Raw genomic sequence first — 43571 nt, 5'->3', positions numbered from 1 at the left:
TCTCAACACAAAACGCCGCTTCCCTCCCGGGAGGCGGCGTTTTGCGTTTGGGTGCTCTCTGAACTGCATCTCCAATACGACTGATCCGTCTGGAAAATATTACCGCTATCGCTGAACGATCTTGTCGATCGAGCGACTTACCGAGGACACCTACCAACAGGACCTCGGCATGTATCTGACCTTTCGTTACGCTATCGCTCTGACATTCACCGCGACGGCCCTTTGCGTCTCGTTGCCCGCCAGTGAGGTTGCCCTCGCGCAGGCGTCCAGGCAGCAGGCACCCGCTGCGAAGCAGTTGGCGCTGACTGAAAAGCAGATCGTGGCGCTACTGGCGGCCCAGAAAGATCTCGATGGATTCGTTGCCGCTGCCGGATCGAACGCTGCGGTTCTCGCGCAGGTCAACGACGTCGCGAAGAAACACGGCTTCGCAGACTATGGCGACTACACGATCGTGCTCGACAATATCGGTCTCGTCATGGCGGGAATCGATCCGGCGACGAAGACCTATGTAGGTCCCGCTGCCGTGATCAAGCAGAAGATTGCCGCCGTTCAGGCGGACAAGAGCCTGTCGGCAGAAGACAAAAAGGAAGCCTTGGAGGAACTCAATGCCCGGATGGCATCGCCGCTGCCGGCGGTCGAGAACAAGGGCAATATCGACCTCGCCATCAAGCATTACGACAAGCTCGCCGTGGCGCTGAAAGACGAATGACCCGGCGCGGAACGCCGCGGGCTGAAGGGTCCGTGCATTTTCGCCGCTGCCATGTGTCGAGCCTGACGGACGGTTGGTTTCGCCGGCGCCAGGCCCAATCGGGCGTTGCGATCATTCAGCCACGATTCACCTGCAGCATTCCACCCTCTGCCAACCGGGCTCGTTGAACCGGACCCGTTCCGCGATCGACATTCGCCGGTCGCACCAATTTGCCGAGGAGATTTTCATGCGTTCTATCCTTCGCCCAGCCGTCGCTGCTCTGGCTATCGCAGGCCTTGCGGCGATTCCCGTTACCGGCGCCGCATATGCGCAGGCGCAGAAACAGCCCGCCGCGAAACAGACGCCACCCACGCCCGCACCCACTGCAGCCCCCGCGCAAAATGCGCCGGCGCCAAAGCAGATTGCGCTGACGGACAAGCAGATCGAGCAGGTACTGGCCGCGCAGAAGGATCTCGATGCGGTCACCGCCAAGCTGCCGCAGCAGGCGCCCGACAAACCCGATCCCAAGGTGATCGCGCAGCTCGATGACGTCGCCAAGAAAAACGGCTTCGCGAATTACGGCGACTACAACGACGTCGTCGAAAATATCATGCTGGTGCTGGGCGGCTTCGATCCGCAGACCAAGCAATATGTCGGCCCCGAAGCAGTGTTCAAGAAGCAGATCGCGGCCGTGCAGGCCGACAAGAAGATGCCGGCCAAGGACAAGCAGGCCGCGCTCGCCGATCTCAATGCTGCGCTCAAATCGCCTCCGCCCGCGATCGAGAACAAGGGTAATATCGATCTGGTCGGCAAATATTACGACAAGCTCGCTGCAGCGATGCAGGACGACGAGTAAGTCCGCCATTGCCATCGCGTGGCCTGGATTTCCGAAGATCGGGGCCGCCGGCGCGGCTCCGATTGTCGTTGGAAGAGCCGGACCAGAGCTACGAAATAACGCCTTGGCGTCCCCTGAATTGTTGTCTAAGCCCTCGTTATTCCGGCTTTCACGAGCCTTTCACTGACGCGGGAGACCGACATGTCGAATCCGAAAGAAGTTCCGGCCCTCCCGCTGAAGGGCTACAGCCTGTTGGACTTCCAGCCTGATCCGACCGTGGTCGGCATCTCCTTCGACACCGAGGCGGGTGTCTTCATGTTCGTGGCCACCAAGGAAATCCTCGACATGCTCGGCCAGGCCTTCATCCACAAGGCGGCCGCCATGCCGTCACGCGAGCAGAGCTGAGACAAAGCTGTTTGCCACTCCGGAATCGGGTGGCGAATGGCTGAAGATCGTCGCACACTCCGGACCTCACCACATCGGATGCTGATGCGATCGATGGAGGCTCATATGACCGACGTTCAGTTCACTCTCTTCGACACCGCCCTCGGCCGTTGCGGCATCGCATGGGCCGATCGCGGCATCGTTGCCGTGCAATTGCCGCAGCCGGACGAAAAACAGACCCGCGTGCGCATCAAGCAGCGCCACGCGGATATCGTCGAAGCCGCACCGCCGCCGGCGGTGCAGGCAGCCATCGACGGTATCGTCGAACTGATGACCGGCACGCCGGTCGATCTTCTCGATATCGATCTCGATCTCACCGACGTCCCCGAATTCAATCGCAACGTCTATGCGATTGCCCGACAGATCCCGCCGGGCGCGACGCTGACTTATGGCGATATCGCCAAGAAGCTCGGCGGCGTCGAACTGTCACGCAATGTCGGGCAGGCGATGGGGCAAAATCCGTGTCCGGTGATCGTGCCGTGTCATCGGGTGCTGGCGGCCGGCGGCAAGCCGGGCGGATTTTCGGCCAATGGCGGCGTCGAGACCAAGCTCAAGATGCTCGCCATCGAGGGCGCGTATGTGAATCACACGCCCTCGCTGTTCGATTAGGCCTGCCGCAAGATTGCCGCAGCCGCTGCAATATCGCCGCAAGTTCGGTGCTGGATTTCCTCATCCAGCATTCTCGCTCTAACCCTTTGGCGGAACGGAGATCTTGATCGATTCCCGCTGCAGCATCCTGTCGTGGAAGGCGTCGAGTTTCGGAAACGCCTTGTGCCATCCGCAATCCGGGAAGCGGAAGTCGGCATAACCGAGCACGCAGACGAGCGCGATCTGCGCCGCATCCATCGGACGCGTCAGAATGTCGGGATGATTCTCGAAACGCGTGAGGCCCTCCCAGGCGCGATCCCACTGATCATCATACCAGGCCTGCCACAGCAGCTCCTTGGGACGCACGCCGACCTCGTAGCGGCACAGCAGCATCGCATCCGTCATGCCCTGCAGCATCGCATGCTCGCTCTTCACCTTCCAGCGCGCCGGACCCGAGGCCGGGATTAGCTTGCCGCCGCCGGCGAGCTCGTCGAGATATTCGGTGATGACATAGGAATCGACGATGACATTGCCGTCGTCGAGGATCAGTGCCGGCAACTTCCTGACCGGGCTGATGTCGTGCGAATAGGCCTCATTCTTCTGCGTCGGTGCGACCGAAGCCGCCACCAGTTCGATCTTGTCGATCAGTCCGAGTTCGATCGCCGCGATGCGCACCTTGCGTGCGAAAGGCGAGCCCGGAGAAAAAGTCAACTTCATGATTAGTATCTTTCATAGATTGAAAAAGCGCGGACACGCCTCTGCATGTCCGCGCGAAATGAAGGGCGCTTAAGCCGCAATCACTTTCTGCTTCTGCTCGCCGAGCTTCTCGATGCCGAGCGTCATGACATCGCCGACTTCGAGGAATTTCGGCGGTTTCATGCCGAGGCCGACGCCGGGCGGCGTGCCCGTGGTGATGATGTCGCCGGGCATCAGCGTCATCATGCCGGACAGATACGAGACGATCTGCGGCACATTGAAGATCATGGTCGCAGTCGAGCCGGTCTGGCAGCGCTTGCCGTTGACGTCGAGATACATGCTGAGTTTGTGCACGTCGCCGACTTCGTCTGGTGTCACCAGCCACGGGCCGAGTGGGCCGAAGGTGTCATGGGACTTGCCCTTGGTCCATTGGCCGCCGCGCTCGATCTGGAAGAAGCGCTCGGACACGTCGTTGCAGACGCTGTAGCCGGCGACATGCTTCAGCGCATCGGCTTCGGTCACGTATTTTGCCTTCGTGCCGATGACGATGGCGAGTTCGACCTCCCAGTCGAGCTTGGTCGAGCCGCGGGGCTTTTCGACATCGTCATTGGGGCCGCACAGGCTGTTGAGGGCCTTCATGAAGACGATGGGCTCCGATGGAATCGGCATGTTCGATTCAGCGGCGTGATCGGCATAGTTCAGGCCGATGGCAATGAATTTCGGCTTGCCGCCGACGGGCGAGCCGATGCGCGGCGAGCCGCCTACCGCAGGCAGCGATGTAGGGTCGAGCGCGGCGAGCTTGGCAAGATTGGCGGGTGCGAACGCATCGTCAGCCAGATCCTTGATCTGCCCGGAGAGGTCGCGCAGCTTGCCGTCCTTGTCGATCAGTCCCGGCTTTTCGCTGCCGAACGCGCCGTATCTTACGAGCTTCATTGTCGTCTCCCTTGGGGCTTGTCTGAAAGGTTGTGGAACAGGGCGCGGGGAAATTCAACCGCGCGACTGAGAGGTCAGGGCCGCAAAAACTGGTGCTGCAGCGCGGAAAATCTGAAGGCGTCACCCTTGCGCGCGATGCGCCCGGCGCCGAAGTGACCGCCGATCACCAGCGTCGGCGTATCGGCGAAGCGCGAGAACAATGCACGCCGCGATACGGCGGCTTGCAGCGGATCTGCATCCGCCGTGGACGACCACTCAAGATGCGCCATCTGCACCGGATGATGCGCGGCATCGCCCGTGAGCAACGCTTCCTCGCCTGCGGATGTGATGTGTACGCTCATATGGCCGGGGCTGTGACCGGGTGTCGGAATGAGCGTGATCTCGTCCGAGAGTTGCGCGTCGCTGGCGACGAGATCGGCCAGTCCGGCATCCACGATCGGCTTCACGGAATCGTTGAACACCGCGAGATGCGACGCTGTATCGCTATGCGTCTTCCAGTAATCATATTCCTGCCGGCCGAACACATAGCGTGCGTTCGCGAATGTCGGCACCCATCGGCCATCAACCAGTTTCGTATTCCAGCCGACATGATCGACATGCAGATGCGTGCACAGCACCGTGTCGATACTCTCTGGTGCGAAGCCAGCCGCCGTCATGTTCTCGAGAAAAGGCGTGTGCAGGTTATTCCAGGTCGGGACCGAACGGCCCTGCTTGTCGTTGCCCAGACAGGTATCGACCACGATCCTTTGCGTCGGCGTTTCCAAGACCAGTGCATGGATCGACATTTTCAGCCGGCCTTCCGGAGTTGCAAATTCCGGCATCAGCCATGGCAGCGCATGGACTTCATCGGGGCCGACCTGTGGGAGAATGAAGCGTGTGCCGCCGATCGTTTCGCTTTCGATGATCTGCGTGATCCTGACCTTGCCGACCGTCCATTGCATCAGGCGTTCGCTCCATTGTTCTTTTTGGGCTGGAAAGATGCGGGTTTCCGGCGTTGCGTGCAATGGATCATCTTGCGGCTCTGCGCTCCGTCCGGATGGAACATAAAGAAGAGGCGACCGGCCAGAAGCCGATCGCCTTTTTTACGTTTCGAGATATCGCCGATTTACATCGTGCCGGGGAAAGCACCGCCGTCGAGGACGATGTTCTGGCCGGTGATGAAGCCGGACTTCGCGCTGCACAGCCAGGCGCAGGCCTGACCGAATTCATCGGCATCGCCAAAACGGCCAGCGGGGTTTTCCGCGGCGCGCTTGGCCAGGATTTCGTCGACCGACAGGCCGGTCGCCTTGACCTGACCGGCGGCAACGCCCTTCAGGCGATCGGTGTTGAACGGGCCAGGCAGCAGGCCGTTGATGGTGACATTCGCCCGCACTGTCTTGCGCGACAGGCCGGCGATGAAGCCGGTGAGGCCGCTGCGCGCGCCGTTGGACAGGCCGAGCACATCGATCGGCGCCTTTACGGCGGCTGAGGTGATGTTGACGATACGGCCGAACTTGCGCTCCATCATGCCGTCTACCGTCGCCTTGATCAGCTCGATCGGCGTCAGCATGTTGGCGTCGATGGCCTTGATCCAGTCGTCGCGGGTCCAGTTGCGGAAGTCGCCGGGCGGCGGGCCGCCGGCATTGTTGACGAGGATGTCAATCTGGCCGGCTGCCTTCAGCGCGGCTTCACGACCTTCTACGGTCGTGATGTCGCCGACAACCTCGGTGACCTCAATGTCCGGATAGGCCTTGCGGATATCGGCAGCGGCTGCTGCCAGCACGTCGCCGCCGCGTGCAGTCATCGTGACATGCACGCCTTCTGCGGCCAGCGCTTCGGCGCAGCCACGGCCGAGCCCCTTGCTGGATGCGCAGACAAGCGCGCGACGGCCTTTGATTCCAAGATCCACGATATCACTCCTGACGTTGTCGAGATGGCGAAGAGAAGAAGATGTGGCCAGTCTAGCCGCTCCGGCGCGGCCTGATAAGGGCGCCGATGTCAGAGCCGGTGCGCGCGTTTCCATTGCTCGATGGTGGCGGTCACGTCCGGCGGCAGCGATTTGACGCCCTTCTGCCCGGCCAGCGACAACAGCGGGCGCAAATGCGAGCCGGTCATATAGGCCGGCTGCATATTGGCAGGGATCAACTGATCGAAGACCAGTACCAGCGTCACCGCTATCAGGCCGACCCGGATGGCGCCGAGCAAAGCGCCGCCAAGACTGTCACCGATGCCGATCTCATGGCCGATCATGTCGTTGATGGCCATGCGTAACAGCGAGCCCAGCACGATGCCGGACACCAGAAAGATCGCGAAGAACAGCAGTGAGTTCTGCGTGGTCGGAGCGGCGGCGTTGCCGGACAGTTGCGGCGCGATCAGCCCGGTGATCCAGACGGCCATCGGCATCGCGATCAGATAGCCCAGGATGGTGACCGCACTGCGCAACAACCCGGCGCGAAAGCCGATGACCATGGCGACGATCAGGCCGACATAAACGACGACATCGAAACTGTTCATCGTGTCCTCGTCCATTGCAGGCAATTCCGCGTCAAAGAAATTGGTGGAGCGCGGCGGTTTGCGATCGCGGCAAGGCCGGGTATCACTAGGGCAAAATCAAAGGGAAATGCCATGTCCGGGATATTCGACGTCAGTAAAGAAATCATCCTCATCACGGGGGCCTCGCAGGGCCTCGGGCGGCAATTCGCGCGCGTTCTGGCCGCCCATGGCGCGGCCGTGGCGCTGGCGGCGCGGCAGACCGACAAGCTGAAGAGCCTGCAGGACGAGATCACCGGCAAGGGTGGCCGCGCCGTCGCCGTGCAGATGGACGTCACCGACACCGCGTCGATCGGCCAGGCGTTCGATGCCGCCGAAGCGGCGCTCGGGCCGATCAGCGTGCTCATCAACAATGCCGGCATCGCCGTCGAGAAACTCGCGGTCGACCAGACCGAAGCCGATTGGGATTCGGTCATCGGCGCCAATCTCAAGGGCGCCTATTTCGCAGCGACCGAAATCGCGCGGCGGATGATTGCCCGGAAGCAGGAGGGCAATATCGTCAACATCGCCTCGGTGCTGGGTTTCGGCGTCACCAAATTCGTCTCGCCCTATACCATCTCCAAGGCCGGCATCGTGCAGGCCACCAAGGCGCTGGCGCTGGAACTCGCCGGCAACCGGATTCGCGTCAATGCGATCGCGCCGGGCTATATCGACACGGATATGAACCACAAATTCTGGGAAACCCCGGCGGGCGAGAAGCTCGCCAAGCGAATCCCGCAGCGCCGGGTCGGCCACGAGACCGATCTGGACGGTGCGATCCTGCTGCTGGCCTCGCAGGCGTCGCGCTACATGACCGGCAGCACGGTGACCGTGGATGGTGGCTTCCTGCTGAATTAAGCCGCTACAGCACCAGTTTGGGCCTTGGAAGGTGGTTCTGGACAATGCGGCCCGTATCCGGCCGCATTGTACCGAGGCACGGCAGATCGCCATTTTCCCGCACCGTCATAAAAGCGCAAAAAGATCGTCTCTGCCCCTTTCCAAAGCAGGCCGGCATTGGTACATACCCCTCGCACCGAGGGCTTTGCCCCGGTTGCCTTCTCAGGAAGCCTCCGGACTGGGATCGATCGACGCCTTGGCGTTGGCCGACTTCGTTTCGTTCTCCGGTTTTCCGAAAGGTTTGGCGCGGGGTGGAGCAGCCCGGTAGCTCGTCAGGCTCATAACCTGAAGGTCATAGGTTCAAATCCTATCCCCGCAACCAAACATCTGAAACGATTTCAATGATTTAGCCCGCTTCGAGCGGGCTTTTTCATGTGCGGACGGTTATTGTACGGACCCCTTCCTGATTTCTGCACGAGGCCCGCTTCTGCAGGCGGGCCTTGCAATGTTCGGGCATTCTGCCGCGCGTCACACGCGCCAGTCACAGCAAACGACGAGCTTTACCGGCCCCAGAACGACGGCGTCGCCTTGAACCGCCGCCATCTCTTACGCAGCGTTTTCGCTACCGCAATCTGGTCGCGCGCCTGCCAGCCGGTGACTGTGCCGATGGCGAGATGAAGCGCGGTCTCATCATCCTGCCTGATGGAGCCGAGCAATGAGCGGCTGCTTGCGATGTCACATGCGCGTCCCAGACTGTTCTGGAGTCTGGCGAGCCGTGCCACGTAGCGCTTGACGGGCGCATGGGTCGCGTAAAGTGACAAGAAGAATTCCGCCGCATAGCGCAGCTTCTTGAGACCAATCCTGAGATCGTGCTGCGCATCGGCGTCGAGATGTCTGAAATGCGCGCCACGCTTCAGCGCCTTCCGGTGTAGTCGCGCTAAAATCCTGTCGGCAAGCGTCAGCATTGGCTGCGGCAGGACAGCCAGCGCGTCGCTGTCGATCTCGTTGCGCCAGCCACGGCGCTCGACCCAGTGCCCGAGCGAGAGCAGAAAGCGATTGCAGCGCGGATCGGTCAGAACCACCTGCAGGGCGCCGCAGCTCGACTTGCGCCGCCGTTCGACCGCTTCGCGTAAGCCGCCGAGATCGACTTCCGGTGTCGTTGTTACCAAGCGAGGGAGAAGGGTGGTCGCGAAAACATCCCAATCGCGGGTCTGGCCGAGCTGTCGCATCAGCCATCTCGCTTCGCTGTTGATCGCTTCAAACGACGGCGATGGGATCTCCCGCTGGAACAGCGCACAGATTGTGCGCAGACGGCGCAAAGCGATGCGCATCTGATGCACGCCTTCGGGGTCGGATCCTTCCTTCGCCACTGCGTAGTTATCGAGAAGATGATGCCAGCAGGCACCCACCAGGAGCGCAATGACATCATCAACCGCGTGCTCGGCCGTGATGCTGACAGGTTTGGCTTTCGTCGCCGGCTGCGCGACGTCGAACGCCAGCGCGTAGCCGCGTTCCGCCTTGCTCCGTGTGCCGATCTGCAGCGGTGCGGCGTCGAGCAATTGAGTTCCGAGATCAAACAGCACGCCGGTATTGCCGCGCTTCAATTCAAGCTCGATCTCGGACAGAATTTCCTGGCGCGTACCCGCCTCGATGGTCCCCTCGTCGAACACGATTTCAACTAACGCATCAGGTAGATTGAGCTGTCGTGCATGACGTCGAACGTTTGTCGCAAATACTCGCGCCAGCGTGTCGGGGGCAAGCGTCATCACCGGATCGCCGATCTCGGCGATGGGCAGCCGCGTAAGATCAGGGGTCATGCTGTCAACCGGCGTTTCCCATTGTCGTCGCGCCAACGGTCGCGTGGCGTCGGGGAGAAGCTTCAGCGTTTGAATGAAATGCTTGCCGCTGCGTCGCACGCGCAACGACATGCCGCTTTGAAACAGCGCCCGTTCCGGTGTGTCGTAATAAACCGTTTCCAGCCGGCGGATCACTCCGCGATTGCGCGCGTACTGTACGATGACGGGCATCTCGCGCAGTTTCTCGAGGATGCCTTGCGGCACCAGCAGCTTAAGTTCGATTTCCGTCTGCTCACCAGGTCGCACGGCGATCGCCGCGACGGAATGGGGCGCGATTGGCTGCGGGGCGTTCAACGGTCGCTCCATCGGAAAAGAGTATGAATATCTTATGACAATGAAGAGGCGCATCCAAGTTGGCGCTGGGGATGGCCCTGCAAATTACAATGGCAACGCTGGACCGCCCACTCGCAGCCTTCTGTCGTCCTATGGTGTGATGGCACAGGAGAATGGGGGCTGAGGGGGAGATGGGAGGAGCGGGACTCGGCGCTGCTCCGATGATGCGAATGCCCACATTCATCGAAACCAAAGGCGGTCTCAGCTGGTCGCCTTAACTTGCTTTCTGTTCGGCAATTTGATCGGGATATGTGGCGCGCGGCTGCTTACGACCAGACATGATCCATTATCGGAAGCGTGACTTAAGAGTGTCTCCAGCACCAGAAAGAACTTTTCGGCAAGCATGGCACTAACCTCGCTGGCGAATTGATCTCTGTCATAGTAGTTGCGACTAATCGCTAGAGATTCAATCACTCATACTGCGTTGCAGCAATCAAATTCGCGCGCGGGAGTATCGCAAGCGAGGCAACGACATTCGCCCAGTTTACCTCGTCAGAACCTCATCGTCGGGGCCGCATCCGAATAATCAAAACTGCAGCCATATGGTCGCGAACGTGTGCCCCCGGTCTTTGGTCTCGACCTACGGCTTATCACGGCCCCACGGGAGGAGAGAGACTGGAAAATCGGCCGCGTAGCGCCGTCCTTTCGGCGGACGGGGAGGGTCTTGCCGAGGATTCGGGTCTGGTTCGAGCACCTTGCGATAAAGATGCCAGGTGGCATGACCGAGTAGGGGCAGAACGACGGCGAGACCGACGAATAACGGCAGCGAACCGGCCACCAGCAGCGCGGCAACAATCAGGCCCCATGCCGCCATCGTCACGGGATTTTTCATGACGACTCGCAGCGAGGTCTGAACTGCATCGGTCACATTGGCATGTCGGTCGAGCATCAGCGGAAACGCCACGACGCTCACGCATAGGGCTATGATAGCGAACAATAGTCCGACGCCGCAGCCCTGGACGATCAATTGGTGTCCTTCTGTCGTTGTGAAGATGCGCGATGCGAAATCGGGAATGCTGGCCGCGGGAGCATTACCGAACTTGGAGACGTAAATCGCATTCGCAGTGGTCACCCAGACCACGAACAGAATGAGCAGGAGCGTACCGAGGCCAAGCATGGCCCCAAAGGACGGCGAGCGCAGCACGTCGATCGCATGCCACGCGGACGCCTCTTCGCCACGTTCGCGGCGGCGGCTGAGTTCATAGAGACCGAGGGCCGCAAAAGGACCAATCAATGCAAAGCCGGCGGCCAGCGGGAAAAGCAGTGGTAACACCGAATAGCCAAGGGTCATCCTGGCGAGCACAAGCCCGAGAACAGGATAGATGACGCACAGAATAATGGCGTGACTCGGAACCGCCTTGAAATCCTCCCAGCCCAGCCGCAACGCGTCATGCAGATCGGACAATCCGATCTTCCGAATGACGGGCGCGGCGACGCTATCGGAAGCGCCAGGTGCTGTCTGCGAGATCTTGTCAGAATACGGAGTAGCCATGGTCACGATCTCCCATGCGTTCGCACCGGCGAAATCGGGTCATTCTCAAATGACGGGTATTCGCCTTCGTGCGCAGAAATCGCGACTGGTTCTGGAAGACGGCCAAGTTCAACGAAGAGAGCTTTGCCGAGCAAAACCTGTCGCAACCTGTACAGCAAGTTTAGCGCAATCCGGAAAGAATAGCACGCACTGTTCGGTGAAATTTTCTTTGTAAAGTTTGTGTTTCACCGCGTGGCTGATGGCAATTGACGCATCCCTTTGTTCGGCGTGCCGACACGGCGTCGTGTATTGCGATGCGATATGGGAATGCGCGTGCCGTTGCTCGACGGTTCTGTCGTGATGCTATCGTCGTCGTGAGGAATGAGCCGGTCTATTGACAATCAAGCCTGCCGGGGAACATCCTATGGTGGCAAGTGCCCGTAGTTCGACGACACCAGCGATCGCAATTTTTCGAATTCGATGTTGCGACCGGTTAGAGGGCAAAGCGGCCAGCATTGTGATGGCGAGCTCGAGATCAGCCATCGGTGCAGACATGAACTGAGCCCTATTCTAAGTCTTGTCCGTAGCCTCTAGAGGCAAGGATGAACAAGGGATGGCTGTAGCATTCATATTGCTGTTGGTCGCGATCGCTTCCGTGCTGTTTCATCTCCTGAGCCCGTGGTGGTGGACGCCGATCGCGTCGAACTGGAGTTACATCGACGACACGATCACCATGACGTTCTGGATCACCGGAGCGGTCTTCTTCGCAATCGTCGCGTTTGTCGCCTATTGCATCTTCCGCTTCCATCACAAGGAAGGAAGACAAGCGGCGTACGAGCCCGAAAACAAGAAGCTTGAATGGTGGCTCACCGTCGGGACCGCGGTCGGTGTAGGAGCGATGTTGGCCCCCGGTTTGTTTGTCTGGCATCAGTTCGTGACGGTGCCGGCGGATGCGACAGAGATCGAGGTCATGGGTCAGCAGTGGCGCTGGAGTTACCGGCTGCCCGGCAAAGACGGTCGGCTTGGTACGACCGATGCCCGCAACGTCAGCGCCGAGAATCCATTAGGCTTGAATCCGAACGATCCTAACGGTCAGGACGACGTCGTGATCGAGAACGATGATCTGCATCTCCCGATCGGGAAGCCAGTCAAGGTATTGCTCCGCTCAATCGACGTCCTGCACGATTTCTATGTGCCTGAGTTCCGGGCAAAGATGGACATGGTGCCGGGCTCAGTCACCTATTTCTGGTTCACTCCCACGCGCACGGGAACATTCGAGGTTCTCTGCGCGGAATTGTGCGGCGTCGCGCACGCGCAAATGCGGAGCAACGTCATCGTCCAGGAGGAGAGCGAGTATCATGCGTGGCTGGAGAAGCAGCAGACATTCGCAACGTTATCTGGTCAGCGCAATCTCATGAGAGCGACTTACAAGACAGGTGGCAAATAACAAGAATGGCGCGGGGCCGTTGCACGTCGTGACGCTCATGCTTCGCGATGATCAGAGAATAAGTCCGGGAGGACATTTTAATGGTTGATGTCCCGTCTGACGTACTCGCAGGAATCCCGTTGGCTGAAGTGGGTGAGGTCGATCTCTACCACCCGAGAAGCTGGTGGACCCGATACGTATTCTCGCAAGATGCCAAGGTCATCGCGGTCCAGTATGCGATCACGGCGATGGCTGTCGGCATGGTCGCTCTGGTGCTGTCGTGGCTGATGCGGCTGCAACTCGGTTTCCCCGGAACGTTTTCGTTTATCGATCCAAGTCAGTATCTCCAGTTCATCACCATGCATGGTATGATCATGGTGATCTATCTTCTCACGGCGCTGTTTCTCGGAGGCTTCGGAAATTATCTCATTCCGCTGATGGTCGGCGCTCGCGACATGGTCTTTCCGTACGCGAACATGCTGAGTTACTGGATTTACCTGCTTGCCGTGCTGGTACTGGTTTCGACCTTCTTTGTGCCGGGCGGCCCAACAGGCGCGGGATGGACGCTGTATCCGCCACAGGCCATTCTTTCCGGAAGCCCCGGGCAGGAAGCAGGCATCATCCTGATGCTGGTATCGCTGATCCTGTTCATTATCGGCTTCACCATGGGTGGCCTGAATTACGTCGTGACGGTGCTCCAGGGACGCACGCGTGGGATGACGCTGATGCGATTGCCTCTGACGGTATGGGGCATTTTCACCGCGACCGTGATGGCATTGCTCGCATTTCCAGCCTTGTTCGTCGCCTCGGTGATGATGCTATTCGATCGACTTCTTGGCACCAGCTTCTTCATGCCAATGCTCGTGGAGATGGGACAGCAGACCAAGTACGGCGGTGGCAGTCCATTGCTGTTCCAGCACCTGTTCTGGTTTTTCGGCCATCCCGAAGTCTATATCGTCGCGTTGCCTGCTTTCGGCATTGTCTCTGACCTCATCAGCACTCATGCGCGAAAGAACATTTTCGGCTATCGCATGATGGTGTGGGCCATTGTCGGTATCGGAGCGATGAGCTTCGTGGTTTGGGCGCACCACATGTATGTCAGCGGGATGAATCCGAAGTTTGGCTTTTTCTTTGCGACAACGACTCTCATCATCGCGATTCCCACGGCGATCAAGGTTTACAACTGGATCCTGACCCTGTGGCGCGGCAATATTCACCTCACGATTCCGATGCTATTCGCGCTCGCATTCATCGTCACCTTTGTCAACGGTGGCCTGACCGGCCTATTCCTCGGCAACGTGGTCGTGGACGTTCCGTTGTCCGACACCATGTTCGTGGTCGCCCACTTCCATATGGTCATGGGTGTTGCGCCGATCTTGGTCGTGTTTGGCGCAATCTATCACTGGTATCCGAAAGTGACGGGACGGATGTTGAACGAGGCGCTGGGGCGATTCCATTTCTGGGTCACGTTCCTCGGGGCTTACGCGATCTTCTTCCCCATGCACTATCTCGGGCTGCTGGGTATGCCGCGCCGCTATCACGACATCGGCGAGACGGCGTTCGTGCCGGCCTCGGCTCATGACCTGAATGCGTTCATGAGTATCGCTGCGCTTATCGTCGGCTTTGCCCAGCTCGTCTTCGTGTTCAACATGGTCCGGAGCCTGTTCAAGGGCAAGGAGGCTGGCGGCAATCCATGGAACGCGACCACGCTTGAATGGCAAACGCCGCAGACGCCGCCCGCGCATGGCAACTGGGGCAAGGAACTCCCGATCGTCTATCGCTGGGCTTATGACTATAGCGTGCCCGGCGCTGCACGGGATTTCATCCCCCAGAATGAACCACCGGCCCGCTTGACGCCGAAGGGAGCGCATCCATGACGGCCATTGTCCTGTTCATGGCTGGAATAGCGGCCGTTGCGGGATGGTGGCTTTCGCAGCAGCGCCTCGCGGCCAAACCCTGGCTGGAGGAGGGCGTGATCGGTGAGTTTGCCGGAGGCGGCGCGTTGCCGTTGCCGGCGGCGAAAATTGGACTGGGTGTTTTTCTCGCGGTCGTGGGCTCGTTATTCGCGCTCTTCATCAGCGCTTACTCCATGCGCATGGCATTGATCGATTGGCGATCGCTGCCGGTGCCGAAGCTGCTGTGGTTCAATACCGGCGTTCTGATCGTGAGCAGCGCTGCGCTGCAATGGGCCCAGGTTTCGGCACGCCGCGATGACAGCGATAACGTGCTCCTCGGCCTGCTTGCAGGAGGTGTCTCGGCTGTTGTTTTCGTGATCGGCCAGTTGCTGGCGTGGCAGCAGCTCAACGCCGCAGGCTATTTTCTGACGGCCAATCCGGCCAATGCCTTCTTCTATCTCATTACCGCAGTTCACGGGTTGCATGTGCTCGGCGGCCTCGCAGCGCTGGGCAAAACCAGCGCCAGGGCGTGGCGTGGTGTCGAGATTCCGCGACTGCGCCTGAGCCTGAGCGTGGAGCTGTGCGCGATGTACTGGCACTTCCTGCTCCTGGTCTGGTTGATCCTGTTTGCGTTGCTGACGGGTTGGGCGGACGATCTCGCCACGATCTGCCGTCAGTTGCTGACCTAGGGAAGGCGTCGATGCCATGGCAGAGACCGTACTGACGAACGTCGAAAAACGCCGAATACCGACTGCAGGCTGGCGAGGCATTGCCGCCGACTGGTCCTCGGATCAGCGAGCGTTCAAGAATGTCTCGTGGGGAAAGGCCATGATGTGGATCTTTCTCCTCAGCGATACTTTCATCTTCGGTTGCTTCCTGCTGTCGTACATGACGGCGCGCATGTCCACGACGGTGCCCTGGCCGAATCCCAGCGAAGTCTTCGCTCTCACGATTGCAGGACGGCAGATCCCGCTCATTCTGATCGCCATCATGACCTTCGTGCTCATCAGCAGCAGCGGGACCATGGCCATGGCTGTCAATTTCGGCTACCGCCACGATCGCCGCAAAACGGCGATACTAATGCTGGTGACCGCCGCGTTCGGTGCGACATTTGTCGGAATGCAGGCTTTCGAGTGGACCAAGCTGATCATGGAGGGGGTGAGGCCCTGGGGAAACCCGTGGGGCGCGGCGCAATTCGGCTCCTGCTTTTTCATGATCACTGGATTCCACGGCACGCATGTCACGATTGGCGTGATTTTCCTGATCATCATTGCGCGAAAGGTCTGGCGTGGGGATTTCGAGATTGAACGCCGGGGGTTTTTCACAAGCAGGAAGGGGAATTATGAGATCGTCGAGATTACGGGCCTGTACTGGCACTTCGTCGATCTCGTGTGGGTATTCATCTTTGCCTTCTTCTATCTTTGGTGAGGGACGAACATGGCTGAAGTCACGCTAGATGCCACACATCCTGCAGCGCCAGCGGCACATGCGCCGGCCGCGTTGCATGCCGAGGGACATCAGCACCCGATCAAGCTTTATCTGGTGGTCTGGGGATGGCTGTTTGTCTTGAGTACATGCTCTTACCTCGTCGACTACTTCAATCTGCAGGGACATCTGAGGTGGTCCCTGATAGTGCTGTTCATGGTGCTGAAGGCGGGCTTGATTGTCGCGTTCTTCATGCACATGGCATGGGAACGTCTGGCTCTGGCCTATGCCATTCTGCTCCCGCCGTTGCTGTTGCTGGTTTTTGTCGGGATCATGGTGTTTGAGTCGGACTACACGCTGTTGAGCCGGGTCATATTCTTCAAGGCGGGGGTGTAAAGATCGGCGGGGGCCTCACACGCAAGGAGGACTGCTATGACGACATATATCATGCTTGCAACCTGGACCGATCAAGGTGTGCAACACGTAAAAGATTCGCCGCGTCGTCTCGATCTGGCGAAGAAAGCTCTCAAGGATATGGACGGAGAGTTCAAGTCGTTTTTCCTGACCATGGGCGACTATGATATCGTTGCGGTTTACGAAGCGCCGGATGATGCCATCGCCGCACGATTCAACTTGCAGCTGGGTATGCTGGGAAACATTCGAACGCACACGTTGAAAGCGTTTCCCGAGGCGGCCTACCGGGAGATCATCAGGTCGCTGGACTAATTGCGAACCGCGTGTTCGCGAGGAGCCGCGCGGTGGTCAGCGGTGGTCAAATAACGTGCCCCTCTATCCGTGTTGCTAGCCTTCTGAGTTGCCAGACATGGAGTGGTCGTATGCGAATTTTCGCTTTCGTGCTCGGAGCGGGCATTCTGTCAACCGTTCCTGCATTCGCGCAGGACGCGGCATCGGGAGAGAAAATATTCACCCAATGCAGGGCATGTCACCAAATCGGGGAGAGCGCCAAGAATGCAGTCGGGCCCGAGCTCAACGGGCTTTTCGGGCGTAAGGCCGGGACGGTTCCGGGTTACAGCTATTCGCCTGCAAACAAGAATTCCGGGATCACCTGGGACGAAGCAACCTTCCGCGAATATATCAAGGATCCGAAGGCCAAGGTCCCCGGCACCAAAATGACGTTTCCGGGGCTCAAGGTTCCGAAGCAGATTGACGATGTTGTCGCTTATCTCAAACAGTTCGACGCGACGGGAAAGAAGGCGGAGACGACGCCCGCTGGAGGAAAGTAGGCTGGGGCACAATTGCAGTGAAGACGAGGTGGTGTGCAGATGCAATTTACCGTTGGGTTCAAGTTAAAGGGCAAGGCGGGCCATGTCGTCGTGGACGCTGAGGACGCGCTTGTCGCCGCTCTGAAGGTCAAGGCGGAACTCCCGGACGCGATCACGATGTATGTGCGCCCACAAAACCGGCGCGGCGACGCACGTCACCCGTCACATGTGCCTGCCGACGAGGGCGCCGAGGATACTCATTGAAGATCGGTCGGGAGTGTCGAGCAAGCCGATGCTTGTCACGGCTTCTTCCGTCCGTGACAAGCTGAAGCGGGTGCCGGATCACAACGTGACAGTCACGGTGCTCCGGTTGGTTGCTGTGTTAGATGGCTGAGCAGATCCATCGGTAGCGGAAAGACGACGGTCGAGGATCGCTCGCCTGCAATGTCGTGCAGCGCCGCGAAATAGCGTAGCTGCATCGCCTGCGGTTCCCGGGCGAGTATTCGTCCTGCCTCGACGAGTTTCTCGGCAGCTTGTTGTTCACCCATCGCGTTGATCACCTTCGCGCGTCGCAGTCGCTCCGCTTCGGCCTGTTTAGCTATGGCGCGCACCATGGTTTCATTGAGATCGATATCCTTGATCTCAATGGTGGTCACCTTGATTCCCCAGGCGTCGGTTTGCTGATCGAGGATCTCCTGGATGTCGGTATTGAGTTTGTCTCGTTCCGCCAACATTTCATCCAGTTCGTGTTTTCCGAGCACCGAGCGCAGCGTCGTCTGCGCCAGCTGGCTGGTTGCGGTCATGAAATTTCCGACCTTGATGATCGCTCGCTCGGGATCGATGATGCGGTAATAGAGAACGGCATTCACCTTGACCGAGACATTGTCGCGCGAAATCACGTCTTGTGGCGGCACTTCCTGTACCATCACTCTGAGATCGGCCTTCACCATCTGTTGCACGACCGGAACGAGCAGGATGAGACCCGGACCTTTCACGCCAGTGAAACGGCCAAGCGTAAACACGACACCACGCTCATATTCCCGCAGGATGCGAATAGCTGACGAGAGAAACATGATCACGATGATCACGAACAGAAGATAGGTCGCATATTCCAACATCATCGCACACCTCACTCTCCGGCGTTCGGTTTCGGGCGGCGGCGCACCACCAGCGTCAGGTCCGTGATGCTGTCCACCTCGGCTGTCTCACCGGGCGTGAAGGCTTCCGCGCCCCGGGCTTGCCAGCGCTCACCCTGCATGAAGACATGGCCTTTGCCGTCGGACCAGTCGATGACCTCGGCGGGCAGGCCGTGCATGGCCCGCCGGCCAACCCGTGCAGGATTTGTGCGGGCACGTCGAAGCGCGCCTAGGACGAAGAGAAACAGGCCGATGAACATGGTCGCTGTGATGCCGATGACCATCCATGACAGCCGGTATCCAGGAGCTTCGACTTTGAACAGCATAACTGCTCCGAATACGAAGGCGATGACACCGCCGAGGCCGAGAACCACGGTCGGGTTGAAAGCCTCGATTGTCAGAAGCGCGATTCCCAGCAGCATCAACCCAAGGCCAGTGTAGTTGATCGGCAGCAGATTGAGAGCGTAGAGGCCTAGCAACAGGCAGATCGTGCCGATCACGCCCGGCGCGACGGCGCCAGGGGATGTGAATTCAAAAATCAGGCCGTAGATGCCGACCAGCAGAAGAATGAAGGCGACGTTGGGGGTGATAATAATCGACAGAAATTGCGAAATCCATCCGGGATCGATCGTCTCGATTGTTGCGTCCCTCGTCGCCAGACGCCGGGTCTCGCCACCGGCAATTTCCACGACGCGACCATCGACTTGCCGGAGCAGTTCAACCGGGCTGCGTGCGATGAGGTCGATAACCTTCGCTTGCAAGGCTGCACCGGCGGAAAGGCTGGCTGCTTCGCGGACGGCCTGCTCGGCCCAATCGGCATTACGCCCGCGCAATTCGGCAAGGCTGCGAATCAAAGCGACGGCGTCGTTCGTCACCTTCGCTGTCATTGCATCCTTTGGCTCCGTCTGGGGGGCGTCTTTCTTGTCCTTGCCGTCCTTGTCAGGGAGTCTGCCCGGCAGACCCGGCACCGGATTGCCCATCTGTACCGGCGTTGCGGCGCCGAGATTGGTGCCCGGCGCCATTCCTGCGATGTGCGTTGCGTAGAGGATATAGGTGCCGGCGCTCGCGGCATGGGCACCGGACGGAGCCACGTAACCAATGACGGGAACAGGAGATGCCAGTACGTCGGCGATGATCTCGCGCATGCTAGTGACGAGACCGCCCGGTGTATTCAGGCGCAGAATAACAGCCTCGGCGCGTCGTTCGTTTGCTTTGGCGAGAGCGTCTTTCACATAACCGGCGGTCGCCGGTCCGATCGCTCCGTCGATGGCGATCGTCAGCACAAACTTGTCGTTCCCCTCTGCCGAGGCAGAAATGGGGAAGACTATCAGCGCGACAGTCACAATTGCCGCAACAAGAGTAGCCTGTACGGTCTGCACAGCCTGGACTCCCTTATCAGGACGATATGGGGATATCCCTGCAGAATCTCAATACGATTGGGGTTGGCGGTCCGTCGCCGTTGCCGAAGCGACTATAAATGTGACGCAAGACGAGCAGTGCCTTTTGATATTATATAACAATTTCAATGGTATAAATTTCCAATTGTCGTGGGCCGCCGAGGAAACGTGGGATTCTTCGAGGAATTGCTATTGGAGACATAGATGGCAACGGCTTGGCTACTGTTGAAGTCGAAGCCGGCCTGCAGTGTTCGTGGTCGCTTATATGCTTTGGGATTGTCGGCGGAGAACCGCAGATGAGCCCGCTGTTGCTTCAATCGATGCAAGTCGAAGGACGCTATATCGTTTCGGAGCTGGTGAGTCCGAAGCTCTTATGCGCAAGGGGGCAGGGCCTGGCAGTCAGGTAGTTTGTCGCGAAGCATGGGCGACTCCGGACCTTAAAGAGGCAGTTCAAGTTGCTTTCCGGCGGCGCGAGTCGTCGTTGGCTAACCCAACATCTGGGTATCGCCGCAGATGGAAATGGCTTGTCCAGAGATCGTGCGACCACGCGGGCTGGCCAGTAGCAGGATCTGGTCTGCTATCTGGTCCGGCGTGACGTAGTCCTTGATGGACGTGTAGGAGAAGGCGGTCTTCTCCATCTCTGCGAACGAAATCCCGCGCTGCTGGGCCTTGGCTTCCAACACGCGCCTTTGGCGATCGCCGGCGACTAGGCCGGGCAGGATCGCATTGACACGGATCTTGTCCGGCCCGAGCTCAATGGAGAGCGATTTCGTGAAGCCGATGACGCCCCACTTTGCCGCAGCATAAGGCGAGCGCATGGCGAAGCCCACGCGACCAGCCGCAGAAGACAAGTTGACGATGGAGGCGTTGGTACTTTGCCGTAGCAGCGGAACGGCCAGACGCGTGCAATTGAACTGTCCAGTGAGGCAGATGTTGAGGCAACGATCCCAGTCATCGGGGTGCATCTCCTCGACTTTCGCAGTCGGGCCTGCGATGCCGGCATTGTTGACCAGGACATCGAGGCCACCGAGTTTGGCCGCCGCCTCGTCGAACAGTTTTTGAACGGACGCCCGGTCAGCGACGTCGCAATGGGTCTGTGTGATGGCGGGATCGCTTGCTGCGAGCGCCGACAGGGCAGCCTGATCCACATCGCAGACATGAACGCGCGCGCCTTCGCCGGCAAAGGCGCGTGCGATGGCGAGGCCAATTCCGTTGGCCCCGGCGGTAACGATGACCCGCAAACCCTTGATGTTGAGATCCATGATGGCTCCAGAGACCCTGTGAGAACTAGGCGGTGAGGCCGCCGCGCGAGAGGATGAAGTTGGCTGCGCTGGTGATGTCGGCGGCGATCGCCGTCTTGGCGGCATCTGCATCACCAGTCTCGATGGCCTTGCGGGCGTCGGCGTGAAAGCGGATCGCTTCGCCCTTCGCCAGACGATCGGGATTGCCGCGCAAATCGAGATTGATGACGGGGCCCGCCTTCAGCCAGAGCGCACGGATGATCTCGACCAGGATCGGCGATTGCGCGGCCTCGTAGACGGCAAAGTGAAACGTCTTGTTGAGTTCGACGGCGCGCGGCAAATCGGGCGTCCTCACTTCGCTTTCTGCGCGCATGGCCGCTTCGGCGGTAGCGATGGACGCGAGGTTTCTGTCGCTACGTAGGCGCGCCGCCTCCGCTGCGGCATGACCCTCGATGGCGATCCGAACCTTGGTGAGGTCGCGAAACTGCGTTGCCGACATCACGGGCACGCGCACGGTGCGGTTCGCTGCGACTTCCAGCGCCTTGTCGGCGACGAGGCGGGACACCGCTTCGCGCACCGGCATGATGGAGACGCCAAGCACTTCGGCGGCCGTACGTAGCGACAGTTTTTCACCCGGCGCGAGCCGTCCCGAGATGAGCAGATCCGCCAGTTGCGCATAAGCGCGCGCGCCAAGCGTCTGGCGGTCGAGCGGCTCCACGAGGGTCAGCGCAGTCGGGAGGTTCAACGCGATCTCCGGGCATCGTCGCGAAATTGCAGGGAGGGACTCGACAAAGCCCCCGTCTTTTGCAAGTCTAACTGTGATCACAGATCACGGCAAGCGGACAAAGCTCTCTCGACAGAAGAGTGCAGCGCCTGCCGGCGGGGAAACAGCCGCGCCGCGCGGCCGTATCAGGGAGACGAATCTGATGTCGAACACCAATCAATTCACGCGCCGCAGTCTGCTGAAGACCGCGGGCGGTCTCGCGCTTGCATCCGGCCTGTCTGCGCCCTCGATTCTGAGTGCGCAGACCTCCGATGTCATCCGCATCGGCCACCTCACGCCGCGTACCGGCTTTCTCGGCCCGCTCGGCGAATATGGCGTGATGGCCATCGACCTCGCCGTCGAGGAGATCAATGCTGCCGGCGGCATGATGGGGCGCAAAGTCGAACTGCTCAAGGAGGACTCGGTCAATCCGCAGACGGCCTCGACCAAGGCGGAGCGCATGATCGAGCGCGACAAGGTGGCGTGTATCATCGGCGAAATTTCTTCTGCGTCATGTCTGACCATCGCGCAGGTGGCCACCCGCAACAAGACGCTGTTCATCAACACCGGCGGCAACTCCGATGCGCTGCGCGGCAAGGACTGCCAGCGCTACATGTTCCATGTCGAGTCGCAGAACTCGATGTATGTGAAGACGGTCGGTCGCTCTTTTCTGCGCGACGGTCTGGTGAAGGGCAAGAAGTGGTATTCGCTCACGGCTGACTATGCCTTCGGCCATGACCTGTTGAGCGTCTCGAAGCGCTTCATGCAGGCCAATGGCGGCAACTTCGCCGGCGACGATCTGGTACCGACCGATGCTACGGACTTCTCCGCCTATCTCCTCAAGATCCGCGAGGCCAAGCCTGATCTCGTGGTGATCAATCTTGCCGGCAACCAGATCACCAACTTTCTCAAGCAATATGCCGAATTCGGTCTGACTTTCCCGGTCGGCGGTTTCGGCTTCGACACAGCCCTGGCCTGGGCTGCAGGCAAGGGCAATTTCGTCGGCACCTGGCCTGTGGTCTGGCATCATCTGCTTGATACGCCCGGCAGCAAGGCCTTCGTGGCGGCCTTCACCAAGAAGTATAACAAGCCGCCGGAGAACCAGGCCTGGGGCGACTACATCGCCACCAAGATCGTGGCGCAGAGTATCAACGAACTGAAGTCAGCTGAATCGCCGAAGATCATCGAGCATTTCGAAAAGGGTGCGAAGTTCGATCTGCTGAAGACACGTCCCGGCTACTTCCGCGCATCGGATCATCAGTTGATGCACGAAATGTATGCGGTGACGGCCCTGCCTGCGGACAAGATCAAGAACCAGTGGGACATCTTCTCATCGAGCCCAGCCGTCCCGGGGCCGGAAGAACCGCTCGAAGTAATTGCGTCCACCGCGGAAGAGAACGTCTGCAAGTTCCCGAGCTAGCCACAATGTCGGCGTTTCGCCTTCGGGGGCGAAGCGCCGACATGCAGCTCGCGAAGTTGCTTTCGTCTCGTCCTTCCGACCCCTGCCAGATGCGTGTCAGCGCACGGCTGCGGAGCCCATATCATGTCCGCCATGTTGCTCACCCAGCAGATCCTCAACGGGCTGCTTGATGGTGTCTATTATCTTCTGATTGCGCTCGGCCTGTCGCTGATCTTCTCGCTCGGCGGTATCGTGAATCTAGCGCATGGCGCGTTCTATGCGATCGGCGCCTATCTTACCCTTGTCATTTCGCCCTATCTCGGCTTCGGCGGTGCATTCGTTGTGGCCCCCGTTGTCGTTGCGTTGTTTGGTGTTGTCATCGAACGGACCCTGTTCCGGCGCTTCTATCGGTCCGATCCCATTCTCTCGCTGCTGCTGACTTTCGGACTCGCGATGGTCGCCGAACAGGCCTTGCGCATGATCTTCGGCGCGCCGCCTTTGTCCTATTCGATCCCGCCGGGGCTGCGCGGCCAGGTGGCGATTGGAAGCTTCATCTATTCGTTCTATCGTGTGGTGTTGCTCGGCATTGCCGTGGCCTGCGTGGTCGGGCTCTGGGTGTTGCTGCAGAAGACCTCATTTGGCCGGGTCGTCCGGGCCGGCGTGCAAAATCCGGACATGGTTGGAGCGCTCGGCATCTCGCTACAACCTTACATGTCGGTGGTGGCTGCGCTGGGTATCGGTCTTGCGGGACTCGCGGGCGTGTTGCTGGCACCGATCTATTCGATCCATCCGGCGATGGGGCAGGAGATCATCACGCCCGCCTTCGTGGTGGTTGTGATTGGTGGCCTCGGCTCGTTCTGGGGCGTGGTGATCGCTGCGCTGTTGGTCGGATTGGTCAAGGGCGTCATGGTCGGCATCGGTTATTCGGCGGCGTCCACTGCGGCGATCTATCTGCTGATGCTTCTGGTGCTGCTGTTCCGGCCGCGCGGCTTGTTCGGCGAACGCATCATGCGGTTCGAGTAAGGCGATGCCAATGTTGAATCGTCTTCCCGTTTCGTTGCTGATCGCTGGCGTCGGCTTGCTCGTCCTGCCGCCGATCCTGCTGGCGCTCGGATTGACCATGACGTCGGCGACGGAGATCGTCGTCTTCGCACTGGCCTGCATGGCTCTGAATATCCTCGTGGGGCACACCGGTCTCGTCTCGTTCGGTCATGGAGCCTGGTTCGGCCTCGCGGCCTATGCTGCAGCGCTAATTCAACGCAACTGGATGCCGAATTCATTCGTCGGGCCGACGCTGCTCGCGCTTGTCGTGGTGGCCATCACGGCGGCTGCCTTCGGCTATCTGATCTTGCGCCGCCGCGGCGTGTATTTCTCACTGCTGACGCTGGCGCTCGCGGCGATGCTCTACAGCGTCTCGTTCCGCTGGACCGACGTCACCGGTGGCGAGAACGGCCTCGGCGGCATCACCCGGCCGGCACTGCTCGGCTTCGACCTCGACGCCGGTGCGACCTATTACTGGTTCGTGGCGCTGATCGCATACGTGGTGCTCATCCTGCTCTGGCGCTTCCACAATTCGACGGTCGGTTCGGTGCTGGTGGCGATCCGCGAAAACGAACAGCGCGCACGCTTCCTCGGCTATCCCACCAACCGCTACAAGCTGATGGCCTTTGTGCTGTCCGCCACCATCACCGGGCTTGCCGGCGTGCTGCTGCTGTACAAGAATCGCATGACCTCGGCGGATCCAATATCGGTGGCCTTCTCCGGCGAATTGCTGGCCATGGTCGTGATCGGCGGCATGCGCAGCTTCCTTGGGCCGGCGTTGGGCGCACTGTTCTTCATCCTGTTTCGAGAGTTCTTGGGCATCTACTCCGAGAACTGGCTGTTCTGGTTTGGCCTTGTCTTCGTCGGCTTTATCATTTTCTCGCCCACCGGTCTGATCGGCATGGGTGAGCGGTTGATCGCACCGTTCCGCAAGCAGGTCGAGGAAGATGCCGCGATGTCGGCGCGGCGCATCGAAGTGCTGCCGTTGCCGGAATTCCTGAAGCCGAAATCGTCCGTCGATGGGGCTGTGCTTGCCGCCAGCCATATCGTGAAGAGTTTCGGTGGCATCAAGGCCGTGCAGGGCGTCGATATCGCAATCGCCGATCGTACGCTGCATGCGCTAATCGGGCCGAACGGTGCCGGCAAGACGACCGCGTTCAATCTCCTGTCGGGCATGTACAAACCCGATCAAGGCAGCGTGTCGCTGATGGGCGAGCCGATCGCGGGCCACACGCCGGAATCGATCGCCCGTGCCGGAATTGGGCGCTCGTTCCAGATCACCAACCTGTTTCCCGCTTTGAGCGTCGGTGAGAATATTCGCCTGGCCGTGCAGGCGCGGCATCCCCGGCGTTTCGACCCTGTGACCAATGCGCTATCGATTAGCGCAATCAACGTGGAGACCGATGCGGTGGTCCGCTATCTCGGTCTCGCCGGAATTGAGAAGGCAGAGGCGGGTATGCTGTCTTACGGCGGCCAACGCCTGCTTGACATGGGCGTCGCGCTGGCCACGGCGCCGCGGGTGCTGCTGCTCGATGAGCCGCTGGCCGGACTTGCTGCTGCCGAACGTGAACGTATCGGCGCGATCATCAAGCGCATCTCGGCGGATCTGCCGGTTCTGCTGGTCGAGCATGATATCGATCGGGTGTTCCAGTTGGCCGACCACGTCACCGTCATGAATGAGGGGCGCGTATTGCTGGATGGCTCCGTCGAAGAGGCTCGGTCAAGCCCGAAGGTGCAGGAAGTCTATATCGGGTCGGGTACAACGGCTGTGGCTGCGCGTCCGCGCGAGACCGCGGCGGGGGCAAAGCCGCTGCTAACGGTGAAGAATGTCGATACTTTCTATGGCAAGAGCCATATTCTCAACGACGTCAATTTCACCCTGCATGAGAACGAGATCATCGCGCTGCTCGGGCGCAATGGTGCTGGTAAGTCGACCTTGCTCAAGTCGTTGATCGGGATCGCGCCGGCGTCGAATGGCTCTATTCAACTGGCGGGCAGCGAGTTGATCGGCCTGTCGTCTGCGGAAGCCGCACGGCTCGGCATCGGTTATGTACCGCAGGGACGCGCCTTGTTCGCAGGCATGACCGTCGAGCAGAATCTCGAACTTGGTGGTCTCAAGCGGCAGACTGGCAATGGCGTGCATTGGACCCGCGAGCGCATCTACGACTACTTCCCGCGCATTCGTGAGCGTCTCGACAGCCCCGCCGATTATCTGTCAGGCGGCGAGCAGCAGATGGTGGCCGTTGCGCGTGCACTGTCGGGCGATGTCCGCGTCTTGTTGCTGGATGAGCCGTTCGAAGGATTGGCGCCTGCGGTCGTGGAACAGTTGTTCGAAACCTTCGACCGGCTCCGCAAGGAAATTGCCATCATCATCGTCGACCATAATCTCGATCTGGCGCTGGCCCTGTCCGATTCGACGGTGGCGCTGGAGCGAGGCAAGGTAATTCATCAGGGGCCGTCGAAGGCCCTGCGTGACGATCTTGATCTGCGCCGCAAGGTGCTGTGGCTGTGAGAACATCAATGACACTGAACAATCGACATGTAGGGATCGTCGGCGTTGGCTTGATCGGACGCGCCTGGGCCGCGATTTTCGCGCGCGCAGGATGGACCGTGCGGCTGACGGATCCTCATCGTCCGACGCTGGATGCTGCGCCCGGGCTCATTCGCGATGAACTGCATTCGCTCGCCCGCCACGGACTGGCCAGTGATCCCGACGGAGCTGCTGGACGGATCTCGATTGCAGGTAGCTTGGCCGACGCCGTGAAGGACGTTGCCTTCGTGCAGGAGAACGGCCCCGAAAATGTCGAACAGAAGATCGCCATTTTCGCTGAGCTTGATCGTCTTGCGCCTCCGGATGCACTGCTTGCATCCTCCACCTCGGCCATCGTCGCCTCTCGCTTCACGGAAGCGCTTCCGGGCCGCGCGCGCTGCCTCGTCGGCCATCCCGTCAACCCGCCGCATCTGGTGCCGCTGGTCGAACTGTGCGGCGCATCCTGGACCTCGCAGGAGGCCATCGACCGCGCACGCGAGATCTATCGCGAGATCGGGCAGGTGCCGATCACCGTCAACCGCGAGATCAACGGTTTCATCCTCAATCGCCTGCAGGGCGCCTTGCTGGCGGAAGCGTTTCGCCTGGTCGGTGAAGGCTACGTCTCTGCAGAGGATCTCGATCACACTGTGAAAGACGGCCTCGGCCTGCGCTGGTCGTTCCTCGGGCCGCTGGAGACCATCGAGCTCAATGCGCCCGGCGGTATCCCCGATTACTGCGCGCGCTATACCGGCTTCTACAAGGAACTGGCAGCAACCGCGGCGGGGCCGGACGTCTATGAGAGTCCCAACGTCGACCGGGTGATCGCGGCCTGGCCGCATCAGCCCTCGCCGGACAGAATTGCTGCGCTGACGCAGCAACGTAACGAACGCCTCGCGGCACTGGCAGCCCATAAGGCCGCGCAGGGCGGCAAATCCTGACCACACGATCTCTCAACAGCAAGACGGAGACTGACATGAGCCGCAAAGTCATTATCACCTGTGCCGTAACGGGCGCCATTCATACACCCTCGATGTCCAAGGCGCTCCCGGTGACGCCGCAGGAAATCGCCGATGCTGCCGTGGATGCGGCGGAAGCGGGCGCCGCCATCGTGCATCTGCACGCACGCAACCCGAAGACCGGGCAACCCGATCAAAGTCCAGAGGCCTTTGCGCCATTCCTGAAGATCATCAAGCAGCGCACCAATGCGGTGATCAATCTGACCACCGGTGGCGCTCCGACCATGACGGTGGACGAGCGTGTACGGCCTGCTGCGGTCTACAAGCCGGAAGTCGCGTCGCTCAACATGGGCTCGATGAATTTCGGCTTCTTCGGGATGCTGAACCGCTTCAAGAAATTCGATCATGACTGGGAATTGAAGCACCTGCAGAACAAGGACATCGTGTTCCGCAACACGTTTCAGGACATCGAATATGTGCTGAAGACGCTGGCCGAGACCGGCACGCGCTTCGAGTTCGAATGCTACGACACCGCGCATCTCTATAACCTGGCCTACTTCCTCGACCAGGGGCTGGTGAAGCCGCCATTGTTTATCCAGACGGTGTTCGGCCTGCAGGGCGGCACCGGTGCGCACCCGGAGGATGTGCTGCACATGAAGCGAACGGCGGATCGCCTGTTCGGTGACAAATACGTATGGTCAGTGCTCGGTGCCGGCCGCAATCAGCTGCCGATCGCAGCGATGGCCGCGGCCATGGGCGGAAATATCCGCGTCGGCCTGGAAGACTCGCTGTGGGCGGCGCCCGGCCGCATGGCTTCGTCCAATGCCGAGCAGGTCACGCTTGCCCGCAAGATCGTCGAAGGGCTGGGCCTCGAGATTGCCACCCCTGACGAGGCGCGTGAGATTCTCGATCTGAAGGGTGGAGACAAGCTGGAGGTTTAATCTCCACCGAGAGTAATGGCGGTGACCATTCGATGGCTGCCGCCATCGCTACCTTCTGGCGCGGCAAGTGGAGAGGGACCTGCCGGGCTTTTCTGGAACAAGCTTCGACGTGTTGACGCCGCAATGTAAGGCAACGCCTGTCGCGCAGTGGGTATTTCGCCGCCTACCCGGTCGATCAGCAACGGAACACGGCGCTCTAACCATATCGACTGGCTCGCTGGCGAAGTCGTGAACAGGCTGCACTTTTCGATCAGGGCAGGATCTACGACCTTGGAGCCGTGAAAAGGTCATTTGTCCTTCGTTGTCTGCTCGCGCTGCTCGTCGTGGTGGTAAGCTGGTCGCTCTCCGTATTCGGCCGGTCACGGCGACGCAGCACGTAGAGCGTACCGAGGGCAGGGCGCCCGGCTTCCAGACGCAGCTCGGAATTCTCCTTGCGCACGATCTCGAAGGGCTTTGCGGCGCAGGCTTCGAAATATGTTTCACTATGTGCGAACCTGCCTGACGAGAGCAATGTGAAGTCGCCGTGGCCCGCGCGCTCGATGCTCGCTGCGAACAGGCCGCCCGCAGGCAGCACCTGCGCAATCAGGCCGATGAGTTCGTCCAGCCGGCCGAGATAGATCAGAAGATCGGCAGCGAAGACCAGATCGAAGCTTCGCGGGCTATCCGCGAGATAGCTCATGACATCGGCCTTGATAAGATCGTGATAGGCGTTCCGCCGAGCGGCGACGGCGAGCATCTTCTCCGACAGGTCGATGCCGGTCAGCCGTGCGCCGAATCGCCCGAGTGGCTCTGCAGCCAGCCCCGTTCCGCAGCCGAGATCGAGGATGGTCGCAAGTGTCGGCTGGCAGGAGGCAATCATGTCGGCGAGTTGCTGCGGCACCTTGTAGCCGAGAACGTCCACAAGCTTGCTGTCGAAGCCCTCGGCGAATTCGTCGAAATGCGCTTCGACATAGGATGCCGGTGCGCGGTCATGTGTTTGTCCACCGACGGCATCCAGCAAGTAGCGCTGCACGGGATCGTCCGGCTGGCTTTCCAGTCGCATGCGTCCGACCGTGGCAGCGGCTTCGTGCATGCCGTAGGCGCTGAACAACGCGAACGCGGTGCGCAAGACCTCGTCCAGCGGTTCGGTCTCCGGTCCCGCAAGCGTCGGGTAGCGGACGATAGCGCCCTGAATGTCGCCCTCCAGCATCGAAGCAAAGGTACGCGCACGGGCGTAGAGACGCAGCGTCACGCCTTCCAGCGGCACAAAACGGTTTGCCATTGCCAAGGCATCGGCGCTCTCGCCGAACCGGCCGGCCATGTAGAAGGCCTGTCCGAGGCAAAGATGCGTGACCCCCTCGATGCCGCCCCAGGATAGCGCGTGTTGCAGATGGGTGATGGCGTGCTCGGGACGGCGGGAGCCGAGATATAGCACGCCCAGGCCGAGATGAGCGTCGCCCAGCGTGGCATCGCCCGACAGGGCGCGCAGATAGGCGGCTTCAGCATCGTCGATACGCTGCAGCCGGTAGGCGAGGCTCGCATATTGCAGCCATGTCGTCGCGTGGTCCGGATCGATGGCGAGTGCCCGCCGCGCGCATGCTTCAGCCAGTTCGTCGCGCCCGCTCAACTGGTAGTCCGACGCAAGCTCACGCCAGGCGACAATATCGGTCGGCATCAGGACAAGCGCGGCAAGCAGCGCTTCGATGGCGATGTCGTTCTGGCCATGCATGCGGCTAATCGCTGCAAACTGCTGCAGCGCAGAGCTTGCGCTGTCGGCCTGCTCGATCAGCAGTGCAAATGCGGCGTACTCCCGCGTCCAGCGATTGATCTGATCGGCGGCGTGCTGGGTGTCGGGGAGTGCGAGCGTGGTTGAGTTCATCGAGTCGGTCGGGAAATTCTGATGCGGAGTCGTGCGCCATGTTGCTTTTGCTCAATGTGCGCCGCGAAAACAAGGTGGCAATTTTTACCGCAGAGGTTGTATTTCGGTCATAAGGTTGCGCGATGCATACTCGTCTAAGGTCGGATCATCTGATCTGTTGCCGCCAGTTCCAATCCGTATAAGCTGTCTCGAAAGTAAAGCGACCACTGGGCGGAAATGGAGAAGGCGCGGTGAAATCACCCGTCGTAAAGCGATCGATAGTTGTCGCCGGACACAAGACGAGCGTCAGCCTCGAAGAGGCATTCTGGACGGCCCTGAAGGAGATCGCCGGGATACGCCGGATGACGATGTCGCAGCTCGTGGGGGAGATCGACAAGAACCGCCAACAGAACAACCTGTCCTCGGCAATCAGGCTTTACGCGCTGGCCCATTACCGGGCCCTCGTTCCGCAGTCCGCGCCGTCATAGGCGCCGGCAAGTCCTGTAGCGGACCGGCTGGCGGCAAGGCGCATCTGCGCCTACATTCGGTCCAGCGACTTCCACACCAGTCAGGGCCTCTGCATGACCGTTCATCAGCGCAATCTGTCCACTCCTATCGATCCCGTGAAGCTCGACCGTCTGGCCGAAGTCGCCGTGAAAGTCGGGCTGCAACTGGCGCCCGGGCAGGATCTGCTGCTGACCGGCCCCGCCGCCGCACTGCCGCTGGTACGCAAGATTGCCGAGCACGCCTACAAGGCCGGTGCAGGTCTGGTGACGCCGTTTTTCTCCGATGAAGAGATGACGCTGGCGCGCTATCGCTACGGCCATGATCTGTCGTTCGACCGCGCCGCCGGCTGGCTTTATGAGGGCATGGCCAAGGCCCTCGGCAACAACACCGCGCGCCTCGCCATCGTCGGCGACAATCCGATGCTGCTGTCCAACGAAGACCCCGCCAAGGTCTCGCGTGCCAGCAAGGCCAATTCCATCGCCTATCAGCCCGCGCTGCAGAAGATCGCAGGCTTCGACACCAACTGGAACATCATTGCCTATCCCACGCTGTCCTGGGCCAAGCAGGTGTTTCCCGGTGATGAGGACGACGTTGCGGTGCAGAAGCTTGCGGATGCGATCTTCGCTGCATCCCGCGTCGACAACGCCGATCCCATTGCCGCCTGGGCGAGCCACAATGCCGCGCTGCGCAGCCGCACCGCATGGCTGAACGGCCAGCGATTCCATGCGCTGCATTTCACCGGACCGGGCACCGATCTCGTGGTGGGTCTTGCCGATGGTCACGAGTGGGAAGGCGGCGCATCGACCGCCAAGAATGGCATCATCTGCAATGCCAATATTCCGACCGAGGAAGTCTTCACCACGCCGCATGCCGCGCGCGTCAATGGCCATGTGCGTTCGACCAAGCCGCTATCCTATCAGGGCACGCTGATCGACGACATTGCGGTGCGCTTCGAGGACGGCAAGATCGTCGAGGCCAAGGCCTCACGCGGCGAGGAAGTACTCAACAAGGTGCTCGACACCGACGAAGGCGCGCGCCGGCTCGGCGAAGTGGCGCTGGTGCCGCATTCGTCGCCGATCTCGGCCAGCGGATTGCTGTTCTACAACACGCTGTTCGACGAGAATGCCGCCTGCCACATCGCACTCGGCCAGTGCTATTCGAAGTGCTTCGTCAATGGCGACGACCTCACGCCCGAGCAGATCGCGGCGCAGGGTGGCAACAAGAGCTTCATCCATATTGACTGGATGATCGGCTCCGGCGAGATCGACATCGACGGCGTCCACAGCGATGGCCGCCGCGTGCCTGTGTTCCGCAAGGGCGAGTGGGCCTAACGCCCAAGCCTTCATGATCTGAACCGGCGCGGATGCGGATATTGAGTCCCAGAACTTATGGCCCAGCCTCACCGTGTCGGTTTCCTCCTGATCGACGGCTTCGCGCTGATGTCCTTTGCGTCGGCGATCGAGCCGCTGCGCGCGGCCAATGTCCTGGCGGGCAAGAAACTCTATCAGTGGCTGCATATTTCCACCGGCGCGGATGCGGTCCTGGCGTCGAGCGGACTGTCCGTGGCGTCGGACCACACCATCGCTGACAACGTGCGTTACGACACGGTGCTGGTGTGCGCCGGGGGCAATCCCGCGAGTTTCGATGATGCCAAGACGCTGGCGTGGCTGCGCCGCCTCGCGCGCTCGGGCTGCGCGATTGGCGGCGTGTCAGGTGGGCCGTTCATTCTGGCCAAGGCCGGCATTCTTGATGGCATGCGCTGCACGATCCACTGGGAACATCTCGACGCCTTCATCGAAGCGTTTCCGGATATCGAGCCGACACGCACTTTGTTCGAGATCGACCGCAACCGGCTGACCTGCGCCGGCGGCGTTGCGGCGCTGGACATGATGCACGCGATCATTCGGCGGGATCACGGTCAGGCGCTCGCGGCGAAAGTCAGCGACTGGTTCCTGCAGACGGCCGTACGGCTCGGCGACGACAGCCAGCGCATTTCCCTGCGCGAACGTCTAGGCACCAGCAATCGCGCCGTGCTGTCGGCCATCACGGTGATGGAGCGTCGGCTGGCCAGTCCCGCGCCGCGCGATGAACTCGCTAAAGCTGCGGGCGTCTCCGTGCGCCAGCTCGAGCGGCTGTTCACCACGCATCTCGGTGTCACCATCGAGCAGCATTACCTGACGCTGCGCCTCGCCAAGGCGCGGGCACTGTTGCGTCAGACCGGCATGCCGGTGGTCGAGGTCGGTGCGGAATGCGGCTTCGCCAGCGCCAGCCACTTCGCGCGGGTGTATCGGCGAGCGTTCGACGTGGCGCCGTCGCAGGATCGGATGGCGAAGACGGAGCGCAAACGCTAGCTCCGATCTTAACCTCTCCCCGCATGCGGGGAGAGGTCGAAGCCGAAGCGTTAGCGAGGCTTCGGGTGAGGGGGAGTTAGCGAGTGAAACACTAGCTCCCCCTCACCCGTTTTTCTCGCTTCGCTCGCAAACCGACCTCTCCCCGCGAGCGGGGCGAGGTTAAGAGAGAGCGGCTCTCGATCGCTCAACTTCTCCGCGGATAAATGATCACCGACAAATAAGTCATCGGCGCCTTCACCAGTTCTTCCGGCCCGTGCCGCGCGGCAGCGTCGAAGAATAGCGTGTCGCCGGGCTCCATCAGATAGGTCTGGTCGGCATGGCGATAACGCACCTTGCCTGTCAGCATGTAGATCATCTCGACCCCCGCATGGCGGAAGTTACTATAGGCTTCGGCGTCCTCGTTGAGCGTGATCAGATAGGGCTCGACGCCGAGGTCGCCGATCGAATGTCCCAGCAGTTGATAGTTGTGGCCGGACTTGGTGCCGCGGCGTTCGATCTTCACGCCGGCACCTGCCTTCACGAAGGAGCAGTCGCGCTGCTCTTCGGTCTCGCGGAAAAAACGACTGATTGGAACGTTCAACGCCTTTGACAATGCGTTCAGCGTTCCCAGCGATGCCGAGATGCTGCCGGTCTCGATCTTCGACAGCATGCCGGTGGAGATGCCCGCCGACGTGCTGAGTTCGGCCACCGTCAGCTCCAGATCTTTGCGGAGCTGGCGCACCTCGTTGCCGATCTTGGATTCCAGCGAGCCACCGGCTTCCAGCGGCGCATTCGAGCCGGTGCGCAAGTCCTCCGGCTTTGGCCGCGCGGTCGATGATTTTGGCTTTGTCGGATATTTGGCTTTCGCTTTCACGGGGGCGTTTCCTGCATGCGTTGATTTCCCGACAATAGCGATATTTCCTGTCAGGAAAACTATTTTCTCTGTGGTTGACATGACGGTTTTGTTTCGGGCAAGCTTTGCTCCGAGTTCAACACGCGAGACGCGAGCCATGTGCGGCATAGCCGGTTTGTTTCTGAAAGATACCAAGCTCGCACCGGAGCTCGGCGGCCTGCTGTCCGGCATGCTCGAAGCGCTGAGCGATCGCGGTCCGGATTCCGCGGGCTTCGCGGTTTATGGCGATGGCGAAGCCGGCCAGATCAAGTTGACGCTGCGCGCCGCGCCATCATTCGATTTCGCCGGCCTGATGGCGACACTCAGCAAAGGTGCCGGTGCGCCACTGTCCTATCAGGTGCATGACACGCATGCTGTCGTCAGCATTCCGGTTGCGAAAGAGGCTGCGGTGGTCGCCGCGCTTGTGGGCACCAAGGATGTCGATATGGTCGCGCGCGGCAAGCGCATGGCCGTGTTCAAGGAAGTCGGGCTGCCCGCCGACGTTGCCAGACGTTTCGGCCTGGACTCGATGGCTGGCACCCATGCCGTCGGCCACACCCGCATGGCGACGGAGTCGGCGGTGACCACCAATGGCGCGCATCCCTTCACCACGGGCACCGATCAATGCCTCGTGCATAACGGCTCGCTGTCGAACCACAACGATGTCCGCCGCGAACTGATCCGACAGGGCATGACGTTCCGCACCGAAAACGATTCCGAAGTTGCCGCCGGCTATATCTCGTCGCAGATGGCCGCCGGTGCGTCGCTGCAGGATGCCATGACCTCGTCGCTGTCCGCGCTGGACGGCTTCTATACATTCGTGATCGGCACAGAGACCGGCTTCGGCGTGTTGCGCGATCCCATCGCCTGCAAGCCAGCCGTAATGGCCGAGACGGATCGCTGGGTTGCGTTCGGTACCGAGTATCGGGCGCTTGTCGATCTGCCGGGCATCGATGGTGCAAAAGTCTGGGAGCCTGAGCCGGCCCGCGTCTATCTGTGGGAGCGGCACTGATGCCCGCGGTCGATCTCGCTTCGTCGCCGCTGCGCGACCTCAACAGCGCGCTGCATGCGCTGACGCCCAACACCAACGAGACGCATTGGACCGTCAGCAACCCGCGCGGCCAGCATAATATCGCCGTGGGTCTCGATTTCCCGGTCGAGATCGATATCGATGGACATGTCGGTTATTACTGTGCCGGCATGAATAAGCAGGCGCGCGTCACCGTGCGCGGCAATGCCGGGCAGGGCGTTGCCGAGAACATGATGTCCGGGCGGGTCCATGTCACCGGCGATGCCTCGCAGGCGGCGGGCGCCAGCGGCAATGGTGGTCTGCTGGTGATCGACGGCAATGCATCCGCGCGCTGCGGCATTTCGATGAAGGGGATCGATATCGTCGTGAAGGGCTCGGTCGGCCATCTCTCCGCCTTCATGGCGCAGGCCGGCAAGCTCGTGGTGCTCGGCGATGCCGGCGAGGCGCTCGGCGACTCCATTTATGAAGCGCAGCTCTTCGTGCGCGGCACGGTCACGAGCCTTGGTGCGGATTGCATCGAGAAACCGCTCAGGGACGAACACAAGGTTGAGCTGAAGAAGCTGCTGGATGAGGCGGGCGTCGAAGGCGTCAGCCCCGACGAGTTCAAGCGCTACGGCTCGGCGCGCAAGCTCTATCACTTCCACATCGACAACGTCGGATCATACTGATGAGCGCGCAAGACCGCTGGATCCACACGCCGCCGCGCAAGTCCGCGACCTTCGATGACGCTGCGATTGCGGAAATCCGCCGTGCCGCGGCGACCGGCATTTATGACATTCGCGGCGCCGGCGCGAAGCGCAAGCTGCCGCATTTCGACGACCTCTTGTTTCTCGGCGCCTCGATCAGCCGCTATCCGCTGGAAGGCTACCGCGAGAAATGCGCCACGGATGTCGTGATCGGCGCACGCTTCGCCAAGAAGCCGATTCATCTGAAGATTCCGATCACCATCGCCGGCATGAGCTTTGGTGCGCTGTCGGGGCCCGCTAAGGAAGCGCTCGGCCGTGGGGCATCGGCGGTTGGCACCTCAACCACCACGGGCGACGGCGGCATGACGCCGGAAGAACGTGGTCATTCCGATCTGCTGGTCTATCAGGTGCTGCCGTCGCGTTACGGCATGAACCCGGACGACCTGCGCAAGGCCGATGCGATCGAAGTTGTGGTCGGCCAGGGCGCCAAGCCCGGCGGCGGCGGCATGCTGCTCGGCCAGAAGATTACCGAGCGCGTTGCTGGCATGCGCCGTTTGCCGGTCGGGATCGACCAGCGCTCGGCGTGCCGGCACCCGGACTGGACCGGCCCTGACGATCTGGAGATCAAGATCCAGGAATTGCGCGAGATCACCGACTGGCAGATCCCGATCTATGTGAAGGTCGGTGCATCTCGCCCGTATTACGACATCGCGCTTGCGGTGAAGTCCGGCGCCGACGCCATCGTGCTCGACGGCATGCAGGGCGGCACGGCTGCGACGCAGGATGTGTTTATCGAGAATGTCGGGCTTCCCACTATGTGCGCGATCCCGCCGGCCGTGAAGGCGCTGCAGGATCTGGGCATGCATCGCAAGGTGCAGCTCATCGTCTCCGGCGGCGTCCGCAACGGTGCCGATGTGGCCAAGTGTCTTGCGCTTGGTGCCGACGCCGTGGCGATCGGCACGGCGGCATTGATCGCACTCGGCGATAACGATCCGGCGCTCGAAGCTGAATACCAGAAGCTTGGCACCACGGCAGGCGCCTATGACGACTGGCATGAAGGGCGCGATCCTGCCGGCATCACCACGCAGGACCCGCTGCTCGCAGCGCGCCTCGATCCCGTCATCGCGGGCCGCAAGCTCGCCAACTATCTCTCGGTGATGACGCTGGAAGCGCAGACCATCGCACGCGCCTGCGGCAAGAGCCACGTCCACAATCTCGAACCGGAAGATCTGGTGGCGCTGACAATGGAGTCGGCGGCTATGGCGAGGGTCCCTCTCGCCGGAACGAACTGGATTCCCGGCAGCAATATCTAACAGGCCGTAATGGCTGGTTTACTTTCGGAGATGTCAATGACGACCTGGACCGAACTAGCCAAACAACACGACCTCAAATACTTCCTCGTCGCCTTCGTCGACCTGTTCGGCGGCATGCGCGCCAAGCTGGTGCCGGCGACAGCGATGGATAGTGTCGCGAAATCCGGCGCGGGCTTTGCCGGTTTCGCCGCGTGGTTCGACATGACGCCGGCCGATCCGGATGTCCTCGTCATGCCGGATAAGGAGACGCTGACGCTGCTGCCGTGGAAGCCCGGCGTCGCCTGGGTCACCGGCGATCTCTATATGGGCGGCAAGCCGGTCGCGCAGAACCCGCGCCAGGTTTTGAAGGGCCTGATAGCCAAGGCCGCCGAGCAGGGCGTCGAACTCAAGACCGGCGTCGAATGTGAATACTTCCTGATCTCGCCGGATGGCAGCGCGATTTCCGATCCCGCCGATCAGCAGGCCAAGCCGTGTTACGACCAGCAGGCGCTGATGCGCCGCTACGAGATCGTCGCCGAGATCTGCGACGCGATGATTTCGCTGGGCTGGAAGCCCTATCAAAACGACCACGAAGACGCCAACGGCCAGTTCGAGATGAACTGGGAATTCGACACCGCGCTCAAGACCGCCGATCGGCACGCCTTCTTCAAATTCATGGTGAAGTCGATTGCAGAGAAGCACGGCTACAAGGCCACCTTCATGCCGAAGCCCTTCGCCAATCTCACCGGTAATGGCTGTCACGTCCACGCGTCGCTGTGGTCGACCAAGGATGGTTCGAATGTCTTCGAGGATGAGAACGGCGAGCTGGGCTTGTCGAAGACCGCCTATCACTTCATCGGCGGTCTCGTGCACTCAGCCGAAGCTGTCTGCGCCATTACCAATCCCACGGTGAATTCCTACAAGCGCATTAATGCGCCGCGTACATTGTCCGGCGCGACCTGGTCGCCGAACACCGTGACCCATGGTGGCAACAATCGCACGCATATGATCCGCATTCCCGATGCCGGGCGTTTTGAATTCCGGCTGCCCGATGGTGCCGTGAATCCGTATCTCCTGCCGGCCGCTCTACTTGCCGCCGGTCTCGACGGCATGGCCAACAGCCGCGATCCCGGTCCGCGGCTCGACATCAACATGTATACCGAGCGCGACGCGACCACGAAGGTGAAGCAACTGCCGCTGAACCTGCTCGACGCGCTCCGCGCGCTCGAAGCATCCGAGGTGTTGAAGGCGCAGCTCGGCGCGGTCGTGGTCGGGTCATACCTCAAGCTCAAGCATAGCGACTGGAATGAGCACTGCCGTCAGCTCACCGAGTGGGAGCGGCAGACGACGTTGGACTGCTGATATCGCGCGTCCGTCGAAATTGCGTGCTATGAGTCCGGCTTCAGGAGCGTCATTTGATTGACGCAACGTTGCCGCAGGATCATTCTCACACCATGGCGACCGGCGTCAGCGCGTTTTACGACGGCATTTCAATATTTTACGATTTCGACCGGGTGATGGATCCGGCGCTCTACGCGGCTTTGCCGGATGACTGGATCATCGGCGTTGCCGATATTGTCGAATCGACCAAAGCCATTGCCGAGCAACGCTACAAGGCCGTCAACATGGCTGGCGCCGCCGTCATCGCGGCCGTGACCAATGCGCTGGACGGCCGCGAATTCCCCTTCGTGTTCGGTGGCGATGGCGCGAGCTTCGCGGTCTCGCCGGACGACCTCGATCGCGCCAGTGGAGCATTGGCGGCGACGGCCACCTGGGTGAAGCAAGATCTCGATCTCGTGATGCGCGTGGCCCTGGTCCCGATCAAGGACATCCGTGCGCAGGGGCTGGATGTGCGCGTGGCGCGCTTCGGTCCATCGAAGAACGTGTCCTATGCGATGTTTTCCGGTGGCGGATTGGGCTGGGCGGAGGCTGCGATGAAGCGCGGTGAATTCGCGGTGACGCCGGCACCTGTCGGGACCTATCCCGATCTCTCCGGGCTCTCGTGCCGCTTCGAGGAAATTCCATCGGCGCACGGTTTGATCCTGTCGGTGCTGGTAACGGCTGCAGCGGGCGCCGACACATCCGCATTTCGTCGCGTTATCGAAGACATCATCGCTCTGGTCGAACGCAGTCCAGATGCGGCCCGTCCCGTGCCTGCCGGTGGCCCAGCGCTGAGGTGGCCGCCCGCCGGGTTGGGCTATGAAATTCGGGCCGGCCGCGGTGCGAAATCGCTGGCACGCTATCGTATCTGGGTGACGGCGCGAACGCTGTTTGCCTTTGTGTTGATGCGTTTTGGTATCAGCGTCGGCGGCTTCGTGCCCAAGACCTATGTGCAGCAGTTGGTCGAGAACTCGGATTTCCGCAAATACGACGATAGCCTGCGCATGATCCTGGACTGCGCGCCCGATCTCGAACGCGCGCTGGAGCAGCGTCTTGTAGCGGCCGCCTCGGAAGGAACCGCGCGCTATGGTTTGCACCGGCAGGATGCTGCGATGATGACGTGTTTCACACCGTCAGCGATTCGCAGCGATCACGTACATTTCATCGATGGAGCGCGCGGTGGTTATGCCTCGGCGGCCAGTGCGTTGAAGGCCATGTCGGTATAGAAGACAGCCTGATCAGCGGCCGACGCGGGTCCAGTTCTCGCTACCGCAGAATGCGCCGACGCAGCCTTCGACCTTCAGCGTGTTCGGGCCGGTCAGTGCGACATTGCTGGTATAGATCTTCCCGTCATCGGCATTGTAGATCCGGCCCGACCACGTGTTCGCTCCGGTGGGGCGCATGTCGTAGAACAGGTGAATACCGATCATCGAGCGCTTGGCCAGCGCGGGATCGGGATTCTTGTCGTCGATCGGCGGCTTGCCGGTCTGCGGATCGATCTTGTCGCGCAGCGAGACGATGATGCCGCACAGGATGGTGCCGCATTTGCTGACGCGTACTTGCGCATCGCCGGCCTGGGTCTGCCAGACGCCCGTCGCTTCGCCACCCGATTGGGCTTGGGCAGCAGAACCTGCAAAAACTGCACCCAGCAATGCGATCATGACGGTGAATCTGGCAGGCATGCGTGTCTCCTCGGATGAAGCGGCCTGCATAACAAGAAATGGGATTTGTGCAATGCCGCGGCGCTGCGTTTGAGACTACTCAGCGTCTCAAATGATCATGATCGATTCAATTTGACGCAGTTCGCTCAGGCCGACCGGCGCGGTCACCATGGCAATCCACAGAGGTCCATCTCGCCTTCATGCGGCGCACGCTTCAGATAGGAAACCAGTGGTGTCATGATATCGAAACGCACGCGTTCGCCGTGCTGTTCAGCATAGACCTCGCCGATGAACGGCTTCCAGTTGCGGCGTGTGTAAAAATCCACATTGTGCGGTTCGCAGAACAGCAGCGCAAAATCTGTGGCGCGTTCGTCCTTTAGCGTATGCAGTGCTGCGGTCAGGGCCACACTTGCGAGGCCACGCTGGCGATAGTCGGGGTGGGTGATGAGGCCGCCGATGCCGCCAATCCGGGTCTTGCGGCCCTTCCACATGCCTTCGCGTCGGTGCAGGCCGACATGACAGACCGGCTTTCCGTCGTCCTCCACGATGACCCGCAATTCGGGATAGGCGAAGACGGCATTCCGCCAGGACAGCTTTTCGACGGCCTCGGGCGGCCAGACCAGGTCGAACAGCGGCTTCACGCTCGGCCATGAGGCATCGCCGGTTACGATCTCGATTTCGATGCTCATTTCGGTTGTCACCTCTGCGCTTTGTGCAGCCCTTATAGGTCGGTCCGAGGGTAGTAAACCTGTCGAATCCGGTGCTTATGTGGGAATAATATTCTAAGGACTGGGGAAACATTGGAATGACCGAGGCGGAGCTCACCAAATACCAGCGCTGGGCGATTTTGGCCGGCGCGGCGACGCTGCTCAGCCTGGCCATGGGCATGCGCCAGAGCTTCGGGCTGTTTCAGCCCTCGATCCTGCGCGATACCGCCATCACCACGGCGGATTTCTCCCTCGCAACCGCCCTGCAGAACGTCATCTGGGGCATCTCGCAACCTTTCGTCGGCGCCATTGCCGATCGCTTCGGCACCCGTCATGTGATGATCACCGGCGTTTTGATCTATGCCGCCGGTCTCGTGTTGATGATGTTTGCCACCACGCCGCTGGTGTTCACCCTTGGCGCCGGCCTTTGCGTCGGACTCGCGCTGTCCTGCACGGCATCGAGTATGACCATGACAGTGGCCTCGCGCTCGGTGTCCGCTGCCAAGCGCAGCGTCACCATGGGTGCAGTTTCCGCCGCCGGTTCGCTCGGGCTCGTCATCGCCTCGCCGCTGGCGCAGACGCTGATCTCGACCGCCGGCTGGCAGGTCGCGCTGATCGGCTTCCTCGGTCTGGCTGCGGTGATGGTGCCGGCCGCATTGTTTGCCGGTCAGTCCGACAAGATCGAGCGCGCATCCGCGGATGAGCCGGAGCAATCGTTGAGCGAAGTGGTTCAATCCGCACTCGGCCATTCCGGCTATATCGTGCTGGCGCTGTCGTTTTTCGTCTGCGGTCTGCAGCTGGTCTTCATCACCACGCATTTGCCGAATTATCTGGCTATCTGCGGCCTCGACGCGTCGCTTGGCGCCACTGCGCTGGCGCTGGTCGGTTTGTTCAACGTGTTCGGTTCCTATGCCTTCGGCTGGCTCGGCGGCCGTTATCCGAAGCAGATTTTGCTTGGCGGAATTTACATTGCACGTTCGCTGGCACTGGCGACCTACTTCTATTTCCCGGCAACCCCGACCACGACCATGGTCTTCGCCGCCGTGCTGGGATCGTTGTGGCTTGGCGTGGTGCCGCTGGTGAACGGCCTCGTCGCGCAGCTGTTCGGCCTGCGCTTCATGGCCACACTCACCGGCATCGCCTTCCTAAGCCATCAGGCAGGATCTTTCCTCGGCGCCTGGGGCGGTGGCATGATCTTCGCGCATCTCGGCAATTATGACCGCGCCTGGCAATTCGCCGTCGTGATCGGGATGATCGCGGGATGTTTCCAGATGCTCATGAATGTGAAGCCGCCGGTGTGGCGCGATGCGATTCCCACCGCGATGCCGAGTGCGGCCTGATCGCGCAGCGATCGGGATCGCAAAGCGAAGCGATCGAGATCGCGAAGATGGGAGTGTCGGAGCCGCACGGAACCTTCTATAAGGGTTCCCGTTAAGCCAACTCTCCCATTATTGCGGATCTTGACCCATGACCTTCACCCTTCCCAATCTGCCTTACGCCTATGACGCGCTCGCGCCGCATATGTCGAAGGAAACGCTGGAATTCCATCACGATAAGCACCATCAGGCTTACGTGACCAACGGCAATAACCTGCTGAAGGGCACCGAATTCGAAGGCAAATCGCTTGAAGAAATCGTGAAGGGCTCGTTCGGCAAGAATGCCGCGCTCTTCAACAATGCCGGTCAGCACTACAACCATCTCCATTTCTGGAACTGGATGAAGCCGAACGGCGGCGGCGACAAGCTCCCCGGCCGTCTGGAGAAGAAGATCACCGAGGATCTCGGTGGTCTCGAAAAGTTCAAGACCGATTTCGCCGCTGCAGGCGTCGGCCAGTTCGGCTCCGGCTGGGCCTGGCTCTCGGTCAAGAACGGCAAGCTCGAAATCTCCAAGACCGCAAACGGCGAAAGCCCGCTGGTCCATGGCGCGACCCCGATCCTCGGCGTCGACGTCTGGGAGCACTCCTACTACATCGACTACCGCAACCGTCGTCCCGACTATCTCAAGGCGTTCGTCGATCATCTCGTGAACTGGGAATATGTCGACGAGCAGTTCGGCAAGGCGATCTGATCGGTTTCGATTTGCGTTGAATGACGCGCGGGGAGGGGCGGTGGCAGCAAGCTGCCGCCCCTTTTTTGTTGTCGTGATGTTTCGTGTCCTGGTCGGCCCGCTGCGACTTGCCGCCGCAGACACGCTGCGGCAGAACGGAATGACGTGAGCCACCAAGCAGCGGACGTTCAATGAATTACGTTTTGGTTTTTGTCGGCGGCGGCCTTGGCGCCACCTTGCGGCATGTCGTCAACGTGACCTGCGCCCGTTGCATGGGGACGGCGTTCCCGTGGGGTACCTTCATCATCAACATCACCGGCTCCACGGTGATGGGCCTGATCGCCGGCTATCTCGCTTACAAGGGCGAGGCCTCGCAGCCATGGCGGTTGTTCCTGATGACCGGCATTCTCGGTGGCTACACGACCTTTTCGGCCTTCTCGCTGGATACGGTACTGTTTTACGAGCGCGGCGAACTGGGTCTGGCTCTGGCCTATGTGTTGGGGTCGGTGGTGCTGTCGATTGCCGGGCTTTTTGCCGGCTTGGCGCTGGTCCGCCACTTCGCCTGATCCCTGCCGGGCTTGCGGTATGTTATAATATAACATAAATGACAGTCAGGCGCTTTGGCGCCGGATTTCCATTGG

44 protein-coding genes and 1 tRNA gene are annotated in these 43571 nt (G+C 60.6%); 30 read left to right on the top strand and 15 right to left on the bottom strand.

Translation table 11 applies throughout. From position 1 onward, the window contains the following. Positions 1 to 121: 121 nt before the first annotated feature. The 4 genes from ACEK02_RS02420 (at position 122) to ACEK02_RS02405 (ending at position 2576) form a co-directional block, all read left to right on the top strand. A complete protein-coding gene (locus ACEK02_RS02420) occupies positions 122 to 709 on the top strand; it encodes a hypothetical protein (protein ID WP_371420208.1) in 588 nt (195 codons plus the stop codon). Between the two features lie 226 nt (positions 710 to 935). Then, positions 936 to 1544, top strand: a complete 609-nt coding sequence (locus tag ACEK02_RS02415; RefSeq protein ID WP_371420207.1) for a hypothetical protein — start codon at positions 936 to 938, stop codon at positions 1542 to 1544. A gap of 180 nt (positions 1545 to 1724) precedes the next feature. Continuing rightward, the gene (locus ACEK02_RS02410; protein WP_371420206.1) at positions 1725 to 1928 is read left to right on the top strand and encodes a hypothetical protein; all 204 of its coding nucleotides are present in this window, start codon (positions 1725 to 1727) and stop codon (positions 1926 to 1928) included. Positions 1929 to 2033: 105 nt separating this feature from the next. Continuing rightward, positions 2034 to 2576: a methylated-DNA--[protein]-cysteine S-methyltransferase gene (locus ACEK02_RS02405; protein ID WP_371420205.1), complete on the top strand. Its 543-nt coding sequence runs from the start codon at positions 2034 to 2036 to the stop codon at positions 2574 to 2576. A 78-nt stretch (positions 2577 to 2654) separates the two neighbouring features. On the opposite strand, the gene ACEK02_RS02400 is transcribed toward ACEK02_RS02405, so the two are convergent. From ACEK02_RS02400 to ACEK02_RS02380, 5 genes are all read right to left on the bottom strand, one after another. Then, positions 2655 to 3272: a glutathione S-transferase family protein gene (locus ACEK02_RS02400; RefSeq protein WP_371420204.1), complete on the bottom strand. Its 618-nt coding sequence runs from the start codon at positions 3270 to 3272 to the stop codon at positions 2655 to 2657. 69 nt (positions 3273 to 3341) lie between these two features. Further along, entirely contained in the window at positions 3342 to 4184 is an 843-nt protein-coding gene (locus ACEK02_RS02395; protein ID WP_371420203.1) for a fumarylacetoacetate hydrolase family protein, read from the bottom strand. 74 nt (positions 4185 to 4258) lie between these two features. Next, positions 4259 to 5125, bottom strand: a complete 867-nt coding sequence (locus ACEK02_RS02390) for an MBL fold metallo-hydrolase (protein WP_371420202.1) — start codon at positions 5123 to 5125, stop codon at positions 4259 to 4261. 164 nt (positions 5126 to 5289) lie between these two features. Further along, entirely contained in the window at positions 5290 to 6072 is a 783-nt protein-coding gene (locus ACEK02_RS02385; RefSeq protein WP_371420201.1) for an SDR family oxidoreductase, read from the bottom strand. An 89-nt stretch (positions 6073 to 6161) separates the two neighbouring features. Beyond that, entirely contained in the window at positions 6162 to 6677 is a 516-nt protein-coding gene (locus ACEK02_RS02380; protein ID WP_371420217.1) for a CvpA family protein, read from the bottom strand. A gap of 111 nt (positions 6678 to 6788) precedes the next feature. Between ACEK02_RS02380 and ACEK02_RS02375 the strand changes: the two genes are divergently transcribed. Beyond that, positions 6789 to 7550, top strand: a complete 762-nt coding sequence (locus tag ACEK02_RS02375; RefSeq protein ID WP_371420200.1) for an SDR family oxidoreductase — start codon at positions 6789 to 6791, stop codon at positions 7548 to 7550. A 284-nt stretch (positions 7551 to 7834) separates the two neighbouring features. After that, positions 7835 to 7911 (top strand) — tRNA-Met (locus ACEK02_RS02370). 178 nt (positions 7912 to 8089) lie between these two features. Here ACEK02_RS02370 and ACEK02_RS02365 read toward each other — a convergent pair. Together ACEK02_RS02365 and ACEK02_RS02360 are read right to left on the bottom strand one after the other, a co-directional pair. Then, positions 8090 to 9679: a CHAD domain-containing protein gene (locus tag ACEK02_RS02365; protein WP_371420199.1), complete on the bottom strand. Its 1590-nt coding sequence runs from the start codon at positions 9677 to 9679 to the stop codon at positions 8090 to 8092. A gap of 619 nt (positions 9680 to 10298) precedes the next feature. Then, positions 10299 to 11210 (bottom strand): DUF2189 domain-containing protein, encoded by a 912-nt coding sequence (locus ACEK02_RS02360; protein WP_371420198.1) that lies wholly within the window; start codon positions 11208 to 11210, stop codon positions 10299 to 10301. Between the two features lie 592 nt (positions 11211 to 11802). Between ACEK02_RS02360 and ACEK02_RS02355 the strand changes: the two genes are divergently transcribed. The 8 genes from ACEK02_RS02355 to ACEK02_RS02320 all read left to right on the top strand — a co-directional run bounded on the left by ACEK02_RS02355 (position 11803) and on the right by ACEK02_RS02320 (position 17422). Then, positions 11803 to 12636, top strand: coding sequence for a cytochrome c oxidase subunit II (locus ACEK02_RS02355; protein WP_371420216.1), 834 nt, complete (start codon positions 11803 to 11805; stop codon positions 12634 to 12636). 80 nt (positions 12637 to 12716) lie between these two features. Further along, a complete protein-coding gene (locus tag ACEK02_RS02350) occupies positions 12717 to 14492 on the top strand; it encodes a cbb3-type cytochrome c oxidase subunit I (protein WP_371420197.1) in 1776 nt (591 codons plus the stop codon). Then, entirely contained in the window at positions 14489 to 15199 is a 711-nt protein-coding gene (locus tag ACEK02_RS02345) for a cytochrome c oxidase subunit 3 (protein ID WP_371420196.1), read from the top strand. Before ACEK02_RS02350 ends, ACEK02_RS02345 begins: the two co-directional genes overlap by 4 nt. A 16-nt stretch (positions 15200 to 15215) precedes the next feature. Then, positions 15216 to 15938 carry a heme-copper oxidase subunit III family protein gene (locus tag ACEK02_RS02340; RefSeq protein ID WP_371420195.1) on the top strand — a complete coding sequence of 241 codons (723 nt, stop codon included), beginning with the start codon at positions 15216 to 15218 and terminating at the stop codon, positions 15936 to 15938. 9 nt (positions 15939 to 15947) lie between these two features. Beyond that, a complete protein-coding gene (locus tag ACEK02_RS02335) occupies positions 15948 to 16331 on the top strand; it encodes a cytochrome C oxidase subunit IV family protein (RefSeq protein WP_371420194.1) in 384 nt (127 codons plus the stop codon). A gap of 36 nt (positions 16332 to 16367) precedes the next feature. Then, positions 16368 to 16661, top strand: a complete 294-nt coding sequence (locus tag ACEK02_RS02330) for a GYD domain-containing protein (RefSeq protein WP_371420193.1) — start codon at positions 16368 to 16370, stop codon at positions 16659 to 16661. A 110-nt stretch (positions 16662 to 16771) separates the two neighbouring features. Further along, positions 16772 to 17179: a cytochrome c family protein gene (locus ACEK02_RS02325; protein WP_371420215.1), complete on the top strand. Its 408-nt coding sequence runs from the start codon at positions 16772 to 16774 to the stop codon at positions 17177 to 17179. Positions 17180 to 17218: 39 nt separating this feature from the next. Then, complete coding sequence (locus ACEK02_RS02320; RefSeq protein ID WP_371420192.1) at positions 17219 to 17422, top strand: hypothetical protein; 204 nt, start codon at positions 17219 to 17221, stop codon at positions 17420 to 17422. A gap of 92 nt (positions 17423 to 17514) precedes the next feature. Here ACEK02_RS02320 and ACEK02_RS02315 read toward each other — a convergent pair whose 3' ends face one another. The 4 genes from ACEK02_RS02315 to ACEK02_RS02300 form a co-directional block, all read right to left on the bottom strand. After that, positions 17515 to 18279, bottom strand: a complete 765-nt coding sequence (locus ACEK02_RS02315) for a slipin family protein (RefSeq protein ID WP_371420191.1) — start codon at positions 18277 to 18279, stop codon at positions 17515 to 17517. Between the two features lie 8 nt (positions 18280 to 18287). Continuing rightward, entirely contained in the window at positions 18288 to 19673 is a 1386-nt protein-coding gene (locus ACEK02_RS02310) for a nodulation protein NfeD (protein WP_371420190.1), read from the bottom strand. A 503-nt stretch (positions 19674 to 20176) separates the two neighbouring features. Further along, positions 20177 to 20953: an SDR family oxidoreductase gene (locus tag ACEK02_RS02305; protein ID WP_371420189.1), complete on the bottom strand. Its 777-nt coding sequence runs from the start codon at positions 20951 to 20953 to the stop codon at positions 20177 to 20179. Between the two features lie 25 nt (positions 20954 to 20978). After that, entirely contained in the window at positions 20979 to 21677 is a 699-nt protein-coding gene (locus ACEK02_RS02300) for a GntR family transcriptional regulator (RefSeq protein ID WP_371420188.1), read from the bottom strand. Positions 21678 to 21858: 181 nt separating this feature from the next. On the opposite strand from ACEK02_RS02300, the gene ACEK02_RS02295 reads away from it, so the two are divergent. From ACEK02_RS02295 to ACEK02_RS02275, 5 genes are all read left to right on the top strand, one after another. Beyond that, entirely contained in the window at positions 21859 to 23115 is a 1257-nt protein-coding gene (locus ACEK02_RS02295; RefSeq protein WP_371420187.1) for an ABC transporter substrate-binding protein, read from the top strand. Positions 23116 to 23238: 123 nt separating this feature from the next. Next, positions 23239 to 24117: a branched-chain amino acid ABC transporter permease gene (locus ACEK02_RS02290; protein WP_371420186.1), complete on the top strand. Its 879-nt coding sequence runs from the start codon at positions 23239 to 23241 to the stop codon at positions 24115 to 24117. 10 nt (positions 24118 to 24127) lie between these two features. Then, complete coding sequence (locus ACEK02_RS02285; protein ID WP_371420185.1) at positions 24128 to 26647, top strand: ATP-binding cassette domain-containing protein; 2520 nt, start codon at positions 24128 to 24130, stop codon at positions 26645 to 26647. Between the two features lie 8 nt (positions 26648 to 26655). Then, positions 26656 to 27603, top strand: coding sequence for a 3-hydroxyacyl-CoA dehydrogenase (locus tag ACEK02_RS02280; RefSeq protein WP_371420184.1), 948 nt, complete (start codon positions 26656 to 26658; stop codon positions 27601 to 27603). A 35-nt stretch (positions 27604 to 27638) separates the two neighbouring features. Then, the gene (locus tag ACEK02_RS02275; RefSeq protein WP_371420183.1) at positions 27639 to 28562 is read left to right on the top strand and encodes a 3-keto-5-aminohexanoate cleavage protein; all 924 of its coding nucleotides are present in this window, start codon (positions 27639 to 27641) and stop codon (positions 28560 to 28562) included. A 262-nt stretch (positions 28563 to 28824) separates the two neighbouring features. Here ACEK02_RS02275 and ACEK02_RS02270 read toward each other — a convergent pair whose 3' ends face one another. Then, on the bottom strand, positions 28825 to 30420 hold the full coding sequence (locus tag ACEK02_RS02270) for a methyltransferase domain-containing protein (RefSeq protein WP_371420182.1): 1596 nt from the start codon (positions 30418 to 30420) through the stop codon (positions 28825 to 28827). A 230-nt stretch (positions 30421 to 30650) separates the two neighbouring features. Between ACEK02_RS02270 and ACEK02_RS02265 the strand changes: the two genes are divergently transcribed. The 3 genes from ACEK02_RS02265 (at position 30651) to ACEK02_RS02255 (ending at position 33257) form a co-directional block, all read left to right on the top strand. After that, a complete protein-coding gene (locus ACEK02_RS02265; RefSeq protein WP_371420181.1) occupies positions 30651 to 30887 on the top strand; it encodes a ribbon-helix-helix domain-containing protein in 237 nt (78 codons plus the stop codon). 93 nt (positions 30888 to 30980) lie between these two features. Next, on the top strand, positions 30981 to 32237 hold the full coding sequence (locus ACEK02_RS02260; RefSeq protein ID WP_371420180.1) for an aminopeptidase: 1257 nt from the start codon (positions 30981 to 30983) through the stop codon (positions 32235 to 32237). A 57-nt stretch (positions 32238 to 32294) separates the two neighbouring features. Then, positions 32295 to 33257 carry a GlxA family transcriptional regulator gene (locus ACEK02_RS02255; protein ID WP_371420179.1) on the top strand — a complete coding sequence of 321 codons (963 nt, stop codon included), beginning with the start codon at positions 32295 to 32297 and terminating at the stop codon, positions 33255 to 33257. A gap of 184 nt (positions 33258 to 33441) precedes the next feature. Here ACEK02_RS02255 and ACEK02_RS02250 read toward each other — a convergent pair whose 3' ends face one another. Further along, positions 33442 to 34110, bottom strand: a complete 669-nt coding sequence (locus tag ACEK02_RS02250; protein WP_371420178.1) for a helix-turn-helix domain-containing protein — start codon at positions 34108 to 34110, stop codon at positions 33442 to 33444. A 136-nt stretch (positions 34111 to 34246) separates the two neighbouring features. Between ACEK02_RS02250 and ACEK02_RS02245 the strand changes: the two genes are divergently transcribed. From ACEK02_RS02245 to ACEK02_RS02225, 5 genes are all read left to right on the top strand, one after another. Further along, positions 34247 to 35140 carry a glutamine amidotransferase family protein gene (locus tag ACEK02_RS02245; RefSeq protein WP_371420177.1) on the top strand — a complete coding sequence of 298 codons (894 nt, stop codon included), beginning with the start codon at positions 34247 to 34249 and terminating at the stop codon, positions 35138 to 35140. Further along, entirely contained in the window at positions 35140 to 35826 is a 687-nt protein-coding gene (locus ACEK02_RS02240; RefSeq protein ID WP_371420176.1) for a protein glxC, read from the top strand. Before ACEK02_RS02245 ends, ACEK02_RS02240 begins: the two co-directional genes overlap by 1 nt. After that, entirely contained in the window at positions 35826 to 37157 is a 1332-nt protein-coding gene (locus ACEK02_RS02235; RefSeq protein WP_371420175.1) for an FMN-binding glutamate synthase family protein, read from the top strand. Before ACEK02_RS02240 ends, ACEK02_RS02235 begins: the two co-directional genes overlap by 1 nt. A 36-nt stretch (positions 37158 to 37193) precedes the next feature. After that, positions 37194 to 38498, top strand: a complete 1305-nt coding sequence (gene glnT, locus ACEK02_RS02230) for a type III glutamate--ammonia ligase (protein ID WP_371420174.1) — start codon at positions 37194 to 37196, stop codon at positions 38496 to 38498. 92 nt (positions 38499 to 38590) lie between these two features. Continuing rightward, positions 38591 to 39742 (top strand): DUF3095 domain-containing protein, encoded by a 1152-nt coding sequence (locus ACEK02_RS02225; protein ID WP_371420214.1) that lies wholly within the window; start codon positions 38591 to 38593, stop codon positions 39740 to 39742. A gap of 12 nt (positions 39743 to 39754) precedes the next feature. Here the strand turns inward: ACEK02_RS02225 and ACEK02_RS02220 are convergent, their stop codons facing one another. Both ACEK02_RS02220 and ACEK02_RS02215 read right to left on the bottom strand, forming a co-directional pair. Then, complete coding sequence (locus tag ACEK02_RS02220) at positions 39755 to 40198, bottom strand: DUF2147 domain-containing protein (protein ID WP_371420173.1); 444 nt, start codon at positions 40196 to 40198, stop codon at positions 39755 to 39757. A gap of 143 nt (positions 40199 to 40341) precedes the next feature. Continuing rightward, positions 40342 to 40866, bottom strand: coding sequence for a GNAT family N-acetyltransferase (locus ACEK02_RS02215; RefSeq protein WP_371420172.1), 525 nt, complete (start codon positions 40864 to 40866; stop codon positions 40342 to 40344). 116 nt (positions 40867 to 40982) lie between these two features. Between ACEK02_RS02215 and ACEK02_RS02210 the strand changes: the two genes are divergently transcribed. The 3 genes from ACEK02_RS02210 (at position 40983) to crcB (ending at position 43496) form a co-directional block, all read left to right on the top strand. After that, entirely contained in the window at positions 40983 to 42224 is a 1242-nt protein-coding gene (locus ACEK02_RS02210; protein WP_371420171.1) for an MFS transporter, read from the top strand. A gap of 127 nt (positions 42225 to 42351) precedes the next feature. Then, positions 42352 to 42951 carry a superoxide dismutase gene (locus tag ACEK02_RS02205; RefSeq protein WP_371420170.1) on the top strand — a complete coding sequence of 200 codons (600 nt, stop codon included), beginning with the start codon at positions 42352 to 42354 and terminating at the stop codon, positions 42949 to 42951. 170 nt (positions 42952 to 43121) lie between these two features. Next, positions 43122 to 43496: a fluoride efflux transporter CrcB gene (gene crcB, locus ACEK02_RS02200; RefSeq protein WP_371420169.1), complete on the top strand. Its 375-nt coding sequence runs from the start codon at positions 43122 to 43124 to the stop codon at positions 43494 to 43496. The last annotated feature ends 75 nt before the right edge of the window (positions 43497 to 43571 follow it).

It is taken from the genome of Tardiphaga sp. (assembly GCF_041424195.1).
Taxonomy (GTDB): Bacteria; Pseudomonadota; Alphaproteobacteria; order Rhizobiales; family Xanthobacteraceae; genus Tardiphaga.
The sequence above is the reverse complement of the archived record's forward strand: the minus strand, read 5'-3'. Positions and strand labels throughout refer to the sequence as shown.

Bases quoted from the DNA above. Each gene is read 5' to 3' on its own strand.
- ACEK02_RS02240 (WP_371420176.1), top strand. From the start codon at position 35,140: ATGCCCGCGGTCGATCTCGCTTCGTCGCCGCTGCGCGACCTCAACAGC.
- ACEK02_RS02350 (WP_371420197.1), top strand. From the start codon at position 12,717: ATGGTTGATGTCCCGTCTGACGTACTCGCAGGAATCCCGTTGGCTGAA.
- ACEK02_RS02345 (WP_371420196.1), top strand. From the start codon at position 14,489: ATGACGGCCATTGTCCTGTTCATGGCTGGAATAGCGGCCGTTGCGGGA.
- ACEK02_RS02335 (WP_371420194.1), top strand. From the start codon at position 15,948: ATGGCTGAAGTCACGCTAGATGCCACACATCCTGCAGCGCCAGCGGCA.
- ACEK02_RS02375 (WP_371420200.1), top strand. From the start codon at position 6,789: ATGTCCGGGATATTCGACGTCAGTAAAGAAATCATCCTCATCACGGGG.
- ACEK02_RS02295 (WP_371420187.1), top strand. From the start codon at position 21,859: ATGTCGAACACCAATCAATTCACGCGCCGCAGTCTGCTGAAGACCGCG.
- ACEK02_RS02410 (WP_371420206.1), top strand. From the start codon at position 1,725: ATGTCGAATCCGAAAGAAGTTCCGGCCCTCCCGCTGAAGGGCTACAGC.
- ACEK02_RS02255 (WP_371420179.1), top strand. From the start codon at position 32,295: ATGGCCCAGCCTCACCGTGTCGGTTTCCTCCTGATCGACGGCTTCGCG.
- ACEK02_RS02245 (WP_371420177.1), top strand. From the start codon at position 34,247: ATGTGCGGCATAGCCGGTTTGTTTCTGAAAGATACCAAGCTCGCACCG.
- ACEK02_RS02205 (WP_371420170.1), top strand. From the start codon at position 42,352: ATGACCTTCACCCTTCCCAATCTGCCTTACGCCTATGACGCGCTCGCG.
- glnT (WP_371420174.1), top strand. From the start codon at position 37,194: ATGACGACCTGGACCGAACTAGCCAAACAACACGACCTCAAATACTTC.
- ACEK02_RS02415 (WP_371420207.1), top strand. From the start codon at position 936: ATGCGTTCTATCCTTCGCCCAGCCGTCGCTGCTCTGGCTATCGCAGGC.
- ACEK02_RS02215 (WP_371420172.1), bottom strand. From the start codon at position 40,866: ATGAGCATCGAAATCGAGATCGTAACCGGCGATGCCTCATGGCCGAGC.
- ACEK02_RS02390 (WP_371420202.1), bottom strand. From the start codon at position 5,125: ATGCAATGGACGGTCGGCAAGGTCAGGATCACGCAGATCATCGAAAGC.
- ACEK02_RS02330 (WP_371420193.1), top strand. From the start codon at position 16,368: ATGACGACATATATCATGCTTGCAACCTGGACCGATCAAGGTGTGCAA.
- ACEK02_RS02290 (WP_371420186.1), top strand. From the start codon at position 23,239: ATGTCCGCCATGTTGCTCACCCAGCAGATCCTCAACGGGCTGCTTGAT.
- ACEK02_RS02380 (WP_371420217.1), bottom strand. From the start codon at position 6,677: ATGAACAGTTTCGATGTCGTCGTTTATGTCGGCCTGATCGTCGCCATG.
- ACEK02_RS02340 (WP_371420195.1), top strand. From the start codon at position 15,216: ATGGCAGAGACCGTACTGACGAACGTCGAAAAACGCCGAATACCGACT.
- ACEK02_RS02260 (WP_371420180.1), top strand. From the start codon at position 30,981: ATGACCGTTCATCAGCGCAATCTGTCCACTCCTATCGATCCCGTGAAG.
- ACEK02_RS02405 (WP_371420205.1), top strand. From the start codon at position 2,034: ATGACCGACGTTCAGTTCACTCTCTTCGACACCGCCCTCGGCCGTTGC.
- ACEK02_RS02225 (WP_371420214.1), top strand. From the start codon at position 38,591: ATGGCGACCGGCGTCAGCGCGTTTTACGACGGCATTTCAATATTTTAC.
- ACEK02_RS02325 (WP_371420215.1), top strand. From the start codon at position 16,772: ATGCGAATTTTCGCTTTCGTGCTCGGAGCGGGCATTCTGTCAACCGTT.
- ACEK02_RS02305 (WP_371420189.1), bottom strand. From the start codon at position 20,953: ATGGATCTCAACATCAAGGGTTTGCGGGTCATCGTTACCGCCGGGGCC.
- ACEK02_RS02360 (WP_371420198.1), bottom strand. From the start codon at position 11,210: ATGGCTACTCCGTATTCTGACAAGATCTCGCAGACAGCACCTGGCGCT.
- ACEK02_RS02220 (WP_371420173.1), bottom strand. From the start codon at position 40,198: ATGCCTGCCAGATTCACCGTCATGATCGCATTGCTGGGTGCAGTTTTT.
- ACEK02_RS02235 (WP_371420175.1), top strand. From the start codon at position 35,826: ATGAGCGCGCAAGACCGCTGGATCCACACGCCGCCGCGCAAGTCCGCG.
- ACEK02_RS02315 (WP_371420191.1), bottom strand. From the start codon at position 18,279: ATGATGTTGGAATATGCGACCTATCTTCTGTTCGTGATCATCGTGATC.
- ACEK02_RS02355 (WP_371420216.1), top strand. From the start codon at position 11,803: ATGGCTGTAGCATTCATATTGCTGTTGGTCGCGATCGCTTCCGTGCTG.
- ACEK02_RS02320 (WP_371420192.1), top strand. From the start codon at position 17,219: ATGCAATTTACCGTTGGGTTCAAGTTAAAGGGCAAGGCGGGCCATGTC.
- ACEK02_RS02285 (WP_371420185.1), top strand. From the start codon at position 24,128: ATGTTGAATCGTCTTCCCGTTTCGTTGCTGATCGCTGGCGTCGGCTTG.
- ACEK02_RS02210 (WP_371420171.1), top strand. From the start codon at position 40,983: ATGACCGAGGCGGAGCTCACCAAATACCAGCGCTGGGCGATTTTGGCC.
- ACEK02_RS02395 (WP_371420203.1), bottom strand. From the start codon at position 4,184: ATGAAGCTCGTAAGATACGGCGCGTTCGGCAGCGAAAAGCCGGGACTG.
- crcB (WP_371420169.1), top strand. From the start codon at position 43,122: ATGAATTACGTTTTGGTTTTTGTCGGCGGCGGCCTTGGCGCCACCTTG.
- ACEK02_RS02400 (WP_371420204.1), bottom strand. From the start codon at position 3,272: ATGAAGTTGACTTTTTCTCCGGGCTCGCCTTTCGCACGCAAGGTGCGC.
- ACEK02_RS02270 (WP_371420182.1), bottom strand. From the start codon at position 30,420: ATGAACTCAACCACGCTCGCACTCCCCGACACCCAGCACGCCGCCGAT.
- ACEK02_RS02280 (WP_371420184.1), top strand. From the start codon at position 26,656: ATGACACTGAACAATCGACATGTAGGGATCGTCGGCGTTGGCTTGATC.
- ACEK02_RS02275 (WP_371420183.1), top strand. From the start codon at position 27,639: ATGAGCCGCAAAGTCATTATCACCTGTGCCGTAACGGGCGCCATTCAT.